The sequence below is a fragment of the Alkalinema pantanalense CENA528 genome (assembly GCF_050753345.1).
Lineage (GTDB): Bacteria > Cyanobacteriota > Cyanobacteriia > Leptolyngbyales > Leptolyngbyaceae > Alkalinema > Alkalinema pantanalense.
In genome coordinates, this window is sequence record NZ_JBLZFX010000019.1 from 1 (window position 1) to 50305 (window position 50305).

The window sequence follows — 50305 nt, forward strand, 5'->3', positions numbered from 1 at the left end:
TCATACAAATGGGTACTTGGAGTCATGATGGTTCGACTGGTTGTGTGGTAACTTCTAGCCTAAACCAGACTCCAACGCCCGTCCCGCTTTCGTTTTATTCCTCAATACTTTTGTCAGTCAAGCAGGCCAGTAATCACATTGCCTTCGGTGCTGCTGGTGGCGTTTTCAAAAACTCCGGTGTTATCAATTTGGAAAATGCCTGTAAACCCAGAATTCAGGGGGTTGGCTGTATTCGTGGATTGAAATGCCGCAATTTGTTCTCCACTCTGACTGAGGGAGAGATCGGCGTAGTTGCCCCCCGGCCCAATGGCTCCAGACTTCGTCCAGGTAAAGCTCGCAGTAACGTCCAGACTGCTGATGACTGTGCCTGCGGCAATGGTTGAATTAACCGTCAAACGAATTAGATTTTCATTGCCATCGCCATCAGTCGCTGATGATCCCCGAAATGCTGAGCCCATCCAACCGTTATCGGTGAAGTAAATGACGGTGCCTGCTTCTAGGGGAACCAAGTTGACAAAGGAAAAAGAATCAGGAGATCCGTTGGTGATGTAGCCAACGATCGCAATGTCGCCGGGAGTTAAGATTGTGGGCATGATCTCACGTGGTGGGGAATGAATTGACTGAGATTTACTGACTGAGATGCACTGGCTGAGATTTACTGACTGAGATGCACTGGCTGAGACGAACTGATCTAAGGATCAAGTTTTGTAATCCCTGGAATACGGTCATCAGTCCATGACGGCTGTGACTCGTCAGCATTAAAAAATGCCCACAAGAAAAAAGTACAGCAATGATTACTGCACCTATCCGCTATGGCGAATGACTGTCACTCAGGGGCTGATCATCAAGGGGGAACTCAAGGGTTCTCAAAAACTTTTTCTTAGCAAGGTTCTTGGAAATGTGTTTAGCAATATTGTCCTCGGGAATTCTGCTAGTTAATTTCCCACAGTCAATTTAAGAACTTGATAAGCCCTTGTTAAGTTGTATGAAAATATACTGAATCTTCACAACTGGAGTTGAGATTAAGGGGCAGAGAGAAGGCCCCAACTCCCTTGAGGAATTGAGTGATCCAGCCAGAACAAAACCCTTAGCTATTAACCAGGCTTTTTCTGGTCGGTTTTGGGGTTGGCGAATGCGACGAGACCGGGGCTGGCCTGGAACCCAACCGGGCGACTTTCCATGGGGTTTAGGTGCAGGTGCCGGGGTACCAATCCCTGCTAAAACTTGAGCAAAGACATTGCAACCCAACCTGGCAAGAGGTGTTGGGTGAGGCAAGGGAGGCGGAAATCTTGCACCTCCGCTTGTGCTAACCACCACTGCCAACTTGACGATTAAGCCTTCTAACCGCTTGGTAGGGATTGGGCACAATGAGGAACCGCCAAGACAATTACAGCAGCGATATGGGGCCATCCAGAAATCTAGCGGGCTTTGTGCTCCAAGTCAAAGGCCACCAGGGGGCAACAATCCGTGCAACTCACCGCATCCTCATCCAGGAAACTCGGATCGCCCTCTCGATCACCGCCTCAATGGTCTACGATCGACCAGAGGTCATCGGGTAATCCATTTCCGCAGCATAGGCGATGAGTGCAGCCTTGATTTTTTCCGGGGATATTGGTGGCCTGACTGATGTAGAGCAAGCTATCCGTTGTCCAAGGCAACTAGGGAGTGGAACTTTACTCAGGTTCAGGGATTTGTCACTTACCAGCGCTTACGTTCAGCGATCGAGAAAACCTCGTTGTGTTTTGTCGTGTTTTGTCGTGTTTTGTCCTGAAGTTAAGAGAAAAGATTGACATACACAAAAAATATGTATTTAATACACTTATATGCAGCTTTTAAGGCTGAATATACCCGTTGATTTTTCGTAGACAGAGTTTCTCAACACCTCTCAATCGACGCTGATTGACGAATCAGTTCTGTTCTTATTTTTAGGTTCGCTACAAAGTCCTCACAACCAAAGAATCAGGGAGGTTTGTGTCATGCTACGCCCCCATCGTCCGTTGATCGAAATTCCGGGTCATCTTCTGAAGTATTTCTGTATTGGAACCCTTGGGTTTATGGTTGCTCTGTTGATTTTTGGCGCGATCGGAGCGACTTCCATTATTCCCGCCTTGCTGAGTGCTTTTGTTCCCATCCTTGGTCGGCTTTTGGCGGTGATCTGTTGTCTGATTTGCATTGGTGTGATTTGGGAGTCGATTCGTTAGTCTTACCCATCCATTCAAAAACTTTTGGAGGTCAGATATGTTAGGTCAGTCAGGTTACTTGGCCAGAGCGTATCGCCGGGGATTGCCGAGGTGGGCGTTCTCTCGATATTCCCGTCAGGCTTTGCCCCGCCGCTGCCGATCTGTCTCAAAAAAACAGGCGATCGAGATCGATCGGGTAACCGTACCCAAAGCAAGATCCTCCCCGCCGATCGTCCCGTTGCCCCTGTCCTCTGATGATCCATCGGCAACTCAGGATGGGGAGGAAGAGGAGTCTACTAGCTCGTTTTTTGCGACTGTCTAGGCTCCTTGGCTAGAGAACCCTGCATAGATTGGCCTCTTGACCGATCGGATCTATGCAGGGTCGGTCTCGATGCATATGCTTTACGCCTCAAGTACATAATTTCAGATTAAAATGTATATACAAATTTGTTTTAAAAAATGTTTATTTTTTGGAATATGTTCAAGCTGTACGGATTTAATAGATACACCCATGCAACATTGGCTCTCAGTCTAAGCAACTGAGAATTCTCTGGGGAAAGTTCTATTATCCATTCAGTTCACCAAGGAGGCATCAAGTATGCCAAAGGCTAAAGCAAACAACGAGACCGATGTAGACAACGATCGAAGTCGCACAGGTGCACGAGCCCAGCGAAAACGTCTCAATCTTGATCTTGCGCCGGCTGCCTATGAGTCCCTTCAGGAGTTGGCGGAAGAGTCAGGCAAAAATATGGCAGAGATTCTACGAACCGGATTAGCTTTGTATGCGATCGCTCAGGAAGCCAAAAGCCAAGGACGGAGTTTAGGCGTGATTGAAGGCGATAGGGTGATTAAGGAAATTGTCATTCCTGATTAAGTTACAAGTGAATGATGATGTAATTAACACGCTTGCGGCTGAGATGGCTGCTTAATTCCATTCTGCTAGAACCAACCTATAATGCACTAATCTCAAAAAATCTTGTTAACAGCGGGTTGAACAGGATTGAAACATTGCACTAAAAACTGCATGAAATATTGCATAAAACATTGCATGAAACATTAGACTGCATGTCTTGAAGGTGGTTTTCTAGACGTTGAGGTATTCCTAGAGAGCTGATGAAATCAGTTTTTTGGAGGATATGAAAATGTCTAGGGAACTACCTCAGTTAAAGCTTGATGAGTACCTGAGAGAAAAGGGATTTACCCAGGAGAGTTTTCAAGTCAGTGATCCGGATGAAAATCCGATCGGCAAAATTGATACCCGTCAAACGGTTGAAAAATTACAAATTGGCCATGATGACCTTGACCTGAAAACCGATGAAGGCCGCAAAGGGGCGGAGCTTCAGCATCGTATCCACTCGCGATCGACCATTTTGAAAGCATTGGTGGTGCCCATGTACATCATTCCCCTGTGGTTGATGGTCATCCTCTCACTGCCAGCTCTCAAGGTTAATGCCTACTCAGAGAAGATGCAGTTCACTTTGCTGGGTGCACTGGCATCGGATGTGATTGGGCTCTGTTATGTCGTCACTCGGGATCTATTTCCTAAAGGCTCATCTAGTCAGGATGAAGACGACAAAGCTGAAGACGAAACGTGAGAGCATCCCTAGCGATCTGGGTATTCCTCGGGATCCTCTTCTGGATCAGGGACGGCATCTTCAGAAATCTGAATGTCATCCGGATCAATGCGAATAATTTCTTGTTCAAGATTAAGGTTGATGCTATGAGCATGTAAGCAATTGTTATCTAAATCTCTCCGCAACTCACTAACATTATGAATATTTTTGCTTATCTTCTTGATAAACATTTTGAATTCCTTTTGGGTTGAGACGTTAATCTCCGTTTGTAATCGATTCTTTTGATTCATTAATTGTTCATACAGGTTCTTTGCAATCTGGCCCCTTTGCATTAAGTAATTAACAATTTCATATCTTCCTTTCGTTTGAAAGCCGCGAATTACATCTTCTAGGCGGTAGATCGACTCTTCCAGGCGCTCTAAGGCATCTTGGAAATCGGATAATCGATCGTCAATATCCGGTTCATGGATGCCCGAAGTGGGATAGTTGAGATCGCTCTCTACTTTCTCCCAGAAACAGCCTAAACGCTCTAAATGAGCCCGTGTTGTTGCAGAAATTCCCTGGTTCGAACCGAAGCAGGTTCCCTGAACTTGGACATCCTGCCAAACTGCTCCCAGACAATCGGTAAAGCGCAGATCGGCCCGGTTGAGAACCGCTTCGCTAAAATCCGTATGACAAGCGTAGGCACGGCAGAAATAGGCTTGGGTCAAATCAGCTTGAGAAAAGTTCACCCCGACTAGATAGGAACTGCCGATTCGCGTATGGCTCAAATTGGCCCGATCGAAGGATGCCCCGCTCAGATAGGCTCGGCTAAGTTCGGCGTGACTGAGGTTGGCCTGGGTCAAGTTGGCATCGCTTAAGTTAACCCGATTTAAATTAGCCCGCCGCAGATCGGCTTCGGTTAAATTGGCAGCGGCGAGCTTCGATCGAGACAGTTTTGCCCGCTGGAGGTTGGCCTGGGATAAATCGGTATCGCTGAGGTCGGCTCCGGTCAACTGTGCCCGTTGCAGATTCGCCTCCCGCAGAATCGTAGACGAGAGGTTGGTGCGGCTCAGGTTGGTATCTTGCAACGAAGCTTGCGTTAAATCCGCTCCTGTTAGGTCAGATTCCTCAATCTTGACCTGATTGAGTAGCGCATTCCGCAAAATTGCATAGCGCAGATCGGTACCCCGCAGATTGGCATGGTTGAAATTGGCACAAGTGAGGTTGGCTCGCTTGAGTTTGGCACGGCTCAATCTTGCACCTTGCAAGCTAGCATTCGAGAGATTGGCACTCTTGAAGTAAGACCCTTGCAGTTCAGCTCCTTCGAGGTTGGCTCCTTCGAGATTGGCATTTTGGAGGGAGGCCCCAATCAAGACTGCCGAAGCTAAATTTGCACTGTTTAAAATGGCGCTGCCAAACAGTGAATTACTGAGTCGAGCATTTCCTAAGTTAGCGCAATTGAGATTGGCTTCTTCAAAGCTGGCATTGATTAGTTCCGCATACTGAAGATTGGCGGACTGAAGCTGAGCCCGATTAAAGTTGGCACGTTTGGCATAAATCCGGCTCAATTGGGCATGCCGAAGATTCACTCCATGGAGATACGCCCCTTGTAGCTGTGCCTGGGTCAAGTCGGCTTGCTCTAGATTGGCATCCCGTAATGAAGCCCCGCGTAGCACGGTGGCTCGTAGATTGGCTCCGATGAGTTGAGCTTTGGTAAGGAGTGCCCCCCCAAGATCGGCCTGGGTGAGGTTGGCTCCATTCAGGTTCGCGCCTTCAAAATTGGTATTGAGCAAACGGGCTTCGGTGAAGTTGGCATCTTGGAGATCGGCATCTGCAAAGTGCGATCGGCGGGCATGGCAGCGATCGAGTTGCGCCTCCCGCAAGATAGCTTTAGATAGCTTGACGCTAATCAGTTGAGTGATGCAATTCGCATTGTGGGGATCGGGGCGTAGATCGGCTTGCGTTAGGTTAGCTTCCTTCATCACAGCATTGTTGAGCGTGGCTCCCCGCAAAATCGCTTTTTCTAAGTTGGCCTGGATCAGAGTGACTCGAATCAACTCAGCTCGACTGAGATCAACGCCGACTAAAATCGCGTTCTGAAGTTTAGCGCCCCGGAATTCGCCATAGATTGCCGTCGCTCCGGTGAGATCCGCATGGGAAAGATTGACGCCTCGCAGCACTGCATAATTTAAATTCGCCGATCGCAGTGTTGCATGGGATAGCTTGGCAGCCCCACAATCTGCGTGTTCCAGGTTTGCATGGTCGAGGTTGACCCCTTCTAAATCCGCACGACGTAGGCAGGCCCCCGTTAGGTCAGCATCCCTCAGATTTGCGCCTGTGAGGTTTGCCCCCCGCAGATCCACATTCCGCAGAATGGCTCCCTGTAAATTAGCCTGACTCAAATCCATGCGACTTAAATTTTGGCCAGTCAGGTCTTGGCCTGCAAAGTCTTGTCCAACGTAGCTTCCACCAGGAGTTAACTGAGCCATAGAATGCCACCTTCCCAGGCTATAAGCTAAGCTAAATTTGTATCTGGAATCACAAACTTGTTGCTTAACCAGATATTGTTAATTTGGTAACAGTAAAAAGTCCTGCGTACAAATTGAGCATTCTTTGTAGTATTTATTACACTGATCCCAAAGCTGTAGCCGAGAAGCTATATAGGGCAAGCTTTTTGAAAAATACAGAAATTGCTAGCAGCTTGGGGATCAGAGACTAAGTCAATAGATGCTTACCAATTTCAATAAATCTTTGCTGATCCCCGTAGGGTCGTGAAGGCTATTTTCGAGTTTACTTGGGACGCATCTAGCCCGATCACCCGGATCGATCGCTTAAAAATACAGTCAAAAAATAAATCACTGTAGTGAGCCGTCTCTTATCAGCCGTCTCTTATCATTGGCACCAGACGAGTTGCCACACTACTGGCTGGGCGATCGAAAAATTGCTTAACTTCTTTCCTAACTTCCTAAACTCCGATTGAACCCACAGGCACGATCGGGCAGACTGATACTCAGTGAAGTCTTGGAAATGTCTTGTGCTCTATTCCCTCAGTAGATGAGGACATATCTCTATGTAACTTAATCTATCGCGCCCCAATCTTTAACGATATGCCCCCAGTCCCAAGCCCTATTGCAAGCCATGGGCTTTAAATGGGAGATTTCGGTACTGGGGAAAATCTATAAAACGCTGAACCTAGAGCCGTTTACCGATATAGCCTATCGTAGACCGTGCGCTTTGAATTGGCGTTTCAATGTGACTTAACGATTTATCCTAAGGTCTGCGTTTTCAAAATTTAATTGGACGACTAATTGTGGACGACTAATTGAGATTTCCAAGACGTAGCTGACTCCCTAACTCTGATCGGTTCATTCCTCGTTTTGGGGTTAGGGAAATCAAAATGACGTTCTCTCAATTAAGTTCAACGGTTAGAAGACCAGAGAAAGAACATCCAGACCCAAGGAATCGTGTTGTTATTAGCATTGTCTGCCATGGCTCACAATGCATATCTGAACAGAATTCCTAACAATTGGTTTCAGGCTTGAACGATCGACAATCCAGCGAATGAATTTCTACTGAAACCGTCATCCATATTCAATTAAGCAGGTATTTATGGCATCTAACAAATCATACCTCTCCAGCCCCAAGTATGGTTATGATTTTGTCGTCGCAACGACTCAGGCTAGCATCAATGCAGGTCTTAAGGAATATCTCGATACGATCGATCAACCGACCACCTATCTTTGTTTCCTCGTGGATGACGATGGAAATCCCTCTGAATATATTGATCTCGAGACGTTGAAGCAAAGGACTGGCGGGATTGATCCCTTCACAATCCCCAATAAAACAAAATACAACGATCCTCGAATCACCACACTGACCCAAAATCGGTTTGCGGTGGGCCTCAAGCTGAAACTAGGTCTACCGTCCAGCGTTCCGCTAGAAAACTTACCCCCGATCGTTGATTTAGGGAATGCTGCTAATAACGTAACCTTCAATCTATTTGCCTCTGAGTTCGACATCATTCAGAATAATCCCCCCAGCGGCTGGGGCGGAAAAGGCTCTTGGCAGGTAGTATCGCAACCAGCGGATGACCCCTGGTATTTCAGCACAAGAGTTAACCTCGTCTATGGAGACTTAGATAAAGAGCTCAATACTCCCTACTTCAACCAATACCCCGAACAGCGAGAAGCCCTCAAAAATCAACTGCTGAACCTCAATTCAGGAGCTTTTAGCTTGCAGCAACTGCTGTTTGATTTAGATAATGCTGCTCTTCAGTCCATTCCCACCATTGAAGGCATTGTCAAAGGTTCCAATGCTGATTTGGTGTTGACGAAATACTTTATTAGTTACTATTTTGACTCTGTGAGAAAGCATGGAGAGCCAGTTTTAGCCGTTCATGCCGTGGCGAATGCACCAGATTGGTCAAGTTTGCGGCTGACGGGAATGGAACGCGAAGTGGCGCAGTTTGTCGATGGTAACGGCATTGTTGTGAAAGATCCCACACCTGAGCAAAAGCAGGTAACGACACTGGCCTACCTATGTGCGGCGAATAATAATCCCTTACCGGGTGTCGCCAGCTTTAACTGGAATTGGGTGGAGCCTGCTGATCTACTGAATGAGAGTGGTGCGATCGCGATTAATCGCAATACCCTAGCCACCTACTACAAAACGATTCTACTCCCGATCGTGAGACGGTCTTGTATCAAAGTATCCTGCAAAGTAGAGTTAGACTCGGATAGCTGGATTAGTGGAAAAGTCAAATATAGCGGTACCCTCCAACCGGGGCAATCTCCGCTTGAAACTAAAATCCCAGACAGTGGGAATACGGTTTTAAATATTTCCTATAAAAGCGATGCCCAAGACAGTGGTAAATCGGGAGCGACAGCGGGCGAACTCAAACTGAGTACTCCCTATTCCTGCTCGGTATCTTTTAGTGGTAATACAATCACAATCGTGCAAAACCTCAAGGTTTGGTGCTACGTCCGTTGGGATGCGACGGAAAATTCGGGCAACGTTTTCGATAAAACGATCACCGATGTCTATACGCTTTCCGTCGGACAGAATGGTTCCCTGCAAGTAAGTGCACCTAAGAGTACGGTGGTTGATAACTCCCAAACCCCAGAGCGGGGCTGGTTTGTCAATGCCTTCACTGGAGTTGATGACTTAATTAAAAGTCTCCAAAATCAAATCACCAACTTTGTTGGAACTCAGATCCGAGATATTCCTGCCGCTGATGTACAGAACTTTGTCTTTCCAGGAGCACGGGTCTTCACCTACAAAGATGCCCAGTTTTCCGAACATCAGGACTTGGTGAGCCGCATTACCTACGTTAAACCTAGCTGATTTTGCCTGAGGGATTGGCTACGCTCGATCGGGCTTGCTGGAAAGGCAGACAGATTGCTCTGCCCTGAGATTGCGGCCCGATCGCGCCAGTTCCTCAAGTTTCTAAACAGCATTTCCAGCAGCATTCATTCTGTTTCGTTTACCTATCCAGCATATTTACTATTAGCGGGCATCGATCTATGTCGAATATCAATTTGACGTACTCATCAGAAATGATGACGAACTATCTTCATGCAGAAATTATCTCGCCCCAGGCTAAGTTTGAAGCCTTGCAGACTGATGATGGCCATTCCCTTTTATTTTCGATCGGAACTGATAATACGTTTTACCTAATTCGCGAAGAAAGCGGCACCTCCGCCACCGGCTGGAACAAAGTAGACCTAAGTAGTGCATTCCTTAAAAAAGTCTTTGCAGGCCAACCTGAGGCTTACTGCCGCACCTTCGAAGTGGGGCAAAGTGTTCAAGATGGCTCGATCGGTATGGCGATGGTGATCAGTACCCCTGCCGGTGACCATTTGTATTTGTGCCTAGGTAACTCCAATAAAGACACCACTTGGGCCAATTCTCCTAATTGGGTCTCCTACGAATACGACAATTCCCAAATAAAACTGCCCAAACTGGACATTGTTAACGTCTTCTTTTGTGAAACGACAGGCGCAACCCAGTACATCATGGTAGATGTGGTGCGCGATTCCAATAGCGCGGTCAAAACCGTGAGACGATTCTACATCGACCCCAGCAAGAAAATGGGACGCTATTGGAACAGCCGTGATCTGCCCATTGACCTCGAAATTGACAAGTATGACAGTTGTCTGGGCAGGGCGCGGAAAGGGCGCGTGGATGGTCTATATACCGCAGGACGAGCAGGCAGCAGCGGCCAATTAGAGTTCTGCCCAGTGATCAACGTCTATGGCAGTGCGCCGCCCACGCCCGCTCGACTGAATTTGCCTGGTGGCACGATCGCGAGCGCAATCGCGGCTACCCGCAACGCCGACTTATCTACAGACCTATTTGTGATGAGTGGCAACGCACTGTACTACTTCTCTAGTTACAACCAAATCGATGGCGCGATCGGTGTACGCCTCATCACCAATGAAACCCTGTCGAACACCAGCAAGCTAGTTGCCATGTCCCATGATGGCGTAATAACCCTCTGGGGCAAAAATGCCAGTAATCAAGTCTATTACCTGACCTGTCCCCAAGCAGAAGCGGCCAATCCCGCAGCCTGGAGCGTTCCAGTCCCGATTCTTTCGAGGATTGAGCAGATTTCACCCTATGTCAATGGCGTAGATGGGGGCAACACGATTTTTGCAGCAGGGGATGGCAAACTCCAGAAAATCACGCAATCTCCCACCACCACGCTGTGGCAAACCCACGAAATCACCTTACCTCTGCCGCCCCAGGGAAAATCTATTTCCTTTAACTCCTACACCACCACGTTACAGGTTACCGATCAACAAAATTTGCCCCTCAAGGATATTTCCCTGAGCTTGAGTGCGAGTAGTCGCTGTGTAGTCTACATCAACGGTTTGTATTACGTTATTGATAATGCCCCAATTCATGTGACGTCTAATGCCATGGGGATGGTGACGATCGTGGAATCCACGGGCACCTTAACAGGCACAACCTTTACGGTTTCGACGGGCAGTGGGGCCGCGTTCGTAATTAATCCGATGGAGGAGCCCTTCAAGAAGTTAGCCGCACTGAATACGCCAGAGAAGCTCAAGGCTGCCCAGGTACGGGATGCTCAAGGGAAGATGACCCCCTTAGTTGCCAGTAACACAGCGACTGATCAACTTCAAACGGTGGCAACGGCTCTGACCAGTTTGAATAAAAGCTATGACCAAGCCAATGCAGAGTTAGCGCCGGTGCCTGCAACCGCCATGGCAAGCTTTGCGCCCGTTGCGTCTGTAGCTGTGCCCATGGCTATGCCAATGGCCTCGATGAACCTAAAAGATGCGATCGTCGTTGCGGCGGGTGATCTGTTCAACTGGTTGAAGTCGGGTATCAAAGCGATCGTCAACGTCGTAGAAGACGCAGCAACGAAGGCTTGGCACTTCATCGTGCAAATTGGTGAGAAAATCTACCGAGCTGTCCTAGATAGCGTTGAGGCTGTTGTGGGGGCGGTGGAATGGGTCTTTAAGGCCATTAAGACCGCCATCTCCGAGGTCATTAAATATGTATCCTTCCTGTTTGAATGGGACGATATCCGCCGAACCAAAGAGGTTTTACACAATTTGATTAAATGCTATCTGCAACATCAGGTTGATGGGCTTCAGACCATGAAGCAAGACTTTGACAACATGATTGGGGATGCAGAGGCAAAGATTAATCAATGGGCCGGAATTCAAGACTGGTCAGGGATTGGCACCGATATTGCCCAAAAGCCAGCTAGCAGTCAGGCATCCAACCCAATGCAAAATCAGACGGCAGCCTCCCTGCATCTCTCCCACCATTTCCAAAACAACGCCCAAAATGTTTCCATCACGGGTAAGGTTCCAGAAGTTGGATTAGTTCAGTCGCTGGTTGATGATTTGCTGACTGCGCTGAAGCAGGAAGGACAGGTACTAGATGGCGTGGTAGACCAACTCTCGAAGTTGGCTCAAGATTTTGCCAGCCTTAGCGTCGAGGAGATTCTGAAGCGATTGGCCGGAATCTTGCTGGATGGGGTACTCAGTAGCACTCAAGTGGTCGTAGATGCCATCTTCAATATCCTGACCGATCTGGCACAGTCCGCGATCGACTTCCTAGATACCAAAATCCATATTCCGGTCATTTCTGACATTCTCAATGAAATTGGGGTGCCCGATATGTCCTTCTTGGATGTCTTTTGCTGGATTGCTAGTGTCGCCTACACCGTAGTTTATAAGCTGGCCAAAGGGGAAGCACCCTTCCCGGATAACGAGCACACCACCTTCTTGAAAAATGCTGCTAGCCTGCGGCAACTGCAACAGGGATTCACGACTTCTCCTGCAAGGGCGATGGCCATGACGGCGGGGCCTGTGCGGAGTAATTCGCTCATGAGCTTCCCTGCGATTCCTAAATCGGTACAGACGGCGATCTTTATCATGGGCCATGCGATGGCAGGCTTCTTTGTCTTCAATGCCAACTTTGTGGATAGCTTTGAGGCCGCAGCAGAAACTGGAACCAATCCCTTTAGTACTTTCTCTGGGGTGCTAGGGGTGTTGAGTGGCGGATCGGTGGGTTTCGCGAACTTCTTGGTACCTAAGTTTGCGATCGAGGAAACAGCGATCAGTGTGATGAGCTCGGTCACGACAGGCATTCGGCTACTATGCAAAGGCATTTTTAGTGGCCCTGTCCAAGGTAAATTTGCAGCCTCGGAAGGGATCATGAACAATCTAGCGGCGGCGGATGGTCGGGCAACCGGGGCCATTGTGGATACCATTTTGATTATTCCCGCGATTGCTTGTACGGGATGGCACTTCTATGAGTTGGCCCAAAAGTCCGCTGACAGCGATCGTAGTGATGCCATTATTGAGGAAGTCAGTAATTGCACCTCCTTTATTTCCCGTGTTTCCTATACCGTAGCTGTGAACGATCCCGAACCCCTGTCTAAGGCGATCGGTATTGGGATCATGGTCGGGGCAAATGTGGCTTATTCCGGGCTACAAACGGCTCAAGCGGCCATAGGGTAAGGGATGCCCAGTTAATTGCTATTTAGCAAATAATTTCAATCCAAACAGACTGCCCCAACAAACCTAGGACAGAGTTACATTACTGTTACCTGTCCTAGGCTTTTTTCTATTGGAGAAGTCTGGAATGATTGAACCAAGTGACTAAATATCTGCTTAGGGATTTGCAAAGAAATAATATCCCCTCTTCATTCCCCTACCCTCCTACCCTTTTACTCTCCTACCCCTACCCAATTGGGATTTTATTTATGCGCTGTTCCCTTAGGCCCATGTAAGCATTTTTTTCGGATGGCTAGTCAGGGTTTATAGCTCTGTTCAATGCAAAATTTTATTGCATTTTATTGCTTTTATCGACTAGCAAATTATTATTTGCAAACGAGAATGTTTGTAGTTTTCACTAGTTTTTGATCTAGATTCCTCAAGGCAATGCCCCGATCGAACGGTCTATCAATTCCTGACACAGGGGCTGAATTAACAGACTCTGGGATGGTATTGTGACAGCATCTCAGGTTTTTCAAGGAATCGGTGGAGAACCGTCTGTATCCTGACTTCGTGGAGTCTCGGGATTCCACAGAACTCTATACAGAATTAACTCCTTGTGCGCCTCTATACTTATCTTCCTCTGAATATGTCAGCCCCCTATCCCAGTGGGTCCCTCGCCTTGGATTCACCCTATTATCTGGAGCGCCCCACCCTTGAAGAACCCGCCTACACCGAAATCAAAAAGCCAGGTGCGCTGGTTCGCATCAAAGCCCCTCGGGAAATGGGCAAAACCTCTCTGTTGCTCAGATTGCTGGACTTTGCCCAACACCAGGACTATCACACCGTCAGTTTGAATCTAGAACAGGTCGATGACGCGATTCTCAATGATTTAAATCGTTTTTTGCGCTGGTTGTGTGCCAATGTAACACGCCAATTGGGTTTGGTGCCTTGCCTGGATGACTACTGGGATGAAGATATTGGGAGCAAAGTTAGCTGTACCCTATATTTTCGAGGCTATTTGTTAGAGCAAATTAAAAAGCCACTGGTACTTGCGATCGATGAAGTGAACTATCTGTTTGAGCATCCTCAAGTGGCTAAGGATGTGTTGCCGCTGTTCCGCTCCTGGTACGAAGAAGCCAAACGGCTCCCCATTTGGCAAAAACTGCGTCTTGTGGTAGCACACTCCACGGAAATTTACGTTCCCCTCCAACTGACCCAATCGCCTTTTAATGTGGGCTTGCCGCTCGAACTGGAGCCATTTAATTTGGCACAGGTCAAAGAGTTGGCGCAACGCTACCAACTAGACTGGACATCCCAACAGCCAGAAGCCCTGATTTCTCTTCTGGGTGGCCATCCTGCCCTGGTACACTTGGCGATTTATCACCTGAGTTGTAGCAAGCTAACGTTTCAAGAGTTGATGGCAACCGCTGCCACCTCTAGCGGCATTTATGCCCATCATTTGCAGCGTCACGCCGCTGTTCTGCAAGAACAACCGGATTTGGCCCAAGCGCTCATCTCTGTGATGTCCACCGCTACTCCTTCCAAACTCGATCCGATTCAAGCCTATAAATTGCACAGCCTAGGACTCATCAATCTAATCGGCGATCGGGCGACCCAGGGCTGTGAACTCTATCGTCGCTATTTTGCACCGTCGACCCTATCGACCCCAGTCCCTAGTCCTCGCCGCAAGCGGGGGGTGATTCTGACTGCGCAGGGGTTGGACAAACTGCAAACAGCGAAACGGGATATGGAGGAACGGGAAAATCGGGGGCAGCGGTTGACCCTAGAACAACTCAGTGAACGAACCGGGCTATCGGTCGATACTTTGATGAAGGTTCAATCTCGGGCAGGGAAGGTGGATAAGCAGACGTTGAAGATCTACTTCCAGTCCTTGGGCTTAAGCTTGTCCGCTGACGATTTTGAGTTTCCAATGTCCGAGGAGGTCAGTGGTCATTAAAACGTCGTAACCATCCTGTAGTGACTCAACTGTCTGGTTTTATCTGCGTACTTTAGGATTTCAATTAGAATCATGATTGTAGTAATCATGATTCTAATTGTCAAAAATTTTAAAGTACGTTGCTTTTGGAATGGGATGAACCATTTACAAAAGCTGCAGGAAAATCTAAAAAGACGTTGAGTATTTTCGCAGAATTATTAGAGAAACGATTAGTCTTTCAATTAATGGTTCGTGTTTGGGTCAACCTCATTTTCTAGATCAGCTGTGTTTCCAACTCTGCCTCAAAGCGATCGCAATCCCGCTGCCCGTCAGGCTCAACTTAACCGAGCGCGGGCCAAATATACCTTTGTCCATGCCTATCAGAGTGATGACTGTTCCCAGGGAGTGGGGTTGCTGGCTGATTTGCCCTACGACCAGCAATTTACCTTGCCTTACTTGGCCCAGGTTTTGACAGTAGATAGTACGCTCTTGGCAAACCAAGCCGCGATCGACTTGGAATTTCTGACGGGGGCGTCGCAGGGCAGCGTGACGATCAACGATTGGTTCAGCTTAGCGAAATCGCTGACCGATCGCGCCTTTTTCCTAGCGCAACCTACAAAGGCAGCTCGACGCATTGCCGATAGTTTTCCACTGAACTTGGAGAAATACAACGCCCTCTTTGCGTTGATTGGCCAACCCGAAATTGTCAGTGTTTACCGTCAATCCCAGAGCCAACGAGATCGGGCCTTTGCTTGGCAGCGATTGGCCGGAGCCAACCCCATGGTATTGCGGGGAATCACAACCCTGTCTGCTCCCGATCGAACTTGGATAACAGGCTGTAACGGTGAAGAAATCCTGGCTCCCCTGCCGCCGGGAGTCATGCCCGCCAATTTCCCCGTGGACAATGCCCTGTACCAACGGGTCATGGGAACCCAAGACTCCTTAGAAAAAGCTGCCGCCGAACATCGCCTCTACCTCGCGGACTATCGCCTGCTGATGAATTTGCCCCAGGGAACATGGCGGAAGAACGGGTTGCCGCAAGATCGCTATCTCTATGCCCCCTTGGCGCTGTTTGCTTGGCAACCGGGGGACGATCGCACCTTGGGAGCATTCAAACCCGTGGCCATTCAGTGCCAGCAATGGCCCGTGGATGCCTCCAATCCTATCTTTACTCCCTTGGATGGCTACCGCTGGCAAATGGCGCAAACGGTGGTGCAATGCGCCGATGGAGTCTTGCAGGAAATGGTGCATCACTTGGGCTATACCCATATGGTGATTGAAGCGGCGATCGTGGCCGCTTACCGTAACCTAGCTCCCTCCCATCCGATCTATGTCCTCCTCGATCCCCATTTCCAATTCACCCTCGCCCTGAACGACTACGCCACCAAACACTTGATTGCGCCGGGGGGCCAAGTCGATGCCCTATTTGGTACCACGCTCGAGGGATCATTAACGGCCTTGGTGCGGGGACTGCGGGAATATAACTTTAGTCGGGCTGCTCCTCCGAAAGAGCTGGCCGATCGCAGAGTCGATAATGTTCTGGGACTCCCGGACTACCCCTACCGTGACGATGCCCTGCGGGTCTGGCAGCCACTGCAACAATTTGTCCAGCGTTATGTAGCACTGTATTACGGCAGTGATGAGGATGTGCAGCAGGATTGGGAATTGCAGCACTTTTTGCAAGCCTTTGGCGATCCCCAACAGGGTAATATTTCCGGTGTGCCCACGCCATTGACCACCCGTGAGCAATTGGTAGAGGCGGTGGCAACGCTGATTTTCACGGCAACGGCTCAGCATTCGGCCTTGAACTATGCGCAGTTCCCGTTTATGGGCTATGTGCCTAATTTGACAGGTGCCCTCTATGCGCCTGCCCCCACCCAGGACACCCCACAGGCACAAAGCAGCTGGCTAGCCATGCTGCCGCCGACCTCCCAAGCATTACAGCAATTCGTCATCCTCTATCAACTTTCCAATGTGCGGTTTTCTGTCCTGGGACAGTATGAGCCCTTTTATTTTGAGGATCGGCGGGTGGATGGGTTGGTGCAAAAGTTGCGTCAGGAGTTAGCCCTTGCAGAAACGGCGATGCAAAACGTCGATCAATATCGATTTTTGTCCTATCCCTACCTGCAGCCTTCGACGATCGGGAATAGTATTTTTATTTAAAAATGGATTCATTTAATGCTGTATTTCTAGTCTTGATTTTGTTGAGGATTCCGTTTTAGCAACTGGCTTAATTTTCCAATCTTGGCTGTATTTATTTATCAAACACCGCTATGTTGTTTTCCCTCGATCCCTTAATGCCCTCCTTGCCCCAGGATGATCCCTGCCCCGATGGGCGAGCGGCCTGCCTTGCGGCGAGTCGTGCCATCTATCAATTTGATACCAGCTACGCCGATGTGGGTTTTGTACAACAGGTGCCGATTTGGGATCAGTTTTCTCCGGACTATCTGGCTACCTTTGCTAAGCTCCAGGGGATCGTTTACGCCAACCAAGCGGTTGCCACAGTCCAGCAATGCCAGTGGGCACCGGAGGGGGGATTCCGGTTTGCGGTGAACCAAATGCGATCGCGGCTGCAAGATCGGGAATTGCAATCCCTGTATGGGCCCAGCCGAGATCCTCGCGTTCCCACCTTTGACGAACGCGCGCCCCTGTCCATTACCGACTATGAACAACTGTTCCAACTGATTGCGCCACCACCCAATCGCTACCGTTGGCAGGAGGATTGGGCCTTTGCTTGGCAACGCATTGCGGGAACTGCACCAATTTTGATTCGATCGGTCCAGGAGGCGCTGCCGGAGAATTTGCCAGTGACGGAAGCCCACATGCAGCGGGCCACGGGTGGGCGCGATAGTCTAGCCGCCGCCTTGGCCGAGGGACGGTTGTTTATTGTCGATTTTTCGATTTTGCAGGGGATTGCAGCGGGGATTACCGATCACTATCGCAAGTATCTCTATGCCCCGATCGTACTGCTCCGGTGGGATCCCCAGGCAACCTGTCCCCCCGGTGGCCCGCCCGGTCGGCTGCTGCCCGTTGCCATCCAATGCGGTCAAGTTCCCAATCCCCAAACGCCGATTTTGACCCCTGCCGATGGGGTGGCTTGGGAGATGGCCAAGGTCGTTGTGCAAAGCGCAGACAGTAACTATCACGGGGTGGTTGAACATTTGGGGCGCTGCCATATGATGGCGGCTTGGATTGCCCTCTATACCTTCCGTCATCTAGCTCCCAGCCATCCGCTGCGGGTATTGCTGACGCCCCATTTCCAGTTCACGTTGGCGGTGAATGTGCCCACCCGATCGCTCCTGTCCCCCGGTGGCCGCACGCCCCGTCTCCAGGCTGTGAGTTTGGAGAGTGCGATTCAACTGGTGAAGCGGGGATTCGCAGAGTTTGATTGGAATGCGTTAACCCCGCCTACGGACTTTAGCCGCCGGGGCGTTCTCGATCGCGATGTGCTACCCGTTTATCCCTACCGGGATGATGCCCTGCCACAGTGGGAGGCGATTCGGGCCTTTGTGGGAGATTATGTGGCCCTCTATTACAGTAGCGATCGGGATGTGACGGAGGACTTTGAACTTCAGGATTGGTTCCGCCACATGGGCAGCGGCGAAGGGGCCCAAATCAAGGGCATGGGACGGGATGGGCAGGTGGCAACCCGTGAGGACTTAGCCGATCTTGTGGCGCAAATTATCTTCCGGGTGACGGTGTTCCATGCGCTGATTAACTACACGGTGTTTCCCGCGATGGCCTTTGTGCCCAACATGCCCACAGCAATTTATGGGCCAGCTCCTACCTCAAGTGAGGGGTATCAACCGGATGATCTGCTCCCACTTTTGCCGCCGATGGCCATTGCCTTGGACACCCTTAGCGATGTCTATGTGGTGGGTCACTTACGCTGCAATCAGCTAGGGCAATACGCGCCCTGCCATTTTGTCGATCGGCGGGTGCGTCCGTTGGTAGTGCGGTTACAAAATCGTCTGGCGCAAATTGAACAGGAGATTCAGTCATCCAATCAGTATCGTCTGGCTCCGTTTGAAATCCTATTGCCATCTAACATTCCCCAGAGCATTCACATTTAGATTGATTTTTAGGTGGCTTACGTCTGATTTTAGATAACTTTAGTGTTTTTAGAATGCTTAAATTTGGCTTTAAATAATTCATCCCACTGTTTTAGGAATCGGGTTTCATTTGTTGGATTAGATATTTTATTTTTTGCGATTTTTCCATGGAAATTCCGGGTTACAGCGACCTACAATTTCGGTGTGAGGGCAGTCATTGTACGATTTATTCTGCCTATCGGGCAGATGGATTGCCAGTGATTTTGAAATATCTTCGCAATCCCTACCCCAGTCCCACAGAGGTCGCGCGTTTTCGTCGGGAATACGAGATTACCCGCCAGTTCCAGGAATCGGGCATTATTCGCTGTCTAGATCTCATCGATCGGGGCAATCAGTTTGTCATGGTTTTAGAGGATTTTGGTGGCTTGGATTTAGATCATTTTTTAACGATCGCGTCACCCTTCTCGATCGACCAGTGCCTAGACTTGATGCTACGGCTCGCCCGCAGCCTAGGGGAAGTCCACCGGGCCTTAATCATTCACAAAGACATTAATCCTTCTAACATTGTTTGGAATCCCCAAACCAATACGTTAAAGCTGATTGACTTTGGCATCGCTAGTCAGCTATCGCGGGAAACGCCCAGCTTAACTGATATTCGGGTTTTAGAAGGCACCTTGGCCTATATTTCTCCAGAACAAACGGGGCGGATGAATCGATCGGTGGATTTTCGATCGGACTTCTATGCTTTGGGGGTCACCTTTTATCGCATCCTCACGGGCCAACTGCCCTTTCCGGTCGCCAATCCGCTGGAAATGATTCATGCCCAGATTGCCCGATCGCCCATCCCTCCCCAAGAGGTGCGATCGGAGATTCCCCAGGTTGTTGCCCAGATTGTCCTGAAGTTGATGGCTAAAAATGCCGATGATCGCTACCAAAGCACCTACGGCTTAGTTCAGGATTTGCAGCGCTGCTACCAGGATTGGCAAAGCCAAGGCCAGGTGCCCCCCTTCGACCTGGGCCAAGCGGATGTTCCCGATCGGCTCATTCTCTCCCAAACCCTCTATGGCCGCGAAGCCGATCTTCAGCAATTGATGGCTGCCTTTGAGCGCTGTCGCCAAGGATCGGTCGAACTGGTGATCGTGGCGGGTTACTCCGGGATTGGCAAAACCTCCCTGGTGAATGAAATGCACCGCCCTGTGACCGCCGCTCAGGGTGAATTTATCAAAGGGAAGTATGACCAATTTAATCGCAGCAAACCCTATGGCCCCCTGGCAGAAGCCCTGACCCAATTTGTGCAGCGATTGCTTACCCGCAGCGATCGTGAGTTGGCCCATTATCAAGAGGCATTGTTGGCGGCAGTGGGATCCAATGCGCGGCTGTTAATGGATTTGATTCCGGAGTTTGAACAAATTTTAGGGACTCCGCCCGCCCACCCAGAGGTTACTGAAACTGATGCAGAAACCCGCTTCATCATGTTGTTTCGTTACCTCCTACGCACCTTAGCCACCGCAGACCATCCGATCGTTCTGTTTATTGATGATTTGCAATGGGCTGATCTAGCCTTCGTCCGGTTATTACAGCGGCTTGTGACCGATCTTGAAGCAGGCTATTTGTTATTGGTGGGAGCCTACCGCGACCACGAAGTGAATGCGGCCCATCCATTAATGCTGTCTTTAGAAGAGATTCGTCAGAGTGGCAAAGTCTTTACGCACTTAAGCCTCACGCCCTTGAGCCAAGCCCACACCCGCCAACTGATTCAAGAAACCCTTCGCTTGCCTGATACCGTTACCCATCCTTTAGCCGATCTGTGCTTTCAGCGGACTCAAGGCAATCCCTTTTTTCTCAATCAATTACTGGAAACCCTCTATACCCGTGGTCTGTTGACGGTGGATCTTGACCAAGGTCGCTGGGTTTGGGATTTACAGGAAATTCAAGCCCAAGGTATGACGGAGGATGTCATCTCCTTTTTGATCGACAAAATGGGAGATCTGCCAAGGACAACGGTACAGATGTTGCAACAAGCGTCGGTGGTAGGCAGTCGGTTTGATCTGGCTAGCCTGACGATCTTGCTGGCCTTGGCTCCGGCCCAAGTGGTTAGCAATCTCCAACCTGCCTTGCACCAAGGGTTGATTGTGCGAGTGAATGATAGCCTTGAGCTGGAAACGGTCTATGACTTCGACTCCGATCCGGATTACAATCCCCGTTATCGATTTCTACACGATCGGGTGCAGCAGGCGGCCTATTCCCTCTTAAGTGCGGCGGAACGGGTAGAGGCGCACTACCATCTGGGACGGCAATTCCTCGCCCAGACTGCCCTCGTCCAGCCTCAGTCCCAGACGGATGCCCATCTGTTTGCTACGGTCAATCACCTGAATCAGGCCCAGGATCGGTTATCGCAAACCGATCGACTCACTTTAACCCGCCTCAACTTACAAGCGGGAATTAAAGCTAAACAGGCTGCAGCCTTTCAAGCCGCCTTGGAATTTTTGCTTACGGGGGTTCAGTTACTGTCGGCGGATGCTTGGCAACAGGATTACCCACTGGCCCATGCACTCTACACCGAGGCATCCATGGCCGCCTTCCTGGCCAACGAGTTAGCCACGATGGCGCAACTCAACCAACAGATTCTGCACCATGCCCGTCAGCCCTTGGATGCACTCCCCGTTCATGAGGTGACGGTGGGAGCATTGATTGCGCAGAACCAGTTAAATGACTCGATCGACTACACCCTCCAGGTACTCAAGGACGCTTGGGGCCAGCAACTCCCCAGCCATCCCACTTCGTTACAAGTACTAGGGCAATTTCTGCGAATCCAGTGGACTTTGCGGGGAAAAACCGCTGAGCAATTACAGGCACTGCCAGAGATGACCGATGCCGCCACGTTAGCGGTGATGCAATTGCAGCGAAATATTGTGTCACCGACTTACTATGCACGGCCTAATTTACTTCCGCTGATTACCTTCAGTTTTATTCGCGCCACCTTAACCCACGGGATTGCCCCGGAATCCGCCTATGCCTTTGCGCTAATGGGGGTCATCCACTGTACTTTGGGGAATGAACCTGAGGGCTATGCCATGGGCCAAATCGCGCTCAAACTGCGATCGCGCATTGCCAATCCCCTCCTGCGGAACCGAACGACTCATATTTTGAATGCCCATTTGTGCTTTTGGAAAGAACCCTATCGGAATGCCAAGGCGGGTCTACGAGAAACCTACAAACAGGCGCTGGAATATGGGGATATAGAATTTGCGGCCTTTTCTGGCATGATGTCCTGTGCCATGGCCTTTTACCAAGGGGAGTCCTTAGAAACGGTCAAGTCTGAAATGAGTGCCTTCAGTGCGATTATTTCAGATTTGGGGCAGGGTACCTCCCTCTACACCCACGAAATCCACCGTCAAACCGTATTTAATCTGACGGGGGACTGTGCCGATCCCAGTTGCTTGGTGGGTACAGCCTACAACGAAGATGAGGCGGTTCCCCTGCATCAGCAAGCCTCGGATGTCTCCAATTTGTCCACTTACTGGTGTACCAAAACCATTTTGCATCTAGTACTCGGCGATTATGAGCTAGCCGCTCAGGCCGCCGATGCCAACCGCCAATACCTCAGTGGGGCAACGACAACGGTTTATGTAGCCAATTATTTCGCCTATGATGCGCTGATTCAAGCCCAAGTCTACGCCCAGAAAACCGCGCCGGTTCAGCGCAAGTTACTGCATCGGATCAAGCAAAATCGTCGGAAATTGTCTCGCTGGGCAGCCATGGCTCCGATGAATTTGAGTCAACAATTGGCCCTTGTGGATGCGGAATTAGCGCGGTTACAAAATCGTCCTAATGTGGCGATCGAAGGCTATGAGCGGGCGATCGCCCTAGCACAGCAAAATGGATTTTTGCACCACGAAGCGCTGGCCTCGGAATTGGCGGGACGGTTTTCTCTCCGTCGTAACTATCCCAAGCTAGCCCTAGCTTATTTGCGGGATGCCCGTTATCTATATCAACAATGGGGTGCGATCGCAAAAGTCAAGCGCTTAGAGGCAGCCTATCCAGAACTGCGTCAGGACGATAGTTCGATCGGGCAGCGGCGCGTCAGTTTAGACACGACTAGCGGAACTAGTAATTTATCGCTAGATTTTGAATCTGTAATTCGTGCCAGTCAGGCTATTTCCAATGAAATTGTTCTGGAACAGTTGCTACAAACGCTAATGAAAACCGTACTGGCAACGGCGGGCGCTCAAACGGGATTGTTGCTGCTAGAACAAGCTGGAACTTGGCAGGTGATTGCTGCTGATGGGGTAGAGGGAGCGGAGGTGCCATCCCTCGCAGAAGCGACCTTTGCTCCGGCGATCGTGAATTATGTCATCAAGTGTCGAGACAGTGTGGTTTTGAAGGATGCTAGCCAAGAAGGGGCATTTATGAATGATCCCTACGTGGTCAGTCATAGGCCGAAATCCATTCTCTGTGCACCGTTATTAAACCAGGGGCAACTAAATGGGATTTTGTATCTGGAAAATAATCTAACAACGGGTGCATTTACCCCAGAACGGGTTGAAGTGCTCCAAATTCTATCTAGTCAAGCAGCGATTTCGCTACAAAATTCTCAACTTTACGTAACCTTAGGGCAGCAGAATCAGGCATTAGAACAAGCTAAGAATCAATTGGCGGACTATTCGCGCACCCTAGAACAAAAGGTTCAGGAACGCACCCAGGAACTCTCCCAGACCCTAGAGGTGTTGAAGGCGACCCAGGCGGAACTGCGCTTTGAAAATGAATTACTGCGCAGTGCTGAAGCCCCCAGTGCCTACACCTATCAGGTGGGGGGAAGTTTGCCGATGGATGCCCCGACCTATGTGGTGCGATCGTCCGATCGTTACCTCTACAAAGCCCTGCACCAAGGCCAATTTTGCTATGTCCTAAACTCCCGACAAATGGGGAAATCGAGTTTGATGGTACGCATGCTACAGCAACTCCAACAGGAAGGCTACAGCTGTACTGCGATCGATTTAACGCTTTTAGGGAGCGAAACCGTGACCCCGGAGCAATGGTACAAGGGGCTAGCGGTACAGCTCTGGCAAGGCTTTGATTTACTAGGACGGGTGAACCTCAAAGCCTGGTGGAACGATCGCTTAGATATTTCGCCCGTGCAGCGGCTAGGGCAGTTTTTAGGTGAGGTGTTGTTAACTGAAGTGGGTACGGATGAAATGCCCAATTCCCGAAAGCTTGTGATTTTCTTAGATGAAATTGACAGTGTGCTGGGGTTACCGTTCTCGGCGAATGACTTTTTTGGGTTAATTCGTGCTTGCTATAACCAACGCAGCTTCAATTCAATCTGGAATCGGTTAACCTTTACGCTGCTGGGGGTGGCAACACCTTCAGCATTAATTACGGACATTCAGCGCACACCGTTCAATATTGGCCAAGCCATTCTATTAGAAGGATTTAAAGAGCATGAAGCACAACCGTTATTAAATGGGTTAACAGATCAGGTGAATAATCCACAGATATTTCTGAAGGCATTGCTCTTTTGGACGAATGGACAACCCTTTTTAACTCAGAAACTCTGTCAATTGGTGCGAAGTGAGCGGCAGCCTATTCCACTCAACCAAGAAACAGAATGGGTCGCCAACCTAGTACAAACTCGATTGATCGATCGCTGGGAGTCTCAAGATGAGCCAGAACATCTCCGCACGATCTCCGATCGACTGCTCCACGGCCCATTTCCCGCAACCCATCTCCTCAGTTTGTATCGTCAAATTCTTGAGGCGGAGTCGATCGTTTTACCCAATAGTCCTGAGACGGAGGAACTGTTATTATCTGGCGTGATCCGCAAATATCAAGGGCAATTTCAGATCAGTAATCGCATTTACGCAGCAGTGTTTAACCAGGCTTGGATTGAAGCCATGATGTCCCTGGAAACAAGTACTGAATCCCTATGAAGGCACAAAAATCGATGGTGTAGTAGAAAGTGGGATCAGTGAGGGCGGCATCGCGCCACGCCCCTTTCGCTTGATAGGACGGGAGTGGGCTGGAGCATCATAGACCAAGCCTGCTGATTTTCCACACAAAGCGCTCCCCCTTTCGCTAAGCTAGATCATGGGTGATTCGCGCTAGGACGGCTGAAATGAAACTTGCAGACCTTTGGCCTTGGGTTCTGCCCCCGATCGTTGGTGGCATCATTGGTTACTTCACCAACGACATTGCCATTCGCATGTTATTCCGCCCCTACCGCCCTTGGTACATCGGCAACTTCCGCGTTCCCTTCACCCCCGGCGTCATTCCCCGTAACCAAGCCAAACTCGCCAAACGCATCGCCGACACCATCATGGGCTCCCTCCTGACTCCCGATGAGATCCACGGCATTGCCCAACGCCTGCTCAAAGTTGAACGAGTCCAAGCCGCCATTCTTTGGATTCTCCGCCTCGTCCTGGATCAACTGCAAACTGGCAAAGAAGAAAATACCACTAAAGTTCTTGCGAATATCCTGCGGGATTTATTCGGTGACTCCCTTCCCCGGTTGTTGCAAGTCCTCGCTCAACGGGAACATTTTTTAGAGGATCAACTGAATCAGATTTTCGATCGAATCTTACTTGAATTTCAACTCACCGAAGAACAGGCCAATCACCTCTCCGTTTGGCTGCTCACCTCCGTCCTGCCCCCCGATGTCCTACGGCAAATCCTCGTCGATTTTCTCACCGATCGCAATATCCAAATCCTCGACGATCGCTTCCGCGAAAAAACCAGCGGTACCTACTGGGTCGTTGCCAATTTATTCGGCATGCGTAATTCCCTCATCCGCCTCCGCACCTTTTGCCTCGACGATCGGGAAGCCACCAATGCTATTATTCAAGACCTGATCATTTCCCTGCGCATTCAACAACGCTTCCAAGAGTTTTTCTACGACTTCTCCCTGCAAACCCTACCCGTCTCCACTGTCCGCCAACTGCGCCGCACCCTACGGGACAGCGTCCGCACCTATCTGCGCGATCGGGGGGCTGACCTGTTGCAAGGGTTAAGTTCCTCGGTTAATTGGGAAAATGTCGCCTCAGTTGTTCTCAAACGATTGCAAACTCTTAGTACCGTTAGCGAATCATTGGATGTTGTGAGTTGGGAAATTGCGAATGTTTTGGAACGCTACCTAGAACGGGATTTAGAAAATATTGTGATTGAAGTTCTTCCCATTCTGGACATCGATCAAGTGATTATTAACCGAGTCGTGGCCACTCCACCCGCAGAAATGGAAGCGGGAATTAACGAACTTGTGCAGACTGAACTCCAAGCGATCGTCAACTTAGGGGGCGTCCTCGGGGTCGCGATCGGGTTACTGCAAACGCTCTCCTTGCTCTGGCGTTAGAAAATTCTTAAACGCTTACCGTGAGTTCCAAAAATCGACAATTGAAATTTTTGATAGTTACTAGTGATTAAAGCTCATTAAACCGTTGCGTGGCAGAGAGGAGGAATATCTAATACCTAAAATTATGATTTCTCTATACCTATGAGCCTTCTTGAACTTTGTTATCGGAAGCCATTGCTGAGAGACTTGATTAATGATAATAGTTTTATTATTGAACCCTATCAAGCTATCTAAAAAAATCTATTACTTCCATGGAGGTTTGCAAAGAGTAATGAGAGATCCTGCGTAGAAGTTCTACGATCGGGATTTCAGCCTAATCTGTCTATTGTTCATTTATGCGTTCATACCCTCACTCAACAGCTTGTTACAATTTTTTGTTCATTTAAATGTATTTCAGTCAAGTTCTTTGATGGACTGTATACAAGCGGAGTTAGGCTGTGACACGGATGAATGTAATGGAGTTGTTACTCCGATAAATCGTCGAACGATACAAGTTAAGCTGGAATCCGATTCAGATCCCTGTCGCACAATTCAGTTTATTCAATAGGATTCAATGATGGAAAATATGATGCAAGAGGGTCTTCTCTTGTATCAAGCATCCGTCATTCGAAACATATCGATCATGAGCCATTTCATGAGCCATTACTGTCAATCTATTCCATGATTAGGCAAATTCTATGGTGTTGGAAGCATTTGTTTTTGCAACGATCTTGTGTGGCTTTTTTGGCATCTTGCTGAAAAAGAATTTGCTCATGAAAATTATCGCAATGGATGTGATGAGCACCGGCGTCGTGACGTATTACGTTGTGATTTCAGGCCGGGACGGGGTTTTCACGCCCATCTTGACGGAGCCAGCCCCCGCAGGAGCCTACGCCGATCCAGTGCCGCAAGCGGTGATCTTGACCGCGATCGTGATTGGGCTGTCTATTCAGGCACTCATGCTCGTCGGTGCCATGAAACTATCACGAGATAATCCGACCTTAGAGTGTCACGAGATCGAAAAGAGTAATACATGATGAATCACTGGATCAACTATTGGACCCTTGCTTGGATTGCCTGTCCCTTTTTGCTCGGTTTCATTGTTTACCTATTGCCCAACATTAGCCGCTACGTTGCCCTATTGGGGGCATTGTCCTCTGCGGCCTATGCAACACAGCTCTTTCTAGCCAAATCCCCCGTTAGTTTAAAGCTTTTGGATCATTTTGGCGTTAGCTTGCTGCTTGATCCATTAACTGCATTTTTTATTTTAACGAATGCATTAGTGACAGCGGCGGTGCTGTTCTATTGCTGGAAGCGTGATAAATCTCCATTCTTCTATGCTCAAGTTTTACTTCTGCATGGCAGCGTTAACTCCGCCTTCGCCTGTGCAGACTTCATGAGCTTATATGTAGCCCTGGAAGTTATTAGCATTGCGACATTTCTGTTAATTGCCTATCCCCGCAGCGATCGCTCCCTGTGGATTGGTTTACGCTACTTGTTTATCAGTAACGTGGCCATGTTGTTCTATCTGGTCGGAACGGTGCTGGTTTACAAAGCCCACCATTCCTTTGACTTTGCAGGGCTACGAGGAGCCCCCCCAGAAGCGATCGCCTTAATTCTCTTGGGGTTATTGGTGAAGGGCGGCATCTTTGTTTCGGGGTTATGGTTGCCCCTGACCCACTCAGAATCTGATTCACCCGTGTCTGCGTTGATGTCCGGCGTGGTCGTCAAAGCGGCCATTTTACCCCTGGCGCGGTGTGCTCTGTTGTTGGAAGAAATTGACCCGATCGTCCGCATTTTTGGAGTAGGAACGGCGGTCTTTGGTGTGGCCTATGCCGTGGTGGAAAAGGATGCCAAACGCATGTTGGCGTTCCATACCATTTCGCAATTAGGCTTTATTTTGGCAGCCCCAGAAGTCGGCGGATTCTATGCCCTCACCCATGGTCTGGTTAAAGCGGCTCTATTCCTGATCGTTGGCCAGTTACCCAGCCGCAACCTCAAGGAATTGCAACATCAACCGATTCCCCTTGCACTCTGGGGCGCAGTGGTGGCAGCCAGCTTCTCCATCTCCGGTTTTCCCCTCTTGGCCGGATTTGGGGCCAAGGTATTAACCATGAAAAATCTCTTGCCCTGGCAAGTGGTGGGCATGAACATTGCCGCCTTGGGCACCGCCATCTCCTTCGCAAAATTCATTTTCCTGCCGGTTCAAGCCCCGTCCTGGGCGCTGTCAGGGTCACCCAGCCCAACTCCGCCCGTCCCAGCCCCAAAACCGATGCCCGTTCTTTCCTTGAGCTTCTGGGCTGCCATCTTGATATTACTAGGCGGCTTGGTGGGGGCCAACTTGGTCTACTACGACGCCTACACCCTCCAGAATGTGGTCAAACCCCTCGCCACGATCGCGCTGGGATGGTTGGCTTACTGGTTCATCTTTCGTCGCTGGATCGTGAAATTGCCCCGTATGTTCGAACAATTTGACCACCTTATTGGGGTGATGAGTCTCAGTTTAGTCCTGTTATTTTGGATGGTGCTGACATGATTGGACATTTCATTTTCAGGTTAACTATTTGGTTGTTACTAACTGCTAATTTGAGTCTCGTTAACATTGCCATTGGGGTCGCCATTGCCATCTTCTTGCCTCGGGGAACTGCTTCACCAGAACGTCTAAAAGATTTGCTACAGGGCTTAGGAAAAATCATTTTGGCCATTCCCCAAGCCTATGCCGAAGCTTTTGACTTAATCCTACGGCCCCATACCCACGAAGATGTCATTTTGGAGCGCGTCTCCTCCCGTCGATCTCAAGGATTAGTCTTTTTAGACATTTTTCTGATCACTTTTACCCCCAAGACAACGGTTTTGAAATATCGCGATGAGGGCTGGTACGAAGTCCACCGTGTTTGTCGCAAACCCCATGTGTCCAAACCTGAGGCTTTATCATGATCCTCAATCTATTTCTATTTGCCATGATTGCGGCCTTGGTGATTCCCCTATACGAATCCTGGCGGAATGAAGATATTTGGCAAATGATGTTGGCTTTTTCGAGCGTTTCGACCAAAGCTTCGGTGATGATTTTACTGATTTCTGTATTGCGAGATGACTGGATGATTGGCATTGTCGGTGTCATTATCCTCAGCGTAGGCAATGCAGGATTAATGCTATTGGCACATATTGTGAAACAACTGGGAGAGCCTTAATGCAGATACTAAGCTATGGTTGCATTGCGATGGGACTGGTGTTTTGGTTTTGGGGAACGTCATCGTTACTGAGTCGTCGATCGGTTCTTTTTAAATTGCATAACCTCTCAGTCTCCGATACGTTAGGTTCCATTAGCATCATGGTTGGGTTATTGCTTCTACGCCCCCGAGAATGGCCCCTTTTGCTCCTTGCGATTCTATCCCTCGTTTTCTGGAACACGATGCTGGGATATGTGCTGGCTTACTGCTCCAGCAGTCCGCGACTGGATTCCCACCTGGAGAGGAATAATGACTGATAGTTATATTTACTGGATTGTAGCCCTACTGCCCCTGGCAGCATCTATGGTTGTGGTGCAAACGAACCCCTACCATGCTTTGATTTTGCGGGGCGTGCTAGGGGCCATTTCAGCCTTGATTTATGCAATTCTAGGGGCGGCAGATGTTGCCTTAACTGAAGCATTAGTCGGAACTTTGCTTGCAGTTACGTTATATGCCATCACCGTTCGATCGTCTCTAGTGTTCCGTCTAGGCGTGCTGCGACAGGAGGATGAGGCCATGCAGACCCACCCGGACGGTGTGGAACAGCATGATTTTCAACAGCTTCTGACAATCCTCCGACGTCTTTTTAAGCCCTACTACATGCAAGTAGAATGGATCACTTATGACGATCGAGGGGCTTTGCTCAAAGCTATGAAAAACCGGGAAATTCATGCTACTTGGCTGCCAGTAGACGACCTTTCTTCCCCGGCCCCAACCCACACGATCACCGTCCGCATCCAGCGTCTCTATGAGATCCTCCAATCTGGGATAGACTCTCCCAATATTCACTTAACCTATGTTGATTTAGGAACCTCGCTTGCAGCCCTCCCAACCCTGAATTCCGCCCCTGCAAATTCCCAGGAGATACAGTGATGAAATGGATTTATCTCATAGCAGGATTGGTATTCTATGTCAAAATGCTCTGGATGAATAATCCACAGCCAACTTTACCGTTTTCTGCGGTGCAGGCAATCGCGCAAGATAGCGCTATCCCTAACGTTGTGTCCGGCATTATTTTATACAATCGCCTTTATGACACGATTTTTGAGGTCATTGTCTTTACGATCGCCATCATGGGAGCGCATTTTTTGCTAGCCAATGAGCGACCCTCGGTCCAAATTCACCAATTTACCGATTCTTCCTCCATGCTTCTGGCTCGGCTTGGCGCAACCATTGCAGCCTTGGTGGGAATTGAATTGGCCATTCGAGGGCACTTGAGTCCCGGTGGAGGCTTTGCCGCAGGGGTTGCCGGGGGAACGGCGATCGGGTTGGTGGCTATGACATCCTCCCTAGAAGGTATGCAGGCTGTCTATCAACGCTGGCGCGTGGCGACTTGGGAAAAAATTTCGGTTCTAGTTTTCATTGTGCTGGCTATGCTTACCCTGGCCGGTATCGAACTTCCCCGAGGACAGATGGGAGAATTGCTCAGCGGCGGCATCATTCCCATCCTCAATATTTTAGTGGCTATTAAGGTGACGTTAGGCTCCTGGGCAGTCGTATTACTGTTTATCCGCTATCGTGGCCTGCTGTAGCAATGCGTCCCACCCAGGATGGGAATCAACGGGCATTTCAAGGCACAGGGGCTAACTCCGGCTGTACCGGGACGGTGTTGAGCGGGGAAAATCCAGCTTGGTCTAGTAACTGATTCCATGCCTTTTGGGCATCCTGGTTCATCCCGTTCTGGTTGGTAGTAGGCGATCGTAAGACCTGACCCAAGGTCGTTAATGCATCAAACCAAATCCCCTGTTTGGCGTAGATCATGGCTTTTTGAGTCGGATCTTTCTGCTGGCGTAACTGTTGTAAAACGGGTAATTTGAGCGCAACCCGAGTCACTGAACCCCGTAAAATGATTGGGGTATTAATCGTAGTGAGATCATCCATATCGGGCCGTTGGCATTGCACCGAGAAAAACCACTGGTAGGACTGACCAACCTTGAGGGCCACTTGGTCGGGAAAGGCAATACTGGTAATTCCTGGCTCGATCGCCCGAGTTTTGAACTGCTGCTTGACTAAGGTTCCTGTTGCAGGCTGCTTCAGAACAATTTCCACCGTTTCCTGATCCGCAAATCCTTCGGGGGCATAAATCCAGAGCGTGGGTCGATCGCTAACCGTTTGGCCCCACAGTGCTTTGGACGGCAAGGTGGGCACGATCACTTGGAGATTGGTATAGCGATCGCAGGTGGTTCGCGATCCGCCGCCTTGGCCCCGACCTCCCGGTTCGCCACTATTGGGGGGAGTGGGCGGATCCCATTGAATGCTTTGGGAAAGGCTAGTACCATTACCTGTGCTGCCATTTGACTCAACCGAGTTTCCTTGGGCATGCACAGGATTAGAAATACTAAACGCGATTGCTAAGCCGCTGACTAACGAAATCAATAAATAGCGGTAGTTAAACATATATAACATCATGATGGTAACACTCCAGGTAGCATTTCAATATCGGATGATTTAAATTGAACAATACGGCTCAGACTGGAACTCATTAATAGTCCCATTAGAGGGGGAATCAACGGCACCCAAGCCCCTTGCAGCAATAGAATATAACTCGTGATCAATAATAGACTTGAGCCGACAACCACTGCACCGCACCAGTAACGCAACGATCGTAGCCCCACCCCCAGCAAGGCCCCACCCAACGACCAGCCTACCATCCAAACGACCTCCGCCCAAAAGGGCCAAGGTTGAATGATAGGTCGTCGATCGAGGGCGACACTGAGCAGTTGGCTGACCATTTGGGCCTGCACCATCACACCGGGTAGGCGCGTGGCAAAGGCTTGGCCGTAGGGTGTGGGCCAGATATCGCCCGTATTCGGTGTGACAACCCCGACGATGACAATGCGATCGCGCAACAGATCTGGGTTCACTTCGCCCTTAAGAAATTGGGTCAGGGAAATTTGTCGCGCAATATTTCTAGGGGAAGCAGGCGATCCTACATTCCGATAATTCAGCAACAATTGGATTCCCGCCGCATCTACCGGCTGATAGCCCGACGATCGATTGCCGAGTTTACTCACTACCGCTTGACCTAATTTCAACTGCTGTTGCGGCGTAAAGTCGATCGCCACCCCTTGGCTAGCTAAATAGCGAAACGCCAATTGTGCACTAAAGGAATAACTGGCCGTACAACGGGAAGTGGATTGCGGAGACATCGAAATTAACTGGCGACGAACAATACCATCGGTATCCTGAACAAAATCACTAAAACCCACCTGTTTTTCAGGCGTTTCCGGCGGTGGGAGAATGCCACTGGCATCATCTTGGGCATCGGGTCGCTTACAGATAGCTACTAAACGATCGCTCTTTAATAACTGTGCTAACTGCGGATCAGTGGCGGAAAAATCGCGATAGATGTCTAACCCAATCACGCGCGGTTGAGCTTGATTTAATTGGGTTAATAATTGCCGAGTGGTGCGATCGGACAGGGAGCCTCGACGGGGTTCATTGCCCTGGGCTTGAATATCCTGATCGCCGATCGTCACTACGACAATGCGATCGTCCGGGGGTTCCGCAGGCCGGAGCCGCATCAACCCATCCCAAGCCGCCAATTCCACCGTTTGCAGCCACCCCAGCGCCCGCACCGCCACCACCAAGCCCCCAATCAACAACGCACTGGTTAGCCCGATCGCGGACGATCGTTTCGGCAATTGCGGCGCTGGAGCAGTGGGGACTACGCACCAATCCTGCCAGCACGGGGAGGGTTCCGCCGGATTTTGGCACAGCACAGGCAACCACGAGGCACAGGGATATTGCGCCTCGATCGCCTGTAGCTTTTCCCGCGCTTCCCGTACGGCTAAATAGAGCGACTGTCCCGATGAAAACGCCGTTAGGAAGTATTTGAGAAATTCCTGGGCCACCCGATCGGGCACAGGTTCCCGCATGACAATCATTTGGGGAATGTGCAGCGTAGCCAAATCCTGGGCCAATCCCAAACCATCACAGGAATTGAAAATCGCGAGTTTTAGCCCCTGTTCGATCGACCGTCGTAGACTATATTTCAAATCTTCGATCGTAATTTCTTCCTGGGGATTGAGTTGCAGAATGCCTTGGCTTTGGCTGCTGCTATGGCCTGCAAAAAATAAAATATCCCAGGGCTGTTCCCAGAGTTGTTGGTTTAACTGTTGCGAACTTGGCTCCACTAGAAAATTAACATCCGCCTGGGGCAATTGATTCAGCAAGGCGCGATCGTGGTCAATTTCAATCCCCTGACTGTTGCCTAAAATGGCAAGAATGCGGACTTTTCGCGATTGTTCCACATCTCGTTTTGTCAACGATCGACGGTAATCGGGCGGATTCAACGCCAATTCCGATCGAGGATAATCCTCGAAAAATTGCCAATGCTCCCAGGGAAACCGCAGCATTTCCAATTGTTCTGCCAGAATGACTAACCGTACTTCCTCAACGGGATTCAATTGGGTACGCAACTGGCGTTCGATCGTTTGAAAGGCTGGATCACTCAGCGCTTGATTGAGCAAGCTGTGTAACCTTTGGCAAAGGGTTTTAAATTCTGACTTGGAAACATGGGTCACATCGGTGCTATCAATTTCAAAGACCGATCGCAACGCCCCCAGTTGGGTGCCACCTAGGTGACGATACAACGCTTGGTAGAGGGTGCGCCATTGCTGAAAACATTGGTGCAGTTCCGGCAGAGCTGGTAGACTGCCCGTCACCTGAATGGGATTGGCTTGGGGATCTGTCCAAATTTGCGCCGCGATCGACGGAAATCCCTGCTGCCAGTTGCCCTTGCCTAAATTTAAAACCACTAACTGATTCATACTGTCTCCTTCGCGCTTTGAGTCAGCCGTTAAGCCAGGAAGGATTCCACAACGGTGGTTTGCGCCAATGTGACCTGCACCGCAAAGGCCGTTTCGATCGGGCAGCGGAACCGTTGCAGTTGAATCACGTTATCCGCCGATCGGGCTTGCACCGTTTGCACAACTTCGCCTTCCGGTGTCACTAAACTGAGGGCCAGATCTTCCGGTAGGCAGTCTACTCCAGCGATCGGGCGTAGCTGTACCTGCACCATCACCCGTTGATCCGCTTCCGGCGTAATCGCAACTAGCAACAGCACCACCTGTTCCGCCAACCGCAACGCCTTGACCCGCCGTACAATCTCCACGGCTTCTTCCCCATCCCGCAGGGCGATCGCGGGCTGTAGTTGTAATTCCTCTAAGGTTTGCCAACCTGTTTCAAATTGATTTTGTAGCCATTGGCCTAAGCGAGTCACAGACTCTTGGAAGGTCTGCTGGAGATTAGTTAGAAGCGAATTGCCAACGGTATTGTACTGGAGTTGATAGAGGCGTTGTCGCCAAGACGCTTGGGTGATTAACGCCCCCCATAGTTGAAAAGGAATTTCTAAGCGAGGGTTACTCGAATTTCCTAAGCGTTGCAAAATATTTTCCGCCTGTACTGCTTCCACCGTTGCCAAGGGGGCGATCGCCGCCTGCGTCACTTCATTGGGAGCCAACTGCTGCACCACCCACAGTACCGCAATATCCGACACCAAGAAGTCCCGATCGAGGTGGTAGGTACGATCGTCGGCATCATAGCGCCCGTGGGTCTTCAGCATGGCATGGGTCGCGTAGCCCCAAACCCCCAGGCAACCATCATCCAGATTCACCTGTACCGCCAGAAAATAATCCCCCGCCCAATCCGACGCATCCACCCACTCCTGGGGCACAACTAATTCAGCCGTATCCAAACTGCGATCGGGCAGTAGCACCAACCGTTTCGCCCCCAGTTGAATGCCCGCCCCATTCACAAACGCCCAAACGTTGGATAAATCCACCCCGTTGGGAAAGGCTGCTGCTTGCGGGAAGTATTCCGATCGCAACCACGGCAAGATGGTTTGCACACTGAGGTGATTCAAAAACAGTTGCCACTGCACAGCAACGGATACACCCCGCTGGCTTTGCTGTTCTGCCTGCGATCGTACCGTTTGCGGAATGGCCAAAATCAGTTCGGTAGGACTTTCTAGATAGAGACTCATGGGACTTTCCTCGGTGGTAGGCTGGCGACTGGGATGCTGGCAGGTAACGATCCTAGGAACTCGATCGATAGCGCGATTGCAGCCAATCTTCTAGCAAGGTGCTGATGGATTTCACCACGGTGGAACTTAAAGAAATATGCAACGTCTCCTGGCTCCAACGACTGAGCGCCAGCAATAAATTTTCGCGGGTTTTGGCTAGCTTCCGCGAGACTGTGTATTGCTGAATGCCCAGGATTTTCGCCATTTGCTGCTGGGTCAAATTGTCCTGGTAATACAGCTTCAGCAACTGCTGCCCCAGTTCATCCAACTGCCCGATCGCCCCTTGCAGAAACTGCTCCATGGCCGCTAACTGGGCTTTGCGATCGTCCGCCTCTTCCTGGGAGATCAGCTCACCCAACGGCGATTCCCGCTGCACATCGGGCAAATCCACCTGCCAATCTTCCTCGCCATCCCCCGCCGCTACATTCAGCGATTGGGTGGCAGGGTAGAGGTAGCGCCGCACCTGGTTAGCCATTTGCTTCAGCCAGGTTTCCAGCATTTCCGCCGTCACGTCTGTTGTGAGTTCTGGGGCGGACGGGTTCACTGGCTGGCTCGCTTGCTGGTTGTACTGGGCGGCGATCGTGGCCCAAGTCTCCGCATCCGGGCCAGCACTGGTACGCCCTTGGGGATTGCGGCTGGGGGGATAGGCCGCCATAAAACAAGTCCAAGCTAACAGGTATTCCTGCTGCTGAGTCGAACTCAAACCCGCTTGCTCCAAGGTTTCCGCCAATAACCTCCGGCTGAGTTTCAGCAACAAACTCCATTCGCTACAGAGATCAATTTCCCGCTGTTGCCGCAGGTTACTGCGCAGGATATTACAAAAGGCCGTATTGGCATAGGTTTTGAGGCTGGGGCGCTGGCTCGAGTCAAAGGCCCGCAGCAACCGGGGCACCTCCGCAATCACCCCTTGAAAGCAGTCGGAAAAGCTGACTTGGCTGGAACTGACCTGGGGCATGGTGCGGTGGACGCTCCAGTAGCAGGTTTCCTGGAGGTAAGCCGAAAGATGCCCCAGGGCGAGCTGTTGCCGCAGGACGGGATTGGTCGCCGTCTGGCTGGTCTGCCAAGCCCGGTGCCAGTAGATCGCCCAGAAGTCCTCCGATCGCGCCTGGGCCGCTTCTTGGGCCGTTTGCTGGGCTGTTTCCTGGGCCGTTTGGGTCTGCATACTGCGCCGTAATCGGGCATCCACCACCCAGCCTGCTGTACGATCGGACTGGAACTGAAGGAAGCTAGAGAAGCTGGCAATAAGATCTTTACGGGACTGTATAGGCATGGCTGAAGGTCCTTTGTCCTGTGTCTACCAGGGATTTCCAATGACTGTAAATGCTGCCCAGTAGTAGGGATGGGAAAAATCCGTTTGTTCCAGGGTGGGCAAGGAGGCTAGGGACAAGGGTTGATCCCCGGTGCGAGACGCGATCGGACTGGAAAAACTGAAGGGTTGCTTTGAGGGTTGCTTTGAGGATTGGTTTAAGGATTGGTGCAAAGTAGAAGGACGTTGGACACCGGATTTTAACAGGGTGATCTGCGCCTGCCGGAGGGCTGATGATTTAATTGGAGCCTGTTTCAACTGTTCATAGAAATGGCGCATAAGCACTAAAGTTGCCGTATCGTCCACAGACCAGAGACTGGCGATCGTGGCCTTGGCTCCGGACTGCACCGCCAATCCCGCAAAACCGAGTTCTGCATTGGGGGATCCGATCGCCGTCTGGCAAGCGCTTAACACCAGCAATTGCACCACCGGAACCCGCAGGTTGAGTTCTCGGATATCTGTCAAGCGCAGGGGTTGATCCCAAAATTGCAGGTAGGAATCCTGGGCCGACTGGGCTGAAATGACCGCATGGGTGGCAATGTGAACAATCCCAAAGGGCTGCTGCGATCGAGCTTTTTGCAGATTTTCTAGGGTGAAGTCTTCGTTGAGGAGTTGTTTTCCTTGGCCGACCGATTGCGTAACGGATTGCAATTCGATCGGAACCGCAGGTAAGGGGGGCGCTTTGGCAAATTTGGCTGCCCCCACCGCCAGCACTTGCAACCCTTGTAAATTATTGGGGCGATGATCCAGTAAATTAAAGGCCGGAATCACCCCGAGGTTATATTTTTCAATTAAATATTGCTTGCCATCATGCAACGCGGCGAGGGGTAATCCCCGTAAGCCGGTGCCCAGGCAAAATAAAATCGTGCCAATTTCTTGCTGCTTGAGTTCTTGCTCAATGGGTTCAATCAGCCATTGGTGGAGTTGTTGTGCAGCGGGTAAGTATTCCTGGGGCTCCGTAAGCGGATTGACGACGCCTAGGCGAAATTGTGCACCGACTTGATTGCGGACTTTGAGGGTGGCGGTAGGGATCGATCGATGAATCGGTTTGCCCTGTGGGTTGACGAGGATAATATCTAAGCGATCGGGCAGGGGGATCGCATACAGGAGCGCTGTTTTCGTTTGGGTGTGCGGCGTTAACTGGTTTAAGCGCCTTTGAATTTGCTCTAAGCTCAGCAACTGGCTACTGAGTTTTCCTTCATAAAAGGCTTCGTACTGCGCTTTCCAACCCACTTCCACCTGATTGATTGCGGCGACTAAGTCCTCCCGATCGAGACTGGCCTTCAGTTGGGGAATATCCAAGGGCGGAATCACGGGTTCAGGGGTCGATCGAGCTAATAAATTAGGGGGGGCTGCTAAATTAGGGGGGGCTGCTAAATTAGGGGGGACGGCGGTGCGGGAATGGGTTTCCGCGAGGGCGGGTAAAAGTCCTATCCCAGGGAGGATTACACCGATCGATGGCGGAATCAACAGTCCCCATAGCCGCGATCGCAATCGGCGCGATCGTGTCATGAAGGGATGTAAAAGCCTATAGCCTTGCCAGCATTTCATAGGAATTATTTAGCTGAGTGCTGATAAATTGGCAATCGTCGAGTCAAAATATCCTAGCTGATTCCGAGTCAGTTCCGCTGTAGAACCTCACGAACTGTTGCAATTGCAGGGAACCACGATAGGTTGCAATCAAACCTTAATTTGGTACGGAATTATCTAGAGAAACATGTTTGCGAATGAATTGAATCAGAAGTTTTCAACTAGAGACGATTCACTTAATGGTTACTTCGCTTGTTAAGGTTGTCATTCCGGATGAAGAATACAAATGGATTTTCAATGATTTAACCAGTCTGTCTCGTTCTGTATGGTGGGTGCAGAGGTATAAGATTGACGTAGCCACAGTTTGAACCGTGAGTCCTACAATAAAAAACGACCGAGAAACCTCGATCGTCAATACATTTTATTTTCTGAAATATGGACTATTCAACTCTCCTTGATTCCCATTCAACCCTAATGCGCCCATTCCACAGAGGTAATTTTTGCACTCGCTCCGGCAATCGATCGAGTTGTGGCAAAGGGTAAGTTCACTCCAGGCTGAAAATTTCCCTGCTGTGTAATAAAACTAGTTGTAATTTCCTTGCCGTTGCGATCGACGATCGTGTAGTTAATCGTAAAGCGCTTGACCATCAGTCCTGTCTGATTAACCACCTCTCCTTGTAACGTGGCTCCGTTATACCTTAATCGACGAACTTGCATTGCAGCAGCTTTCTCCGTTGTCGAGGATGAAGGACTCATGGGATTGCAGAGGCGATCGAGGTTGACCCATTGCCCCGTAGGACTTTGCATAAAGCAAAAGGAATCGAGGGTCGTGCTAAGGGCTGGACGCCCGGAAGCTATCCCGCAGACTGTTACGATCGCGCAACTGACCCAGCCTAACGTTCCACCCAACCGCCCCGGCGATCGGCCCATCGATCGGCCCAAAGTCTGATTCTTCAATAACATGACCGAATCCTCCCGTTCAAGCACGGCTCATCAAGTATCATGAATCAATTACTCAATCATGGATACATCGCTTTCTTAATTACTTTCTACATGGCTTGCCATATCACTTGTCATGTCAACGGTTAGATTGTTGATTGCAGCATCAGTGAGAAAAGGGGCAAGAACACTCACCCCTGATATCGATCGAAGACCTCCTGTCGATCGAAAACTTTTACAATACCTCATCCATTGCAATGACAAATTACTAGAATAAACTCTATGACAAACTTTGGAATAAACGCTGTGACAAACTGACCTGAATAGAAATCACAATGGATTGCAAGCTGCCTCCGATGGGGTTGGGTCAATTTGCAATCATCGCAATGGTGTAAACCTAAGGATCACACTTCTGGCCATTGGGTTTGGTGCAAAGGGGCCCCAACTTTCCTGCCCGTCCTGCAATTTGCCGCGTCACAAAGGCCAATGGCCCAGCCTTGTGTTCTCCATTAAACGGTGTGGGTTTAGTCACATCAAAGCCACAGGCTTGGGCGTCTTTGGGATTGTTGAACCAGAAACCCAGGTGGAAGGTGTTGACTGGGCCACGGGTGCCTGAGGTGTCAATGCCAAAGATTTGATCCAAAAAGATCGTTTTTAGCGAAGTTGCACCCGCTTCCAAATCCGATTGATACCAAGCCAAACCAAAGTTTTTGAAGTTGGGATCCCGCGACCCATCGGCTAACTGCGGCGTACTTTCGATCGAGAACAAATCAAACTTAACCCCTTCCTTAAACCCTTCCAGTTGAATATTCAAATGGTCATTTAATTCACCACGCACTACAGTGACTCTGACTTTAGGTTTCAGTCCGGGTTTCGCTAAACAGGGAACAAACTGGCCAACTGGATACATTTCAAATTGAGTGGACTGAATTTCTGCCTTGGCTTGCAACGGGTAGAGGATCGATAACGTTGCCATCATCAAGCTGCCAGCAACTGCCGTTCCACGCACACAAGATTGAATCAACTGACGAACCATAACAACCTCCAAACTAGGAAACCTTCAACTCGGGGGTGAATTCAAGGTGCTGAGGTATGACACGGTAGAGATCGATCGGTTATGCAGGTCGATCGCCCGATCGAGGATGCAATTTCTGGATCATCGGGGGACTCACCTGCGGCGTTATTCAGCCAAACCTAGGCTCTGTAGGACTTTCAGCCTCCTCACAAACTCCTCAAAGTTTTTCGCTAGGGTAGCAATGTTCCATCAACCAGCGGCGATCGCAGACTGTTCTAATCCGCCAGCGATCGTTCTCCATTAACCTTGCTGCCGTGACTTTCCTGAACCCACTATGATTTGGAACTCCCAGAAAGCCCCAAAAGCCTATCCAGACCGATCGGCCCTCAGTGCGTCTTCCAGTGTTCCCCCCAGTGTTCCCCCCAGTGCGCCTCCCCGGGCAGCCCCTCTTGGGATCAGCTTTCATGTCCAAGCCCTCACCAAAACCTATCGCATGGGTGAGGTAGAAGTGTATGCGTTGCGATCGGTGGATTTAGATCTCTACGATGGTGAATTTGTCGTCATTCTGGGGCCATCGGGGAGCGGCAAATCGACATTGCTGAATATTCTCGGCGGATTGGATATCGCCACCACGGGGCATGTTTTCTTCCACGATCGGGACTTGACCGACGCCAATGATGCAGAACTGACCCGATTTCGGCGGGATTGTGTCGGATTTATTTTTCAGTTTTACAATTTAATTCCCAGTTTAACGGCGCGGGAAAACGTGGCCCTAGTCACGGAGATTGTCCGGCATCCGATGCGCCCGGAAGCCGCCCTAGCCCTTGTGGGACTAAGCGATCGCCTCGATCACTTTCCGGCGCAAATGTCCGGGGGGGAACAGCAACGGGTGGCCATTGCCCGCGCGATCGCTAAACGACCTGAAGTGTTGCTCTGTGATGAACCCACGGGAGCCTTGGACTACCAAACAGGCAAACTGGTTTTAGAGGCTTTGGCAAAAGTGAATCAAGACCTCGGCACGACTACCGTTGTCATTACCCACAATGCTGGAATTGCTGCCATGGCCGATCGGGTAGTCACCATGCGCAGTGGCGAAATTACCCAAATCCAAGTGAATCCTCACAAAGTTACACCCGCCGAGTTGGAATGGTAATCTCAATCGCAGTCAATTTATTTGAGTTTGACTATTACAACTCCATTGTTTTTAGCGTTCAATCTAGAATTTTCAATTTTGTTGTTGCTGTGTGAATCCCTATGTTTAACAAACTTTTAGTTGCCCTGGATCATTCTCCGATGGCCGATCGTGTGATGGCTAAGGCAATGGCGATCGGTCAAGCTAACCAGGCAGAACTCCTGCTGTTGCATGTCTTATCCGGTGAAGAAGAAGACAGCCCCTTACCCATTCCGCCGGGAGCTGAGGAAATCTACTGGGCACCGGGCACCGGGTTTAACCTAGACATTTGGCGGAAGCAGTGGGAAACCTACGAGCAGGAATGCCTTGACCAACTGCACCAGCGATCGGCCCTGGCCCAAACGGCAGGCATTGCCACCCAGGTTAAACAAATTGCAGGCAGTCCAGGCCGCAGTATTTGCCATCAAGCCAAGGTTTGGGGTGCGGATCTGATTGTGATTGGCCATCGGGGCCGCTTGGGTCTACAGGAATTGATCCTCGGCAGCGTGAGTAATTACATTCTGCACCATGCGCCCTGTGCCGTTTTGACGGTGAAGACGGCCCTGGATGAAGACTCGAATGGGAAACAACTCCCAGATAACCATCAAGGCGCGAGACGCTGAATTTCCCAGCCCTTCGGTTCCTGCTGCGTATCCTGTTGAGTGTAAAGAAAGCGATCGTGGAGCCGATTCGGTCGCCCTTGCCAAAACTCAAAACTCTGGGGCAGAATGCGATATCCGCCCCAAAAGGACGGCACCGGAATTTCCTGGTGCATAAACTTACGTTGCATTTCGTCCAGCTTCATTTCCAGCAACTGCCGAGAAGAAATGATGCTACTCTGCTGGGAACACCAAGCCCCTAACTGATTGCCTCGGGGACGAGTCGCAAAATATTTCAAGGATTCTGCGGTGGGCACTTTGACGGCATGGCCCGTAATTTGCACCTGCCGTTCCAGCGCTAACCAAAGAAATAATACGGCAACCTGGGAATTTTCTTGAATTTGCTGAGCTTTGCGACTTTCGTAATTGGTGAAAAACACCAACCCCTGTCGATCGAAATATTTCAACAATACCGTGCGAACGGAGGGCGCAGCACTGGCCGAAGCCGTCGCCAATACCATGGCATTCGGTTCTAACAACTCCGCTTGGCAAGCTTGCTGAAACCACAGTTCAAATTGGTCAAAGGGGTCGGGTTTCAGCATCTCGCGATCTAACCCGGCCTGGGCATATTCCTGCCGTAACTTTCCAAGATCCATAGGGGCAGCACTTCCTCACAACTTCCTCATCTAGTTTTAGCAAACTTGTTCATAGCAAGTTCTTGGACATGTTGCATTGTTTGAACAAGCCTTAAATCCCAAGGGTAAAATATTATGGATAATTTATCAATTAGACAACTTTATCGATTCAGGAGTGGACTGATTTTCTTAGCTATTGCTTTCGCTATTACAGCAATTATTTCAGGCTTCTATATCCTGACAAAAACACCCTTAGTATCAGTGGATGCGCCCAGTTTTTTTAAACTTTCCTTTAATTTTTCGCTGTTTGGCAGTCTATTTAGCTTTGGAGGAGCAATTGTTGTCACCCAGAATATCCAGTTGCGCCAATTCAAGCAACGAATCATCCTCCATGAACAGTGCCCCTTCTTAGTCGTTTATCAGCCATCGCAGATTCCCTCGCTACAAAAGCATCGACCGGGCAATCCATTTGTGTGTGTGAAATGTCCATTGGGACTCGATCTAACTGGAGATCGTGCTAGTGGATTGATTCATGCCTGTAAAGTCTATGAACAATTACACGATGAGTGGGAAATCTCTCAAGCTAACGCATCGTCTAATTAATCTCTGTAAAGTCCTGCAAAGCAGTCAAGCACTTCACCTATGAAGCCTTTGGATCGGAAACTCTGGCGAGATTTATTGCATTTGTGGGGACAGATTGTAGCGATCGCGCTGATTGTGGCCTGTGGCATTGCGATCTTTGTCTTGATGCAAAGTAATTATGAATCGCTCAAAGTTTCCCAGGCCAGTTATTACGAACAATATCGCTTTGCCGAGGTCTTTAGCGGCCTCAAACGCGCCCCCAATGCCCTCACAGCCCAAATCGAAGCCATTCCCGGAGTTGCCCAGGTACAAACGCGGGTAGTGGTGCCTGTCACCCTGAATGTCCCCAACCAAACGGAACCCGTTACCGGACGCTTAGTGTCCATTCCCGATCGCCCAGCACCGATGCTCAATGCTCTCTATCTGGCCCAAGGTCGCTACATCGAAGCCGATCGGCCCGATGAAGTCTTGGTCAGCGAAACCTTTGCCAAGGCCAATCATCTGCAATTGGGAAATGCCCTCGGTGCGGTGATTAATGGGCGGTGGCAGAGTTTGCGGATTGTCGGCATGGTGCTGTCACCGGAATATGTCTATGAAATTCGTCCCGGTGATTTTTTCCCGGATAACCAGCGGTTTGGGGTGCTGTGGATGGGGCGCAAGGCGCTGGGAACGGCATTTAATATGGATGGGGCGTTCAATGACGTAGCACTTTCGCTGATGCCCAACACCAACGTGGCGGAAGTGATTTTTCAGTTAGATCATCTGCTGGAACCCTACGGTGGCCTCGGAGCCTACGATCGCGAGGATCAAATTTCCAACCGTTTTGTTTCCGATGAAATCATTCAACTGCGCGCCCATGCTCAAATTTTGCCCGTCATTTTCCTAGGCGTTGCTGCTTTTTTATTGAACATTGTGCTGTCCCGGTTAATTCAAACCCAACGGGATCAAATCGCAGTCCTGAAAGCTTTTGGCTACAGTAACCGGGCGATCGGGGGACATTTTCTAAAATTTGTTTTTGTCATTGTTTTGCTAGGCAGCCTGTTAGGCATTGGGGTTGGCCTGTGGTTGGGGTCGGGACTAACGCAACTTTATGGCCAGTTCTATCATTTTCCGGTGCTGCATTATGAGATTCAGCCGGGAATGTTACTCACCGCTTTGTTGATTAGTGGGGGGGCAGGGATTGTGGGAGCCGTGGGCGCGGTACGGCGGGCGATCGCGCTGCCCCCAGCGGAGGCCATGCGTCCGGAACCTCCCGCCCAATTTCGGCGCACGCTGATGGAACGGTTGGGGTTACAAGCGTTTTTGTCTCCCGTGGGGCGCATTATTTTACGGAACTTAGAACGTAAACCTTGGCAGGCCATGCTGTCGATCGTGGGAATTTCCCTCGCCGTTGCATTACTGGTTTCCGGTCGCTTTGGCCATGATGTGATGAATTATTTAATCGATGTGCAATTTAACCGCATGCAACGGGATGATGTGACGATCGTGTTTAATGAACCCCGATCGAGCGGTGTGCAGGAGGAAGTGGCGCACCTACCGGGTGTCTTGTATGCCGAGCCCTTCCGTAGTGTCGCAGCTCGCCTCCGGTTTGAACATCGTACCCACAAAATTGGCATCATGGGTTTAAAAACACCAGGAGAATTGAGAAAATTACTCGATCAGCAACTTAATCCCATTCGTCTCCCGATCGAAGGATTGGTCATGACCGATCACCTTGCAAAGATGCTGGGAATCACGACAGGAGAAATGCTGACGGTGGAAGTTTTGGAGGGCGATCGACCGATTCGGCAAGTGCCGTTGGTCGGCGTGGTGGATGAAATGGTGGGCGTGTCAGCCTATATGGATATCCATGCCCTGAATCGCTTAATGCAGGAGGGGGATACCATTTCCGGTGCCTTCCTCGCGGTTGATCACCTGCACCTCGATCGCCTCTATCAAACCCTGAAACGCACTCCTGGTGTAGCGGGAGTGGCGCTGCGTCAAGCGGTGATTGACCAATTCCAAAAAACGATCGCCGAAAGCCAAGCCATTTCCACCACCATTCAAGTGGTTTTTGCCTGCATTATCGCCTTTGGGGTGGTTTACAATGCCGCGCGAATTGCCCTTTCTGAGCGAGGCCGGGAACTGGCAACGCTACGCATTGTCGGCTTTTCTCGACTACAAATTGCCATTATTTTACTGGGGGAACAGGCTGTGTTAACGATCGTCGCAATCCCGATCGGGATGCTGTTGGGCTACGGCATAGTTGCGTTAATGGTTGTGGCCTACAGTTCCGAACTTTACCGTTTGCCCTTAGTCGTCAGCCAGAAAACCTATGCCTTCGCCTTTGTGGTGATTACGATCGCCGCTGTCGTATCGGGTTTGATTGTTCGTCGGCAGCTCGATCGTCTAGATTTAGTAGCAGTTCTCAAAACTAGAGAGTAATCATCAGAGAATGATTAAGAATCATTGAATCCTGGTTTAGCGGACGAACCGCAGTCCCTCTATCAATCAAGACAGTCATCAAGACAGTTAAGCTCAGTGAAGGAACCCCGCCCATTCCAAAACAGACAAGCTACAGTAGAGCCAATCTCATTGCTCTAAAATACTCCATTAGAGAGGGAACACTTAATGAATCGTCGTGAGTTTGTTAGCTGGGTGGGATTAGGTTGGATTGCCAGTTCGCTGCCGGTCGCGATAGCGGCTTGCTCGTCCCAGCCATCTGCATCCACAGCCCCCTCAGCGGGTTCCAGCCAGTTGCCCCCACCTCCCGCCACTACCAACGCGATCGCGATCGGGGAAGCGGCTGACCTAGACAAGGCAGGTTTTATCAAAGGCCAAGCGGGGGATAAGCCCGTCGTTGCCGTCAAAGTCAAAGATCAAATCACTGCGGTGAATCCCACCTGCACCCACAAAGGCTGCGTTGTGGATTGGAAGGCCGATCAACAGAAATTTGTCTGTCCCTGCCACGGCGCTACCTATGCCGCCGATGGCAGCGCACCCACGAAACCTGCGAGCAATCCCCTCGCGACCTATGCGGTCAAGGTTGAAGGGGGCAAGGTGTTGGTAGAAACCTAATCTCCCTCGCTTGATAGCAGTCTTGAATTAAACGTCGATCGCGTGGATTCGATCCCCCTAAATCCCCCTTATTAAGGGGGACTTTGAATAGATCTTTCCGGTTCCCCCTTTATGAAGGGGGGGTAGGGGGGATCTGCCCCTCTTGCGTAGACAAATTAATCGTGAAAGCGTTCCGCTCTGCATTTGTAAATAACGATTGCAGTATTAATCGTAAAGTTCGATCGCGTGGATTCGATCCCCCTAAATCCCCCTTATTAAGGGGGACTTTGAATAGATCTTTCCGGTTCCCCCTTTATGAAGGGGGGGTAGGGGGGATCTGCCCCTCTTGCGTAGACAAATTAATCGTGAAAGCGTTCCGCTCTGCATTTGTAAATAACGATTGCAGTATTAATCGTAAAGTTCGATCGCGTGGATTCGATCCCCCTAAATCCCCCTTAATAAGGGGGACTTTGACTATATTTTCTCTTTTTTCTCCTTTACCTACCTTTCTCGCGTTTTTCCTCTATTTCTCTTGTTCCCCCTTTTTTAAGGGGGGTTAGGGGGGATCTGCAACCTTCGGGACAACCGATCGATCGCACCTACTCCACAACCCGATCGCGCTCCATCATGCTGATGTATTTCCAATCGGAGCCGAGGACGGGAATGGGAGGACTCCAGCGAGTGCGATCGCAAAACCGTACGACTTGCAGTTGGTTAATGGTGGTTTGAATTTCTTCGCGGGTGCCGAGCAGGTAGATTTGGAAGGGTCTGCGGGTATCGTCGATCGAAGTTTCTGGACGATCGGGACCGCCAAAGCCAATGAACATGGGATTTCTCCTGGTTGTGGATGGGGAGGAAATCCCAAAAATTAAAGCCACCCTTTTGCGCAGGACAAGTAGGGTGGCCCGATCGAATGTTACAATCCGTGTCAGACCGCCGAGCTGCCTGGTTCAGCTTGGGGGTTTAGCTACCCTCTGTTGCCGCAAACAACGTTGGGTAGCGCTTCAATTTTTGGGGTACAGCCAACTCAATCGGTGAAGGACACGGTTGCAACTGGCTATGAAAAAACAGCCTAGGGGTAAAGTGGGGCGCTGTCAACTGTATTTTGATTTTTTGCAATTCTGTGATGTTTCGTAATATTTGAGGGTGGATCCCCCTAAATCCCCCTTAAAAAGGGGGACTTTGAGTAATTGAGAGATATTCTTAAGAATTTGGATAATTTTGCTTGATTCCCCCCTTTTTAAGGGGGGTTAGGGGGGATCGGATTCTAAGGGTGTTGATGAAGTCGATTATTTCAGCGATCGACGAGCTATGTCTTCTGGGGAAATGTAGGTGGTTGTAGACGTGCCATCTTCATGATGAACAGTAATAGAGTAACCACGCTCACAAATTTTTTGGGCATATTTGCCGCGTACAAGTTTCCCCATTTTGCTGAGGTCATATTCTGGCTGCATGTCATCATCGGAGTTAGAAAAAGTCGTTTGAGACATCGTGGTTTTAGCGTGGGTTTGAATTAAACTTCGATCGCGCCTTTGATGGCGGCGGTGACGATTTTGACGGCGGGGTGATCGACGGCGGCATCGAGGGCGGCAAATCCAGCTTCTTTGCCAGCGTTAATAATACGATCTTTGAGGGTTGGGTTCTTTTCGATTTCTTCGATCGCTTTCATGGCAATCAGAGTTTGATTATTGGTGGTGTCTGTAGCGGAGATTTGATCGAGTAATGCTTTGATTTCTTGGGCGGCTTGAACAAGGTTCTGAGAATTGACGATTTTATTTCCAGCGATCGCGTCTCCAGCAACATTACCTGTTTTCATTTTGTTGCCTTGGGCGATAGTGTCTTTATCACCCATAACTTTGTCACCCATAACTTTATCGCCTGCGATTCTGTCTCCGTTCCAAATATTGTCATTACTCACGTTATTTACCTCTGCTTTATTGTGAATGGGACGCTCTACGGCACGCCGAGTAATATCTACAAGATCATCATAGACTCTTTCATAAAATCCTTCCTCCCCTCGCTCTCGGATTCTTCGTCGTTGGCGTTGTTCCATGGATTCATAACCGTCGAGCAGTTGCCGAATTTTAATTGTGGTTTTAAGCTTTCCAATTGGATAGTCGGAGATACCCATTTCCTCTAGGCCAAGGAGTTCTTGGTAGTCGAGGGGGTCGGCGTCGGGGTGGCCTGGGACGGGGATGTATTCACCGATTTCCAGGTTGGCGAAGGATTTGTGGATGCGTTGGAAGGTGTCGCGGATGAGGGTGAGGAAGGCACGGCGGGTTTGCTTGCGGCCAGCAATGCTGATGAAAATTTTTCTATCGTCGTCGTCGGATTTGATACGGGCGATGTTGCAGGGTTCGCCGTTTTCGCAATATTGCAGTAGGACTCCAGTGCGCCAGCGGGTGTGGTTGTGGATTTTTTCGTGGGAGAGGACAATGAAGCGGGAAATAATACTGTCGTGCAGGATGGGGTAGTGGTATTGGAAGTCGAGGGTGTCACCTTCGAGGTCGGTGTTTTGGGGTTGTTCCTTGGGCAGGATGGCGGGGATGAGGTGGTGGTGGGGCGTGTCGGCAATGGGGAAGCAGAGTTGGAATTCCTGCATCAGTTCAATCAGGCAGTGGTGGCGGTTGGGGGGGTAGCGGTGGGCGTCGAGGATGCGGGTCAGGTCAGCGGGGGTGAGGATGCCTTTGGTTTTGGTTTTGAGGATGTCGTCGCTGAGGAGGGCGTAGATGCCGCTGGTGACCCAGTGGGGGTTGAGGATGTTGGTGGTTTGCAGAATGGGGTGATCGCGGAAGTTGAGGACAATGCCGAGGTTGTGGAGCAGGCGGATGAGTTGGTCTTGGTCGGGTTCTTCGGTGATGTCATGCTTGGCGCAGAGGGTGATGTAGCGTTCGAGGCTGATGAAGTCTTGGTCGAGGGTTTCGAGGGTTTGTTTAAGGTTGAACCAATTGAGGGGGAGGAGGTCGTAGACTTCGCGCAGTTCAGCAATTTCGTGGTGGATTGCGTTGCGGAGTTCGGGAATCCCTTGGCCCGTGGCGCAGGAGGTTTCGAGAATGGCTCTGATGTTGGGGTATTTTTCGCGCAGGGCTTTGCGGTTGATATCAAGGGGTTGTTCGTCACATTTGTTGCCGACAATGATGACAGGGGCACCATCACCGAAGGTTTCGATCAGTTTAAGCCATTTGTCGAGGCGATTTTCTTCTTCGCTGGTGCGGCAGTTGGCAATGAGGAGATAGAGGCTGCGTTTGGTTAGGAAAAACTGGTGGGTCGCGTGGTAAATTTCTTGGCCACCAAAGTCCCAGACATTGAGACGAATGGGTTTTGTGTTGACCTCGACGTTCCACTTAGTAATCGCTAAGCCATCGGTTTGGGATTCGTTAGCGTTGTAGATATCATGCATTAAGCGATTGAGCAGGGAAGTTTTGCCAACGCTACCTTGACCCACCAGGAGGACTTTGGCTTCGTTGAGGGGAAGGACTTTGCCACTGTTGAGGCGGTGGAGATAGTTGAAAATGGCTTTTACTGATCCAGGATCTTCGCTGGAGTCCGCAGGGCCAAGGACTTCGGGAGAAATGGGAAGGCGATTGCGACGGAGATCGAGGGTTTTGAGTTGGGGTAAATCTTGTAGGCAATCGGGAATTGCTTCAATTTTGTTATTTTCTAAATCTAGCTTTTCGAGATTGGTGAGTTGGCCGATCTCCGCCGGGATTTCGCTGATTTGGTTGTTAGCGAGGTAAAGTTGCGTCAGATTGGTGAGTTGGCCGATCTCCGCCGGGATTTCGCTGATTTGGTTGTCAACGAGGGAAAGATGCGTCAGACTGGTGAGTTGGCCGATCACCGCCGGGATTTCGCTGATTTGGTTGTTAGAGAGGTAAAGGTGAGTCAGACTGGTGAGTTGGCCGATCACCGCTGGGATTTCGCTGATTTGGTTGCTATAGAGGTAAAAGTGCGTCAGACTGGTGAGTTGGCCGATCACCGCCGGAATTTCGCTGATTTGGTTGTTAGAGAAGTCAAAGTGCATCAGATTGCTCAGTTGGCCGATCTCCGCCGGAATTTTACTGATTTGGTTGTTACGGAGGTAAAGTTCCGTCAGATTGCTCAGTTGGCCGAGCACCGCCGGGATTTCGCTGATTTGGTTGTTAGAAAGGGAAAGTCGCGTCAGATTGGTGAGTTGGCCGAGCACCGCCGGGATTTCGCTGATTTGGTTGTTA

At 50.1% G+C, this 50305-nt stretch carries 38 protein-coding genes; 25 read left to right on the plus strand and 13 right to left on the minus strand.

Going from position 1 to position 50305, the window contains the following annotated elements:
* Window positions 1-113: 113 nt before the first annotated feature.
* Complete coding sequence (locus ACN4EG_RS08460; RefSeq protein ID WP_431628904.1) at window positions 114-593, minus strand: hypothetical protein; 480 nt, start codon at window positions 591-593, stop codon at window positions 114-116.
* A 774-nt stretch (window positions 594-1367) separates the two neighbouring features.
* On the opposite strand from ACN4EG_RS08460, the gene ACN4EG_RS08465 reads away from it, so the two are divergent.
* From ACN4EG_RS08465 to ACN4EG_RS08485, 5 genes are all read left to right on the plus strand, one after another.
* A complete protein-coding gene (locus ACN4EG_RS08465) occupies window positions 1368-1559 on the plus strand; it encodes a hypothetical protein (RefSeq protein ID WP_431628905.1) in 192 nt (63 codons plus the stop codon).
* Window positions 1560-1976: 417 nt separating this feature from the next.
* On the plus strand, window positions 1977-2201 hold the full coding sequence (locus ACN4EG_RS08470; protein WP_431628906.1) for a hypothetical protein: 225 nt from the start codon (window positions 1977-1979) through the stop codon (window positions 2199-2201).
* A 37-nt stretch (window positions 2202-2238) separates the two neighbouring features.
* Entirely contained in the window at window positions 2239-2502 is a 264-nt protein-coding gene (locus tag ACN4EG_RS08475) for a hypothetical protein (protein ID WP_431628907.1), read from the plus strand.
* Window positions 2503-2778: 276 nt separating this feature from the next.
* The gene (locus ACN4EG_RS08480) at window positions 2779-3054 is read left to right on the plus strand and encodes a hypothetical protein (RefSeq protein ID WP_431628908.1); all 276 of its coding nucleotides are present in this window, start codon (window positions 2779-2781) and stop codon (window positions 3052-3054) included.
* A gap of 268 nt (window positions 3055-3322) precedes the next feature.
* On the plus strand, window positions 3323-3775 hold the full coding sequence (locus ACN4EG_RS08485) for a hypothetical protein (RefSeq protein WP_431628909.1): 453 nt from the start codon (window positions 3323-3325) through the stop codon (window positions 3773-3775).
* An 8-nt stretch (window positions 3776-3783) separates the two neighbouring features.
* Here ACN4EG_RS08485 and ACN4EG_RS08490 read toward each other — a convergent pair whose 3' ends face one another.
* The gene (locus tag ACN4EG_RS08490) at window positions 3784-6225 is read right to left on the minus strand and encodes a pentapeptide repeat-containing protein (RefSeq protein WP_431628910.1); all 2442 of its coding nucleotides are present in this window, start codon (window positions 6223-6225) and stop codon (window positions 3784-3786) included.
* A 1120-nt stretch (window positions 6226-7345) separates the two neighbouring features.
* Between ACN4EG_RS08490 and ACN4EG_RS08495 the strand changes: the two genes are divergently transcribed.
* The 14 genes from ACN4EG_RS08495 (at window position 7346) to ACN4EG_RS08560 (ending at window position 30788) form a co-directional block, all read left to right on the plus strand.
* Complete coding sequence (locus ACN4EG_RS08495; RefSeq protein WP_431628911.1) at window positions 7346-9079, plus strand: hypothetical protein; 1734 nt, start codon at window positions 7346-7348, stop codon at window positions 9077-9079.
* A 215-nt stretch (window positions 9080-9294) separates the two neighbouring features.
* Complete coding sequence (locus ACN4EG_RS08500; protein ID WP_431628912.1) at window positions 9295-12735, plus strand: PLL family lectin; 3441 nt, start codon at window positions 9295-9297, stop codon at window positions 12733-12735.
* A gap of 625 nt (window positions 12736-13360) precedes the next feature.
* Window positions 13361-14671 (plus strand): AAA-like domain-containing protein, encoded by a 1311-nt coding sequence (locus ACN4EG_RS08505; protein WP_431628913.1) that lies wholly within the window; start codon window positions 13361-13363, stop codon window positions 14669-14671.
* A 264-nt stretch (window positions 14672-14935) separates the two neighbouring features.
* Window positions 14936-16813, plus strand: a complete 1878-nt coding sequence (locus ACN4EG_RS08510) for a lipoxygenase family protein (RefSeq protein WP_431628914.1) — start codon at window positions 14936-14938, stop codon at window positions 16811-16813.
* Between the two features lie 110 nt (window positions 16814-16923).
* Window positions 16924-18723, plus strand: a complete 1800-nt coding sequence (locus ACN4EG_RS08515) for a lipoxygenase family protein (protein WP_431628915.1) — start codon at window positions 16924-16926, stop codon at window positions 18721-18723.
* A gap of 146 nt (window positions 18724-18869) precedes the next feature.
* Window positions 18870-24632, plus strand: coding sequence for an AAA family ATPase (locus tag ACN4EG_RS08520; protein ID WP_431628916.1), 5763 nt, complete (start codon window positions 18870-18872; stop codon window positions 24630-24632).
* 185 nt (window positions 24633-24817) lie between these two features.
* The gene (locus ACN4EG_RS08525) at window positions 24818-26047 is read left to right on the plus strand and encodes a DUF445 domain-containing protein (protein WP_431628917.1); all 1230 of its coding nucleotides are present in this window, start codon (window positions 24818-24820) and stop codon (window positions 26045-26047) included.
* Between the two features lie 677 nt (window positions 26048-26724).
* Window positions 26725-27063, plus strand: coding sequence for an NADH-quinone oxidoreductase subunit K (locus ACN4EG_RS08530; protein ID WP_431628918.1), 339 nt, complete (start codon window positions 26725-26727; stop codon window positions 27061-27063).
* Window positions 27060-28562 (plus strand): cation:proton antiporter, encoded by a 1503-nt coding sequence (locus tag ACN4EG_RS08535; RefSeq protein WP_431628919.1) that lies wholly within the window; start codon window positions 27060-27062, stop codon window positions 28560-28562. Before ACN4EG_RS08530 ends, ACN4EG_RS08535 begins: the two co-directional genes overlap by 4 nt.
* A 50-nt stretch (window positions 28563-28612) precedes the next feature.
* The gene (locus ACN4EG_RS08540) at window positions 28613-28963 is read left to right on the plus strand and encodes a cation:proton antiporter (protein WP_431628920.1); all 351 of its coding nucleotides are present in this window, start codon (window positions 28613-28615) and stop codon (window positions 28961-28963) included.
* Entirely contained in the window at window positions 28960-29217 is a 258-nt protein-coding gene (locus ACN4EG_RS08545; protein ID WP_431628921.1) for a hypothetical protein, read from the plus strand. Before ACN4EG_RS08540 ends, ACN4EG_RS08545 begins: the two co-directional genes overlap by 4 nt.
* 29 nt (window positions 29218-29246) lie before the next feature.
* Window positions 29247-29513: a monovalent cation/H(+) antiporter subunit G gene (locus tag ACN4EG_RS08550; protein WP_431628969.1), complete on the plus strand. Its 267-nt coding sequence runs from the start codon at window positions 29247-29249 to the stop codon at window positions 29511-29513.
* The gene (locus ACN4EG_RS08555) at window positions 29506-30129 is read left to right on the plus strand and encodes a DUF4040 domain-containing protein (protein ID WP_431628922.1); all 624 of its coding nucleotides are present in this window, start codon (window positions 29506-29508) and stop codon (window positions 30127-30129) included. Before ACN4EG_RS08550 ends, ACN4EG_RS08555 begins: the two co-directional genes overlap by 8 nt.
* Window positions 30129-30788 carry a Na(+)/H(+) antiporter subunit B gene (locus ACN4EG_RS08560; RefSeq protein ID WP_431628923.1) on the plus strand — a complete coding sequence of 220 codons (660 nt, stop codon included), beginning with the start codon at window positions 30129-30131 and terminating at the stop codon, window positions 30786-30788. The genes ACN4EG_RS08555 and ACN4EG_RS08560 overlap by 1 nt, the downstream gene beginning before the upstream one ends.
* A 37-nt stretch (window positions 30789-30825) precedes the next feature.
* Here ACN4EG_RS08560 and ACN4EG_RS08565 read toward each other — a convergent pair whose 3' ends face one another.
* The 7 genes from ACN4EG_RS08565 to ACN4EG_RS08595 all read right to left on the minus strand — a co-directional run bounded on the left by ACN4EG_RS08565 (window position 30826) and on the right by ACN4EG_RS08595 (window position 40092).
* Window positions 30826-31665, minus strand: coding sequence for a DUF928 domain-containing protein (locus ACN4EG_RS08565; RefSeq protein ID WP_431628924.1), 840 nt, complete (start codon window positions 31663-31665; stop codon window positions 30826-30828).
* On the minus strand, window positions 31662-34028 hold the full coding sequence (locus ACN4EG_RS08570; RefSeq protein WP_431628925.1) for a CHASE2 domain-containing protein: 2367 nt from the start codon (window positions 34026-34028) through the stop codon (window positions 31662-31664). Before ACN4EG_RS08570 ends, ACN4EG_RS08565 begins: the two co-directional genes overlap by 4 nt.
* A gap of 29 nt (window positions 34029-34057) precedes the next feature.
* A complete protein-coding gene (locus ACN4EG_RS08575; protein WP_431628926.1) occupies window positions 34058-35242 on the minus strand; it encodes a DUF1822 family protein in 1185 nt (394 codons plus the stop codon).
* A 52-nt stretch (window positions 35243-35294) separates the two neighbouring features.
* The gene (locus ACN4EG_RS08580) at window positions 35295-36551 is read right to left on the minus strand and encodes a sigma-70 family RNA polymerase sigma factor (RefSeq protein ID WP_431628927.1); all 1257 of its coding nucleotides are present in this window, start codon (window positions 36549-36551) and stop codon (window positions 35295-35297) included.
* A gap of 24 nt (window positions 36552-36575) precedes the next feature.
* Window positions 36576-38138 (minus strand): CHAT domain-containing protein, encoded by a 1563-nt coding sequence (locus ACN4EG_RS08585; protein ID WP_431628928.1) that lies wholly within the window; start codon window positions 38136-38138, stop codon window positions 36576-36578.
* Between the two features lie 450 nt (window positions 38139-38588).
* Window positions 38589-39080, minus strand: a complete 492-nt coding sequence (locus tag ACN4EG_RS08590; RefSeq protein ID WP_431628929.1) for a hypothetical protein — start codon at window positions 39078-39080, stop codon at window positions 38589-38591.
* 373 nt (window positions 39081-39453) lie between these two features.
* Window positions 39454-40092, minus strand: coding sequence for a hypothetical protein (locus ACN4EG_RS08595; protein ID WP_431628930.1), 639 nt, complete (start codon window positions 40090-40092; stop codon window positions 39454-39456).
* A 46-nt stretch (window positions 40093-40138) separates the two neighbouring features.
* On the opposite strand from ACN4EG_RS08595, the gene ACN4EG_RS08600 reads away from it, so the two are divergent.
* The 3 genes from ACN4EG_RS08600 to ACN4EG_RS08610 all read left to right on the plus strand — a co-directional run bounded on the left by ACN4EG_RS08600 (window position 40139) and on the right by ACN4EG_RS08610 (window position 41865).
* Complete coding sequence (locus tag ACN4EG_RS08600) at window positions 40139-40375, plus strand: hypothetical protein (RefSeq protein ID WP_431628931.1); 237 nt, start codon at window positions 40139-40141, stop codon at window positions 40373-40375.
* 30 nt (window positions 40376-40405) lie between these two features.
* Window positions 40406-41224, plus strand: a complete 819-nt coding sequence (locus ACN4EG_RS08605) for an ABC transporter ATP-binding protein (RefSeq protein ID WP_431628932.1) — start codon at window positions 40406-40408, stop codon at window positions 41222-41224.
* Window positions 41225-41325: 101 nt separating this feature from the next.
* Window positions 41326-41865 carry a universal stress protein gene (locus tag ACN4EG_RS08610; RefSeq protein ID WP_431628933.1) on the plus strand — a complete coding sequence of 180 codons (540 nt, stop codon included), beginning with the start codon at window positions 41326-41328 and terminating at the stop codon, window positions 41863-41865.
* Here the strand turns inward: ACN4EG_RS08610 and pdxH are convergent.
* Window positions 41847-42497 carry a pyridoxamine 5'-phosphate oxidase gene (pdxH, locus tag ACN4EG_RS08615; RefSeq protein ID WP_431628934.1) on the minus strand — a complete coding sequence of 217 codons (651 nt, stop codon included), beginning with the start codon at window positions 42495-42497 and terminating at the stop codon, window positions 41847-41849. The genes ACN4EG_RS08610 and pdxH overlap by 19 nt on opposite strands.
* 114 nt (window positions 42498-42611) lie before the next feature.
* Between pdxH and ACN4EG_RS08620 the strand changes: the two genes are divergently transcribed.
* The 3 genes from ACN4EG_RS08620 (at window position 42612) to ACN4EG_RS08630 (ending at window position 46115) form a co-directional block, all read left to right on the plus strand.
* Complete coding sequence (locus ACN4EG_RS08620; protein WP_431628935.1) at window positions 42612-43079, plus strand: hypothetical protein; 468 nt, start codon at window positions 42612-42614, stop codon at window positions 43077-43079.
* A 39-nt stretch (window positions 43080-43118) separates the two neighbouring features.
* Window positions 43119-45482: an ABC transporter permease gene (locus tag ACN4EG_RS08625; RefSeq protein ID WP_431628936.1), complete on the plus strand. Its 2364-nt coding sequence runs from the start codon at window positions 43119-43121 to the stop codon at window positions 45480-45482.
* Between the two features lie 186 nt (window positions 45483-45668).
* Complete coding sequence (locus ACN4EG_RS08630) at window positions 45669-46115, plus strand: QcrA and Rieske domain-containing protein (protein ID WP_431628937.1); 447 nt, start codon at window positions 45669-45671, stop codon at window positions 46113-46115.
* A 578-nt stretch (window positions 46116-46693) separates the two neighbouring features.
* On the opposite strand, the gene ACN4EG_RS08635 is transcribed toward ACN4EG_RS08630, so the two are convergent.
* The 3 genes from ACN4EG_RS08635 to ACN4EG_RS08645 all read right to left on the minus strand — a co-directional run.
* On the minus strand, window positions 46694-46921 hold the full coding sequence (locus ACN4EG_RS08635; protein WP_431628938.1) for a hypothetical protein: 228 nt from the start codon (window positions 46919-46921) through the stop codon (window positions 46694-46696).
* A 462-nt stretch (window positions 46922-47383) separates the two neighbouring features.
* A complete protein-coding gene (locus ACN4EG_RS08640; protein WP_431628939.1) occupies window positions 47384-47584 on the minus strand; it encodes a hypothetical protein in 201 nt (66 codons plus the stop codon).
* Between the two features lie 23 nt (window positions 47585-47607).
* Window positions 47608-50305: leucine-rich repeat domain-containing protein (locus tag ACN4EG_RS08645; RefSeq protein ID WP_431628940.1), on the minus strand; the 2698-nt coding region annotated here is incomplete at its 5' end.

Excerpts from the sequence above, each read along its gene's own strand:
- ACN4EG_RS08470 (WP_431628906.1), top strand. The coding sequence starts at position 1,977 with ATGCTACGCCCCCATCGTCCGTTGATCGAAATTCCGGGTCATCTTCTG.
- ACN4EG_RS08525 (WP_431628917.1), top strand. The coding sequence starts at position 24,818 with ATGAAACTTGCAGACCTTTGGCCTTGGGTTCTGCCCCCGATCGTTGGT.
- ACN4EG_RS08530 (WP_431628918.1), top strand. The coding sequence starts at position 26,725 with ATGGTGTTGGAAGCATTTGTTTTTGCAACGATCTTGTGTGGCTTTTTT.
- ACN4EG_RS08495 (WP_431628911.1), top strand. The coding sequence starts at position 7,346 with ATGGCATCTAACAAATCATACCTCTCCAGCCCCAAGTATGGTTATGAT.
- ACN4EG_RS08640 (WP_431628939.1), bottom strand. The coding sequence starts at position 47,584 with ATGTCTCAAACGACTTTTTCTAACTCCGATGATGACATGCAGCCAGAA.
- ACN4EG_RS08550 (WP_431628969.1), top strand. The coding sequence starts at position 29,247 with ATGGGACTGGTGTTTTGGTTTTGGGGAACGTCATCGTTACTGAGTCGT.
- ACN4EG_RS08570 (WP_431628925.1), bottom strand. The coding sequence starts at position 34,028 with ATGAATCAGTTAGTGGTTTTAAATTTAGGCAAGGGCAACTGGCAGCAG.
- ACN4EG_RS08575 (WP_431628926.1), bottom strand. The coding sequence starts at position 35,242 with ATGAGTCTCTATCTAGAAAGTCCTACCGAACTGATTTTGGCCATTCCG.
- ACN4EG_RS08555 (WP_431628922.1), top strand. The coding sequence starts at position 29,506 with ATGACTGATAGTTATATTTACTGGATTGTAGCCCTACTGCCCCTGGCA.
- ACN4EG_RS08605 (WP_431628932.1), top strand. The coding sequence starts at position 40,406 with ATGATTTGGAACTCCCAGAAAGCCCCAAAAGCCTATCCAGACCGATCG.
- ACN4EG_RS08545 (WP_431628921.1), top strand. The coding sequence starts at position 28,960 with ATGATCCTCAATCTATTTCTATTTGCCATGATTGCGGCCTTGGTGATT.
- ACN4EG_RS08465 (WP_431628905.1), top strand. The coding sequence starts at position 1,368 with ATGAGGAACCGCCAAGACAATTACAGCAGCGATATGGGGCCATCCAGA.
- ACN4EG_RS08515 (WP_431628915.1), top strand. The coding sequence starts at position 16,924 with ATGTTGTTTTCCCTCGATCCCTTAATGCCCTCCTTGCCCCAGGATGAT.
- ACN4EG_RS08595 (WP_431628930.1), bottom strand. The coding sequence starts at position 40,092 with ATGGTTCGTCAGTTGATTCAATCTTGTGTGCGTGGAACGGCAGTTGCT.
- ACN4EG_RS08585 (WP_431628928.1), bottom strand. The coding sequence starts at position 38,138 with ATGAAATGCTGGCAAGGCTATAGGCTTTTACATCCCTTCATGACACGA.
- ACN4EG_RS08580 (WP_431628927.1), bottom strand. The coding sequence starts at position 36,551 with ATGCCTATACAGTCCCGTAAAGATCTTATTGCCAGCTTCTCTAGCTTC.
- ACN4EG_RS08485 (WP_431628909.1), top strand. The coding sequence starts at position 3,323 with ATGTCTAGGGAACTACCTCAGTTAAAGCTTGATGAGTACCTGAGAGAA.
- ACN4EG_RS08475 (WP_431628907.1), top strand. The coding sequence starts at position 2,239 with ATGTTAGGTCAGTCAGGTTACTTGGCCAGAGCGTATCGCCGGGGATTG.
- pdxH (WP_431628934.1), bottom strand. The coding sequence starts at position 42,497 with ATGGATCTTGGAAAGTTACGGCAGGAATATGCCCAGGCCGGGTTAGAT.
- ACN4EG_RS08635 (WP_431628938.1), bottom strand. The coding sequence starts at position 46,921 with ATGTTCATTGGCTTTGGCGGTCCCGATCGTCCAGAAACTTCGATCGAC.
- ACN4EG_RS08590 (WP_431628929.1), bottom strand. The coding sequence starts at position 39,080 with ATGTTATTGAAGAATCAGACTTTGGGCCGATCGATGGGCCGATCGCCG.
- ACN4EG_RS08535 (WP_431628919.1), top strand. The coding sequence starts at position 27,060 with ATGATGAATCACTGGATCAACTATTGGACCCTTGCTTGGATTGCCTGT.
- ACN4EG_RS08610 (WP_431628933.1), top strand. The coding sequence starts at position 41,326 with ATGTTTAACAAACTTTTAGTTGCCCTGGATCATTCTCCGATGGCCGAT.
- ACN4EG_RS08630 (WP_431628937.1), top strand. The coding sequence starts at position 45,669 with ATGAATCGTCGTGAGTTTGTTAGCTGGGTGGGATTAGGTTGGATTGCC.
- ACN4EG_RS08520 (WP_431628916.1), top strand. The coding sequence starts at position 18,870 with ATGGAAATTCCGGGTTACAGCGACCTACAATTTCGGTGTGAGGGCAGT.
- ACN4EG_RS08460 (WP_431628904.1), bottom strand. The coding sequence starts at position 593 with ATGCCCACAATCTTAACTCCCGGCGACATTGCGATCGTTGGCTACATC.
- ACN4EG_RS08480 (WP_431628908.1), top strand. The coding sequence starts at position 2,779 with ATGCCAAAGGCTAAAGCAAACAACGAGACCGATGTAGACAACGATCGA.
- ACN4EG_RS08620 (WP_431628935.1), top strand. The coding sequence starts at position 42,612 with ATGGATAATTTATCAATTAGACAACTTTATCGATTCAGGAGTGGACTG.
- ACN4EG_RS08490 (WP_431628910.1), bottom strand. The coding sequence starts at position 6,225 with ATGGCTCAGTTAACTCCTGGTGGAAGCTACGTTGGACAAGACTTTGCA.
- ACN4EG_RS08560 (WP_431628923.1), top strand. The coding sequence starts at position 30,129 with ATGAAATGGATTTATCTCATAGCAGGATTGGTATTCTATGTCAAAATG.
- ACN4EG_RS08625 (WP_431628936.1), top strand. The coding sequence starts at position 43,119 with ATGAAGCCTTTGGATCGGAAACTCTGGCGAGATTTATTGCATTTGTGG.
- ACN4EG_RS08500 (WP_431628912.1), top strand. The coding sequence starts at position 9,295 with ATGACGAACTATCTTCATGCAGAAATTATCTCGCCCCAGGCTAAGTTT.
- ACN4EG_RS08565 (WP_431628924.1), bottom strand. The coding sequence starts at position 31,665 with ATGATGTTATATATGTTTAACTACCGCTATTTATTGATTTCGTTAGTC.
- ACN4EG_RS08505 (WP_431628913.1), top strand. The coding sequence starts at position 13,361 with ATGTCAGCCCCCTATCCCAGTGGGTCCCTCGCCTTGGATTCACCCTAT.